The sequence below is a fragment of the Sphingomicrobium arenosum genome, assembly GCF_026157085.1.
GTDB classification, from domain to species: domain Bacteria; phylum Pseudomonadota; class Alphaproteobacteria; order Sphingomonadales; family Sphingomonadaceae; genus Sphingomicrobium; species Sphingomicrobium arenosum.
On sequence record NZ_JANPVN010000001.1, the window covers coordinates 2,069,602 to 2,122,576 of the forward strand.

General features: G+C 66.1%; 62 protein-coding genes and 1 tRNA gene (2 of these 63 running past the window's edge). 39 read left to right on the forward strand and 24 right to left on the reverse strand.

Going from position 1 to position 52,975, the window contains the following annotated elements; genetic code table 11:
- Together xth and ribA are read left to right on the forward strand one after the other, a co-directional pair.
- Positions 1 to 234, forward strand: partial view of an exodeoxyribonuclease III gene (xth, locus tag NUW51_RS10365; protein WP_265587446.1) — the end only. It extends 558 nt beyond the left edge of the window; 234 of the gene's 792 nt are visible here — the last part of the coding sequence; the start codon falls outside the window, past its left edge; the stop codon is at positions 232 to 234.
- Positions 231 to 1,274: a GTP cyclohydrolase II gene (gene ribA, locus NUW51_RS10370; RefSeq protein WP_265587447.1), complete on the forward strand. Its 1,044-nt coding sequence runs from the start codon at positions 231 to 233 to the stop codon at positions 1,272 to 1,274. Before xth ends, ribA begins: the two co-directional genes overlap by 4 nt.
- Positions 1,275 to 1,279: 5 nt before the next feature.
- Here ribA and NUW51_RS10375 read toward each other — a convergent pair whose 3' ends face one another.
- Positions 1,280 to 1,927, reverse strand: a complete 648-nt coding sequence (locus tag NUW51_RS10375) for a YggS family pyridoxal phosphate-dependent enzyme (RefSeq protein ID WP_265587448.1) — start codon at positions 1,925 to 1,927, stop codon at positions 1,280 to 1,282.
- Between the two features lie 22 nt (positions 1,928 to 1,949).
- Here NUW51_RS10375 and NUW51_RS10380 point away from each other — a divergent pair, with 22 nt between their 5' ends.
- Entirely contained in the window at positions 1,950 to 2,468 is a 519-nt protein-coding gene (locus NUW51_RS10380) for a thiamine phosphate synthase (RefSeq protein WP_265587449.1), read from the forward strand.
- 18 nt (positions 2,469 to 2,486) lie between these two features.
- Here NUW51_RS10380 and NUW51_RS10385 read toward each other — a convergent pair whose 3' ends face one another.
- A complete protein-coding gene (locus NUW51_RS10385; RefSeq protein ID WP_265587450.1) occupies positions 2,487 to 3,245 on the reverse strand; it encodes a hypothetical protein in 759 nt (252 codons plus the stop codon).
- 175 nt (positions 3,246 to 3,420) lie between these two features.
- Between NUW51_RS10385 and NUW51_RS10390 the strand changes: the two genes are divergently transcribed.
- From NUW51_RS10390 to NUW51_RS10405, 4 genes are read left to right on the forward strand one after another with little or no spacing between them, the layout of a single operon-like run.
- Positions 3,421 to 3,864 carry a DUF3576 domain-containing protein gene (locus NUW51_RS10390; RefSeq protein ID WP_265587451.1) on the forward strand — a complete coding sequence of 148 codons (444 nt, stop codon included), beginning with the start codon at positions 3,421 to 3,423 and terminating at the stop codon, positions 3,862 to 3,864.
- Between the two features lie 3 nt (positions 3,865 to 3,867).
- Entirely contained in the window at positions 3,868 to 6,390 is a 2,523-nt protein-coding gene (gene leuS, locus NUW51_RS10395) for a leucine--tRNA ligase (RefSeq protein ID WP_265587452.1), read from the forward strand.
- The gene (gene lptE, locus NUW51_RS10400) at positions 6,387 to 6,893 is read left to right on the forward strand and encodes an LPS assembly lipoprotein LptE (protein WP_265587453.1); all 507 of its coding nucleotides are present in this window, start codon (positions 6,387 to 6,389) and stop codon (positions 6,891 to 6,893) included. The genes leuS and lptE overlap by 4 nt, the downstream gene beginning before the upstream one ends.
- Positions 6,890 to 7,897, forward strand: coding sequence for a DNA polymerase III subunit delta (locus NUW51_RS10405; protein ID WP_265587454.1), 1,008 nt, complete (start codon positions 6,890 to 6,892; stop codon positions 7,895 to 7,897). The genes lptE and NUW51_RS10405 overlap by 4 nt, the downstream gene beginning before the upstream one ends.
- A 16-nt stretch (positions 7,898 to 7,913) precedes the next feature.
- Here NUW51_RS10405 and NUW51_RS10410 read toward each other — a convergent pair whose 3' ends face one another.
- The 9 genes from NUW51_RS10410 to hemE all read right to left on the reverse strand — a co-directional run bounded on the left by NUW51_RS10410 (position 7,914) and on the right by hemE (position 16,973).
- The gene (locus NUW51_RS10410) at positions 7,914 to 8,780 is read right to left on the reverse strand and encodes a ParB/RepB/Spo0J family partition protein (RefSeq protein ID WP_265587455.1); all 867 of its coding nucleotides are present in this window, start codon (positions 8,778 to 8,780) and stop codon (positions 7,914 to 7,916) included.
- Complete coding sequence (locus tag NUW51_RS10415) at positions 8,780 to 9,565, reverse strand: ParA family protein (protein WP_265587456.1); 786 nt, start codon at positions 9,563 to 9,565, stop codon at positions 8,780 to 8,782. Before NUW51_RS10415 ends, NUW51_RS10410 begins: the two co-directional genes overlap by 1 nt.
- Positions 9,562 to 10,194, reverse strand: a complete 633-nt coding sequence (rsmG, locus tag NUW51_RS10420) for a 16S rRNA (guanine(527)-N(7))-methyltransferase RsmG (RefSeq protein WP_265587457.1) — start codon at positions 10,192 to 10,194, stop codon at positions 9,562 to 9,564. The genes NUW51_RS10415 and rsmG overlap by 4 nt, the downstream gene beginning before the upstream one ends.
- Complete coding sequence (mnmG, locus tag NUW51_RS10425) at positions 10,184 to 11,971, reverse strand: tRNA uridine-5-carboxymethylaminomethyl(34) synthesis enzyme MnmG (RefSeq protein WP_265587458.1); 1,788 nt, start codon at positions 11,969 to 11,971, stop codon at positions 10,184 to 10,186. The genes rsmG and mnmG overlap by 11 nt, the downstream gene beginning before the upstream one ends.
- A 54-nt stretch (positions 11,972 to 12,025) precedes the next feature.
- Positions 12,026 to 13,294: a tRNA uridine-5-carboxymethylaminomethyl(34) synthesis GTPase MnmE gene (gene mnmE, locus NUW51_RS10430; protein ID WP_265587459.1), complete on the reverse strand. Its 1,269-nt coding sequence runs from the start codon at positions 13,292 to 13,294 to the stop codon at positions 12,026 to 12,028.
- Positions 13,294 to 14,028, reverse strand: a complete 735-nt coding sequence (locus NUW51_RS10435; RefSeq protein ID WP_265587460.1) for a TerC family protein — start codon at positions 14,026 to 14,028, stop codon at positions 13,294 to 13,296. Before NUW51_RS10435 ends, mnmE begins: the two co-directional genes overlap by 1 nt.
- Positions 14,029 to 14,051: 23 nt before the next feature.
- Positions 14,052 to 15,308: a transcription termination factor Rho gene (gene rho / locus NUW51_RS10440; protein ID WP_265587974.1), complete on the reverse strand. Its 1,257-nt coding sequence runs from the start codon at positions 15,306 to 15,308 to the stop codon at positions 14,052 to 14,054.
- Positions 15,309 to 15,483: 175 nt separating this feature from the next.
- Positions 15,484 to 15,936 carry a CopD family protein gene (locus tag NUW51_RS10445; protein ID WP_265587461.1) on the reverse strand — a complete coding sequence of 151 codons (453 nt, stop codon included), beginning with the start codon at positions 15,934 to 15,936 and terminating at the stop codon, positions 15,484 to 15,486.
- A gap of 2 nt (positions 15,937 to 15,938) precedes the next feature.
- Positions 15,939 to 16,973, reverse strand: a complete 1,035-nt coding sequence (hemE, locus tag NUW51_RS10450; protein WP_265587462.1) for a uroporphyrinogen decarboxylase — start codon at positions 16,971 to 16,973, stop codon at positions 15,939 to 15,941.
- 300 nt (positions 16,974 to 17,273) lie between these two features.
- On the opposite strand from hemE, the gene NUW51_RS10455 reads away from it, so the two are divergent.
- The 10 genes from NUW51_RS10455 (at position 17,274) to NUW51_RS10500 (ending at position 23,336) form a co-directional block, all read left to right on the forward strand.
- The gene (locus NUW51_RS10455) at positions 17,274 to 17,849 is read left to right on the forward strand and encodes a Maf family protein (protein WP_265587463.1); all 576 of its coding nucleotides are present in this window, start codon (positions 17,274 to 17,276) and stop codon (positions 17,847 to 17,849) included.
- The gene (locus NUW51_RS10460; protein WP_265587464.1) at positions 17,846 to 18,697 is read left to right on the forward strand and encodes a shikimate dehydrogenase family protein; all 852 of its coding nucleotides are present in this window, start codon (positions 17,846 to 17,848) and stop codon (positions 18,695 to 18,697) included. The genes NUW51_RS10455 and NUW51_RS10460 overlap by 4 nt, the downstream gene beginning before the upstream one ends.
- Positions 18,694 to 19,287: a dephospho-CoA kinase gene (gene coaE / locus NUW51_RS10465; RefSeq protein WP_265587465.1), complete on the forward strand. Its 594-nt coding sequence runs from the start codon at positions 18,694 to 18,696 to the stop codon at positions 19,285 to 19,287. Before NUW51_RS10460 ends, coaE begins: the two co-directional genes overlap by 4 nt.
- An 8-nt stretch (positions 19,288 to 19,295) precedes the next feature.
- Positions 19,296 to 20,006, forward strand: coding sequence for a DNA polymerase III subunit epsilon (gene dnaQ, locus NUW51_RS10470; RefSeq protein ID WP_265587466.1), 711 nt, complete (start codon positions 19,296 to 19,298; stop codon positions 20,004 to 20,006).
- 52 nt (positions 20,007 to 20,058) lie between these two features.
- Positions 20,059 to 20,625 (forward strand): ribosome hibernation-promoting factor, HPF/YfiA family, encoded by a 567-nt coding sequence (gene hpf / locus NUW51_RS10475; protein WP_265587467.1) that lies wholly within the window; start codon positions 20,059 to 20,061, stop codon positions 20,623 to 20,625.
- Between the two features lie 58 nt (positions 20,626 to 20,683).
- Complete coding sequence (locus NUW51_RS10480; RefSeq protein WP_265587468.1) at positions 20,684 to 21,148, forward strand: PTS sugar transporter subunit IIA; 465 nt, start codon at positions 20,684 to 20,686, stop codon at positions 21,146 to 21,148.
- Complete coding sequence (locus NUW51_RS10485) at positions 21,129 to 21,608, forward strand: PaaI family thioesterase (protein WP_265587469.1); 480 nt, start codon at positions 21,129 to 21,131, stop codon at positions 21,606 to 21,608. The genes NUW51_RS10480 and NUW51_RS10485 overlap by 20 nt, the downstream gene beginning before the upstream one ends.
- Positions 21,605 to 21,946, forward strand: a complete 342-nt coding sequence (locus NUW51_RS10490) for a DUF1491 family protein (protein WP_265587470.1) — start codon at positions 21,605 to 21,607, stop codon at positions 21,944 to 21,946. Before NUW51_RS10485 ends, NUW51_RS10490 begins: the two co-directional genes overlap by 4 nt.
- 168 nt (positions 21,947 to 22,114) lie before the next feature.
- Positions 22,115 to 22,804 carry a cell wall hydrolase gene (locus NUW51_RS10495; RefSeq protein ID WP_265587471.1) on the forward strand — a complete coding sequence of 230 codons (690 nt, stop codon included), beginning with the start codon at positions 22,115 to 22,117 and terminating at the stop codon, positions 22,802 to 22,804.
- 64 nt (positions 22,805 to 22,868) lie between these two features.
- Entirely contained in the window at positions 22,869 to 23,336 is a 468-nt protein-coding gene (locus NUW51_RS10500) for an MmcB family DNA repair protein (protein WP_265587472.1), read from the forward strand.
- On the opposite strand, the gene NUW51_RS10505 is transcribed toward NUW51_RS10500, so the two are convergent.
- The gene (locus tag NUW51_RS10505) at positions 23,333 to 23,965 is read right to left on the reverse strand and encodes an ankyrin repeat domain-containing protein (protein WP_265587473.1); all 633 of its coding nucleotides are present in this window, start codon (positions 23,963 to 23,965) and stop codon (positions 23,333 to 23,335) included. The two genes, NUW51_RS10500 and NUW51_RS10505, sit on opposite strands and share 4 nt — an antisense overlap.
- A gap of 60 nt (positions 23,966 to 24,025) precedes the next feature.
- Here NUW51_RS10505 and NUW51_RS10510 point away from each other — a divergent pair, with 60 nt between their 5' ends.
- Complete coding sequence (locus NUW51_RS10510) at positions 24,026 to 24,463, forward strand: YcgN family cysteine cluster protein (protein ID WP_265587474.1); 438 nt, start codon at positions 24,026 to 24,028, stop codon at positions 24,461 to 24,463.
- Positions 24,453 to 25,157 (forward strand): M48 family metallopeptidase, encoded by a 705-nt coding sequence (locus tag NUW51_RS10515; RefSeq protein ID WP_265587475.1) that lies wholly within the window; start codon positions 24,453 to 24,455, stop codon positions 25,155 to 25,157. The genes NUW51_RS10510 and NUW51_RS10515 overlap by 11 nt, the downstream gene beginning before the upstream one ends.
- Here the strand turns inward: NUW51_RS10515 and NUW51_RS10520 are convergent.
- The 4 genes from NUW51_RS10520 to NUW51_RS10535 all read right to left on the reverse strand — a co-directional run bounded on the left by NUW51_RS10520 (position 25,122) and on the right by NUW51_RS10535 (position 28,865).
- The gene (locus NUW51_RS10520; RefSeq protein WP_265587476.1) at positions 25,122 to 27,269 is read right to left on the reverse strand and encodes a transglycosylase domain-containing protein; all 2,148 of its coding nucleotides are present in this window, start codon (positions 27,267 to 27,269) and stop codon (positions 25,122 to 25,124) included. The two genes, NUW51_RS10515 and NUW51_RS10520, sit on opposite strands and share 36 nt — an antisense overlap.
- Before the next feature lie 42 nt (positions 27,270 to 27,311).
- The gene (msrB, locus tag NUW51_RS10525; protein ID WP_265587478.1) at positions 27,312 to 27,719 is read right to left on the reverse strand and encodes a peptide-methionine (R)-S-oxide reductase MsrB; all 408 of its coding nucleotides are present in this window, start codon (positions 27,717 to 27,719) and stop codon (positions 27,312 to 27,314) included.
- 54 nt (positions 27,720 to 27,773) lie between these two features.
- Positions 27,774 to 27,860, reverse strand: a tRNA-Leu gene (locus NUW51_RS10530).
- 102 nt (positions 27,861 to 27,962) lie between these two features.
- Entirely contained in the window at positions 27,963 to 28,865 is a 903-nt protein-coding gene (locus NUW51_RS10535; RefSeq protein WP_265587479.1) for a zinc-ribbon domain-containing protein, read from the reverse strand.
- A gap of 114 nt (positions 28,866 to 28,979) precedes the next feature.
- Here NUW51_RS10535 and ftsE point away from each other — a divergent pair, with 114 nt between their 5' ends.
- The 4 genes from ftsE to NUW51_RS10555 are packed head-to-tail and all read left to right on the forward strand — an operon-like array spanning position 28,980 to position 31,787.
- Positions 28,980 to 29,681, forward strand: coding sequence for a cell division ATP-binding protein FtsE (gene ftsE, locus NUW51_RS10540; protein WP_265587480.1), 702 nt, complete (start codon positions 28,980 to 28,982; stop codon positions 29,679 to 29,681).
- 1 nt (position 29,682) lies between these two features.
- The gene (locus NUW51_RS10545) at positions 29,683 to 30,537 is read left to right on the forward strand and encodes a cell division protein FtsX (protein ID WP_265587481.1); all 855 of its coding nucleotides are present in this window, start codon (positions 29,683 to 29,685) and stop codon (positions 30,535 to 30,537) included.
- Positions 30,534 to 31,067, forward strand: coding sequence for a YdcF family protein (locus NUW51_RS10550; protein ID WP_265587482.1), 534 nt, complete (start codon positions 30,534 to 30,536; stop codon positions 31,065 to 31,067). The genes NUW51_RS10545 and NUW51_RS10550 overlap by 4 nt, the downstream gene beginning before the upstream one ends.
- A gap of 3 nt (positions 31,068 to 31,070) precedes the next feature.
- Positions 31,071 to 31,787 (forward strand): lysophospholipid acyltransferase family protein, encoded by a 717-nt coding sequence (locus NUW51_RS10555; RefSeq protein ID WP_265587483.1) that lies wholly within the window; start codon positions 31,071 to 31,073, stop codon positions 31,785 to 31,787.
- Here NUW51_RS10555 and pheT read toward each other — a convergent pair whose 3' ends face one another.
- Together pheT and pheS are read right to left on the reverse strand one after the other, a co-directional pair.
- Entirely contained in the window at positions 31,788 to 34,160 is a 2,373-nt protein-coding gene (gene pheT, locus NUW51_RS10560) for a phenylalanine--tRNA ligase subunit beta (RefSeq protein WP_265587484.1), read from the reverse strand.
- Entirely contained in the window at positions 34,157 to 35,233 is a 1,077-nt protein-coding gene (gene pheS / locus NUW51_RS10565; protein WP_265587485.1) for a phenylalanine--tRNA ligase subunit alpha, read from the reverse strand. Before pheS ends, pheT begins: the two co-directional genes overlap by 4 nt.
- A 62-nt stretch (positions 35,234 to 35,295) precedes the next feature.
- Between pheS and NUW51_RS10570 the strand changes: the two genes are divergently transcribed.
- Entirely contained in the window at positions 35,296 to 36,201 is a 906-nt protein-coding gene (locus NUW51_RS10570) for a DUF5996 family protein (RefSeq protein WP_265587486.1), read from the forward strand.
- 57 nt (positions 36,202 to 36,258) lie between these two features.
- Here the strand turns inward: NUW51_RS10570 and rplT are convergent, their stop codons facing one another.
- The 4 genes from rplT to NUW51_RS10590 all read right to left on the reverse strand — a co-directional run bounded on the left by rplT (position 36,259) and on the right by NUW51_RS10590 (position 38,499).
- Positions 36,259 to 36,630: a 50S ribosomal protein L20 gene (gene rplT, locus NUW51_RS10575; RefSeq protein WP_265587487.1), complete on the reverse strand. Its 372-nt coding sequence runs from the start codon at positions 36,628 to 36,630 to the stop codon at positions 36,259 to 36,261.
- Between the two features lie 21 nt (positions 36,631 to 36,651).
- Entirely contained in the window at positions 36,652 to 36,852 is a 201-nt protein-coding gene (gene rpmI, locus NUW51_RS10580) for a 50S ribosomal protein L35 (RefSeq protein WP_244381900.1), read from the reverse strand.
- Positions 36,853 to 37,013: 161 nt separating this feature from the next.
- Positions 37,014 to 37,559 carry a manganese efflux pump MntP gene (locus tag NUW51_RS10585; RefSeq protein WP_265587488.1) on the reverse strand — a complete coding sequence of 182 codons (546 nt, stop codon included), beginning with the start codon at positions 37,557 to 37,559 and terminating at the stop codon, positions 37,014 to 37,016.
- 7 nt (positions 37,560 to 37,566) lie between these two features.
- Positions 37,567 to 38,499: a ribose-phosphate pyrophosphokinase gene (locus NUW51_RS10590; protein ID WP_265587489.1), complete on the reverse strand. Its 933-nt coding sequence runs from the start codon at positions 38,497 to 38,499 to the stop codon at positions 37,567 to 37,569.
- Positions 38,500 to 38,601: 102 nt separating this feature from the next.
- Between NUW51_RS10590 and NUW51_RS10595 the strand changes: the two genes are divergently transcribed.
- The 11 genes from NUW51_RS10595 to ribH all read left to right on the forward strand — a co-directional run bounded on the left by NUW51_RS10595 (position 38,602) and on the right by ribH (position 48,255).
- Positions 38,602 to 40,260, forward strand: coding sequence for an NAD+ synthase (locus NUW51_RS10595; protein ID WP_265587490.1), 1,659 nt, complete (start codon positions 38,602 to 38,604; stop codon positions 40,258 to 40,260).
- A 2-nt stretch (positions 40,261 to 40,262) separates the two neighbouring features.
- Positions 40,263 to 40,721, forward strand: coding sequence for a hypothetical protein (locus tag NUW51_RS10600; RefSeq protein ID WP_265587491.1), 459 nt, complete (start codon positions 40,263 to 40,265; stop codon positions 40,719 to 40,721).
- 68 nt (positions 40,722 to 40,789) lie between these two features.
- Complete coding sequence (locus tag NUW51_RS10605; RefSeq protein WP_265587492.1) at positions 40,790 to 41,536, forward strand: hypothetical protein; 747 nt, start codon at positions 40,790 to 40,792, stop codon at positions 41,534 to 41,536.
- The gene (locus tag NUW51_RS10610) at positions 41,536 to 42,324 is read left to right on the forward strand and encodes a hypothetical protein (RefSeq protein ID WP_265587493.1); all 789 of its coding nucleotides are present in this window, start codon (positions 41,536 to 41,538) and stop codon (positions 42,322 to 42,324) included. Before NUW51_RS10605 ends, NUW51_RS10610 begins: the two co-directional genes overlap by 1 nt.
- Before the next feature lie 11 nt (positions 42,325 to 42,335).
- Positions 42,336 to 43,637: a glutamate--tRNA ligase gene (gene gltX / locus NUW51_RS10615; protein WP_265587494.1), complete on the forward strand. Its 1,302-nt coding sequence runs from the start codon at positions 42,336 to 42,338 to the stop codon at positions 43,635 to 43,637.
- Positions 43,638 to 43,738: 101 nt separating this feature from the next.
- Positions 43,739 to 44,407 (forward strand): energy transducer TonB, encoded by a 669-nt coding sequence (locus NUW51_RS10620; protein ID WP_265587495.1) that lies wholly within the window; start codon positions 43,739 to 43,741, stop codon positions 44,405 to 44,407.
- Positions 44,408 to 44,474: 67 nt separating this feature from the next.
- Positions 44,475 to 44,801, forward strand: a complete 327-nt coding sequence (locus NUW51_RS10625) for a hypothetical protein (protein WP_265587496.1) — start codon at positions 44,475 to 44,477, stop codon at positions 44,799 to 44,801.
- Between the two features lie 26 nt (positions 44,802 to 44,827).
- Entirely contained in the window at positions 44,828 to 45,796 is a 969-nt protein-coding gene (gene ribD, locus NUW51_RS10630) for a bifunctional diaminohydroxyphosphoribosylaminopyrimidine deaminase/5-amino-6-(5-phosphoribosylamino)uracil reductase RibD (protein WP_265587497.1), read from the forward strand.
- 91 nt (positions 45,797 to 45,887) lie between these two features.
- Entirely contained in the window at positions 45,888 to 46,499 is a 612-nt protein-coding gene (locus NUW51_RS10635; protein ID WP_265587498.1) for a riboflavin synthase, read from the forward strand.
- 50 nt (positions 46,500 to 46,549) lie between these two features.
- On the forward strand, positions 46,550 to 47,833 hold the full coding sequence (gene ribB, locus NUW51_RS10640) for a 3,4-dihydroxy-2-butanone-4-phosphate synthase (protein ID WP_265587499.1): 1,284 nt from the start codon (positions 46,550 to 46,552) through the stop codon (positions 47,831 to 47,833).
- Positions 47,833 to 48,255 carry a 6,7-dimethyl-8-ribityllumazine synthase gene (gene ribH, locus NUW51_RS10645; protein WP_265587500.1) on the forward strand — a complete coding sequence of 141 codons (423 nt, stop codon included), beginning with the start codon at positions 47,833 to 47,835 and terminating at the stop codon, positions 48,253 to 48,255. The genes ribB and ribH overlap by 1 nt, the downstream gene beginning before the upstream one ends.
- 9 nt (positions 48,256 to 48,264) lie before the next feature.
- Here the strand turns inward: ribH and NUW51_RS10650 are convergent, their stop codons facing one another.
- Positions 48,265 to 48,894 carry an SOUL family heme-binding protein gene (locus tag NUW51_RS10650; protein WP_265587501.1) on the reverse strand — a complete coding sequence of 210 codons (630 nt, stop codon included), beginning with the start codon at positions 48,892 to 48,894 and terminating at the stop codon, positions 48,265 to 48,267.
- Positions 48,891 to 49,979, reverse strand: coding sequence for an alkene reductase (locus tag NUW51_RS10655; protein ID WP_265587502.1), 1,089 nt, complete (start codon positions 49,977 to 49,979; stop codon positions 48,891 to 48,893). The genes NUW51_RS10650 and NUW51_RS10655 overlap by 4 nt, the downstream gene beginning before the upstream one ends.
- A gap of 82 nt (positions 49,980 to 50,061) precedes the next feature.
- On the opposite strand from NUW51_RS10655, the gene NUW51_RS10660 reads away from it, so the two are divergent.
- The 4 genes in view from NUW51_RS10660 to feoB are tightly spaced (at most 51 nt apart) and all read left to right on the forward strand, a layout consistent with a single transcriptional unit that may run on beyond the window.
- Complete coding sequence (locus tag NUW51_RS10660) at positions 50,062 to 50,937, forward strand: DMT family transporter (RefSeq protein WP_265587503.1); 876 nt, start codon at positions 50,062 to 50,064, stop codon at positions 50,935 to 50,937.
- Entirely contained in the window at positions 50,934 to 51,599 is a 666-nt protein-coding gene (locus NUW51_RS10665; protein ID WP_265587504.1) for a COQ9 family protein, read from the forward strand. The genes NUW51_RS10660 and NUW51_RS10665 overlap by 4 nt, the downstream gene beginning before the upstream one ends.
- A gap of 51 nt (positions 51,600 to 51,650) precedes the next feature.
- The gene (locus NUW51_RS10670) at positions 51,651 to 51,932 is read left to right on the forward strand and encodes a FeoA family protein (protein ID WP_265587505.1); all 282 of its coding nucleotides are present in this window, start codon (positions 51,651 to 51,653) and stop codon (positions 51,930 to 51,932) included.
- A protein-coding gene (gene feoB, locus NUW51_RS10675; protein WP_265587506.1) for a ferrous iron transporter B crosses the window boundary here: on the forward strand, positions 51,929 to 52,975 show its 5' portion. It continues 807 nt past the right edge of the window; the window shows 1,047 of its 1,854 coding nt (coding positions 1-1,047); the start codon lies at positions 51,929 to 51,931; the stop codon falls past the right edge of the window. Before NUW51_RS10670 ends, feoB begins: the two co-directional genes overlap by 4 nt.

Consider the following 52,975-nt stretch of genomic DNA (forward strand, 5'->3'; position numbering starts at 1 on the left):
CATGACTTCGTCGACCTCGGCCGCCGATTCATCCCGGCGCCCGAGCGCTGCTACACCTGGTGGAGCTATCGCTCGAAGGATTACACCAAGAACGACCGCGGCCGCCGCCTCGACCATATGTGGGCCAGCCCCGCGCTCGCCGACAAGGTCGTCGCGCACGAAGTGCACGAACCCGTGCGCGGATGGGAAAAGCCGTCGGACCATGTGCCGCTCGTTTGCGAGGTCGAGCTTTGAGCGACCCGCTCTCCCTCGACCGCGCGGTCGCCCGGCTCCGGCTCGGCATGCCCGTCGCCATCGAGGGCCAGGGCGCGACGCTCGCCATCCTTCCACTGGAAACCGCCAGCGCCGCGATCCGTGATGAGCTGGACGCCGATACCGCCGCGCTCCTGCTTAGCGGCGAACGCGCCGCCGCGCTCGGCCTTGCGAACCAGAAGGCAGTCTCGGGCGAAGCGGCGACCCGCATCGCTCCCGGCGCTAGCTTTGACCACCAAAGCGCCCTGTTGCTCGTCGATCCCGCGAAGGATTTCGAGCGCGCTCCCTCAGGGCCCTTCGAGACCACGGCCGCCGGCCCTCTAGATGCGGCCGCTCTGGCGCTGCTCCGCTTTGCCGGGCTCATGCCCGCCGCACGTATCCTTGCCCGATCGCACGACCTTCCCGTTGTCTCGCTCGCCGCCTTCGCGGAAGCGCGCCGCAGCGTCACGCTCGTCAGCCGCGCACAAATTCCCATGCACGACCTCCCGCCCTCGCAGATGGCGGTCTTCCGCGATGGGCAGACCGGCGCCGAACATGCCGCGATGATCGTCGGCGCCTTCGCCGGCCAGCCCCCGCTCGTCCGCCTGCATTCGGAATGCCTCACCGGCGATGTGTTCGGCAGTCTCAAATGCGACTGCGGTCCCCAGCTCGACGAGGCGCTCCGCCTCATCGGCGTCTCGGGCGGTGGCATTCTCCTCTACTTGCGCCAGGAAGGGCGCGGCATCGGCCTCGCCAACAAGCTGCGCGCCTATGCGCTCCAGGATCGTGGTCTCGATACGGTCGATGCCAATAGGCGCCTCGGCTTTGCCGACGATGCGCGAGATTACGGCCTCGCCGCCGCCATGCTGGAGGCCCTGGGCGTGCGCGAGGTGCGCCTCCTCACCAACAATCCCGCCAAGATGGCCGGGCTGGAGGCCGAAGGGATCAAAGTGTGCGAACGCGTCGCGCATCACCTGCCGACCAACCCGCACAATGCCGACTATATCGCGACCAAGAAGGCGCGCTCAGGCCACCTCGACTAAATTTGTCAGCCGCGCGGCCCGAACAGTGCGGTGCCGATACGCACGATCGTCGCCCCCTGCATTACCGCTTGCTCGACATCGTGGGTCATTCCCATCGACAAGCCCGCTACCTCGTGGCGCCGCGCCAATTCGGCGAGCAGGGCGAAAAAGGGCGAACTTTCAAGATCGGCGGGCGGAATGCACATCAGGCCTGCGATTTCGAGCCCTTGGTCCTGCGCCAGCGCGAGCAAGTCGCCCAGATCGGCGGTCGAAACCCCACCCTTCTGCGCCTCCGCCCCAATATTGACCTGGACGTAGAGCTCGGGCTGCCTGCCGAGCTTGGTCTTGGCCGCCGCGATGGCCTTCACCAGCGACGGGCGATCGACCGAGTGAATCGCGTCGAACAGCCGCACCGCATCCTCGGCCTTGTTCGACTGCAGCTGGCCGACCATGTGCAGCCGAACATCGGGATATTCCTCGCGCAGCGCGGGCCATTTGGCCTCCGCTTCCTGCACGCGATTTTCGCCAAAGTCGCGCTGCCCCGCCTCGAGGAGCGGGCGGATGTCGTCGGCCTCGCGCGTCTTCGAGACGGCGACCAGCGTCGGCCGCACCTCGCGCCCGGCGCGCTTCGCCGCCAGCGCGATCCGCGCCTTCATCTCTTCCAGTCTGTCCATGCGCCGCGCTATAGGAGAGGCGATGCATCCCCGCCAGACCCTCTTCACCGACGAGCGATTGGGCGCGCACCTTTGGCGCTCGCTCCTTGCCTTGCCGCGCGGCAGCGGAATCGTCCTGCGCCACGATGCGCTAGCGCCGCCCGAGCGGTACGCATTGGCGTTTCGTATCGCGCGCCTCGCCGCCGCGCGCGGCCATCTCTTCTCCGTCGCGGGCGATGTCGCGCTAGCCCATGCGGTCGGCGCGGCGATGGTTCACCGGCCGGGCGGCCCGACCGGCGGCCTGCCGTTCAGCCTCCCCGTTCATGACAGCGCCGAGGCCCTTGCCGCGCGGCGTCTCGGCGCAGCGCTGGTCTATGTGTCGCCCGTCCACGCCACGGCCTCGCATCCGAGCGCGGCGCCTCTTGGGACAAGCGCGGCGATCCGCTTGGCGCGGCTCGCCGCCTGCCCTGCCGTGGCGCTGGGCGGCATGAATGAAGGGCGCTATCGCCCACTGCGCGCGCACTTCCTCGGATGGGCAGGCATCAGCGCACTAAAAGTGTAATAATTTCAACGGCTTGGTCTAGAAGCGAAGCTTCGTGCCGACATAGACAGCCTGGCTGTCGTAGCGGCGACCGTCCACATCGGGCTCGGGCAGGCGTTCTTGGTCGACGCGATAGCGCACGCCGCCGGTGATCGCGATATTGTTGGTGATGCGCACCGCGCCGCCGACGTCGAGCGCATAACTGTCGGTCGCGCGAATGCCTGGCACGGCCCGGCTCGTCTCGCGATCCGCCGACACGGCGACCTGCCCGCTCACCCGCGTGCCATAGGACAGGCCCACGCGCGCACGGCCACGATCGACCAGCGCGGCGCCGCCCTGGTTATTCTCTTCGGCCACTTCGGTCGACAGGCGGAAACGCTTCCAGCCGACATCGACCCCGAGATCGTAATCGCTCGGCGTCAGTGTCGCGGTCCGGCGCTGCGTATCGACCGCCTCGGCGACCCGGCGCGTCGGCGCGGGTGTCGGCGCCGCGCTCGAGGAACCGCGCACGGCGACTTCGACACGACGCGCTTCCTTGCGTTCGGCACCGGCGGGCGTGAAGCTAATCGCCTCGCGTTTCTTGTCGGCAAAGGCCGCCGCGAGGCGCGGATCGGCACCAGCCGGCGTGAAGCGCCCGGCGACCGTGCGCGAGGACGGCGGCGGCGCACCGGCCCCGTCGGCGATGCTCGCGGCGATCGCGGGAATCGAGGTCGTGGCCATGCCAAGGGCGAGCGCCAGCCCGAGCATCGCGCCTGCGCGCTTGCCCTTCGCGGTGCTGATGATCCCCTGCTTCGACACTTGGTACGACTCCAATCCTTCACCGATACATAGCGTGGGCAACGTGATCGTTCCATGACTCAGAATCCGCTTTCATGCGAACTGTGTCATTCGTCCCACAATGATCCGCCTTCACAAGGGGCGGCGAGGGGGCTAGTCACCGTTCCGAAGACCAATATCGATGAGGCCTATCGTCATGAAATTCCCCTTGATCCCCGCTGCCCTTGCCGCCAGCGCGCTCGCGCTCACCGCCTGTGGCGGTGGCAACCGGGCGATGGCCCCGGTCGCGGTCGCGCCGAGCCAGATGACCCAGATCGGCGTCAACGCCTATCTCTATCAGGCCGCGATCGACACGCTCAGCTTCGCGCCGCTGCTCCAGGCCGACGCCGGCAACGGCATCGTGCTGACCGACTGGTATGCCGATCCCAATACGCCGGGCGAGCGCATCAAGCTCACCGCCGCGATTCTCGATGCGAGCCTGCGCGCCGATGCCGTGCGCGTCACCGCGATCCGTGAAGTGAACAACAATGGCGTCTGGACCGTCGCCCCGGTCGAGGCCGCCACGGTGCAGAAGCTCGAGGACATCATCCTCACCCGCGCCCGCGACATTCGCCGCACCACCATCGCCCCTGCAGGATAAATCATGACCGACCGCTTCGACTCGGCGGCCGCCGAGCGGCGCTGGCAGGACAAATGGGACAGTGAAAGCACCTTCGAGGCGGACAGCGCGTCTGCCCGCCCGAAGGCCTATGTCCTCGAGATGTTCCCCTATCCCTCGGGGCGCATCCACATGGGCCATGTCCGCAATTACACGATGGGTGACGTCCTTGCGCGCTACAAGCGCAAGCAGGGCTTCGAAGTCCTCCACCCGATGGGGTGGGACGCCTTCGGCATGCCCGCCGAAAATGCCGCGATGGAGCGCAAGGTCCATCCGGGCGCCTGGACCTATGAGAATATCGCGGCCATGCGCGCGCAGCTGAAGCGTCTCGGTTTCGCGCTCGACTGGAGCCGCGAGCTCGCGACCTGCGATCCCGACTATTACGGCCACGAACAAGCGCTGTTCCTCGCACTCTACGAGGCCGGCCTCGTCTTCCGCAAGGAAAGCGAAGTGAACTGGGACCCCGTCGACATGACCGTGCTCGCCAACGAGCAGGTCATCGACGGCAAGGGCTGGCGCTCGGGCGCGCCGGTCGAGCGCAAGAAGCTCTCGCAGTGGTTCTTCCGCATTACCGACTTCGCCGAGGAACTGCTCGACGGCCTCGGCAGCCTCGATCGCTGGCCCGACAAGGTTCGGCTGATGCAGGAAAACTGGATCGGCAAGTCGGTCGGCATGCAATTCGACTTCCAGCTCGACGCCAAGGCCGGCGAGGAAGACAAGGTCACCGTCTTCACCACGCGCCCCGACACTATCTTCGGGTCGAGCTTCGTCGCCGTCGCCGCCGACCATCCACTTGCGCAGGCCATCGCTAAGGACAATCCCGAAGCCGCCGCCTTCATCACCAAGGTCAAGCAGGGTGGCACCAGCGCCGCCGAGATCGAGACGGCCGAGAAAGAGGGCTACAACACCGGGCTTGGCGCGGTGCATCCCTTTGATCCGGAATGGAAACTCCCGGTTTTCATCGCCAATTTCGTCCTCATGGACTATGGCACCGGCGCCGTCTTCGGCGTCCCCGGCCATGATCAGCGCGACTTCGAATTCGCCACCAAATACGGCCTGCCCATCACCCGCGTCGTTGCCGCATCCCCCGATGCGGCCGACCAGCCCATCGAGGGGGAGGCGGACACCGATCCCGGTGTCGCGGTCAATTCGCGCTTTCTCGACGGGATGGACACCGCCGCCGCCAAGGCCGAAGTGATCGCCCGCGCCCAGCAGCAACGCTGGGGCGAAGCGAAGACGACCTATCGCCTGCGCGACTGGGGCGTCAGTCGCCAGCGCTACTGGGGCACCCCCATCCCGATCATCCACTGCGAGGATTGCGGCCCGCAGCCGGTGCCGAAAGACCAGCTCCCGGTCGTGCTGCCCGAGGACGTCAGTTTCGACGTCCCAGGCAACCCGCTCGACCGCCACGCACAATGGCAGGCGACAACCTGCCCCAAGTGCGGCAGCGCGGCGCGCCGCGAGACCGATACGCTCGACACCTTCGTCGATTCGAGCTGGTACTATATCCGCTTCGCCTCGCAGCCGACCGACAAGCCGTTCGATGCCGCCGAGGCCAATCAGTGGCTCCCCGTCGGTCAATATATCGGCGGGGTCGAGCATGCGATCCTGCATCTCCTCTACGCCCGCTTCATCGCCCGCGCGCTGTCCAAGGTCACCGACCTCGAGGCGCCCGAGCCCTTCGCCGGCCTGTTCACGCAGGGCATGGTCACCCACGAGACCTACAAGAGCCTCGATGGGCGTTGGCTCGCTCCCGAGGAACTGGGCGTCGGCGAGGATGGCGCGCTGGTCGAGCGCGCCAACGGGGCTGAAGTCGCCCGCGGCCGCGTCGAGAAAATGAGCAAATCCAAGCGCAACGTGGTCGATCCCGACCCGATGATCGAACGCTACGGCGCCGATGCGGTGCGCTGGTTCATGCTCTCCGATTCTCCCCCCGAACGCGACCTCGAATGGTCCGAGGGCGGAATCGAGGGTGCCAATCGCTTCGTCCAGCGCGTGTGGAAGCTCGCAGGCGCGCCGCGCCGGGCCACCGGCGAGGACAAGGATCTCGACGTCAAGCGCCACCAGGCCATCGCCGCCGTCTCTGCCGCGATCGAGGGCTTGCAGTTCAACAAAGCCATCGCGGCCCTCTACGAACTCGTGGCCGCCGTGGAAAAAGCGCGCGAATCCGCCACTCGTGACAGCGTCATCGACACGCTCCTCCACCTCATCGCGCCGATGGCCCCGCACCTTGCCGAGGAAGCCCATGCGCTGCGCGGCGGGGAGGGGCTCATCGCCACCAGCGTCTGGCCGAGCCACGATCCCGCCAAGCTCGTCAGCGACGAGGCCATCATCGTCGTCCAGGTCAACGGCAAGCTTCGCGACAAGATGAGCATCGCGCGCGGCACCCCCAAGGACGAGGTCGAGGCACAGGCGCTCGCGCTCGACAAGATCCAGGCGCAGTTGCAGGGCGCGGCCCCGCGCAAAGTCATCGTCGTGCCCGATCGCCTCGTGAACATCGTCGCGTGACCCGCACGCTCGCCCTCCTGCTCCTCGGCGCGTCGCTGCCGCTCGCCTCGTGCGGGCTGCGGCCGCTCTACGGGGCAGGGGCGAGCTCGGCGACCGCTCAGTCGCTCGGCATGATCGAGGTCACGCCAATCGACGAGCGTTCGGGCTGGCTGCTACGCAACGCACTCGTTGACCGCCTGGCAGTGGCTGGCGGCGCCGACAGCCCGCGCTATCGCCTCGACGTCCTCATCGACGACGATATCACCAAATTCGGCCTGCGCGGCGATGCCGGAGCCACGCGCGAGCGGCGCACGCTGCGCGCGCGCTACCAGCTCATCGACCTCGCCACCGGCGAGACGCTGGTCGACGCCACCGCCGGCTCGGACGCGGGCATCGACATCACCTCGTCGCCCTATGCGACCGTCGCCGCCGAGCAGAGCGCGGTGGAGCGGCTGAGCATGGAGGTCGCCGACGACATCGTCGCCCGACTCGCGCTTTATTTCGACCGTACGGCGCGCCGGTGAAGGGTAAAGCTTCGGAGATCGCCCAATATCTGAAGCGTGACCCGCTTCGCCTCTACCTGTTCCACGGCGTCGACGTCGCCGGATCGCGCGGTGCCGCCGCGCGCCTCGCCAGCCATCTGGGTGGCGAGCGCAACAGCCTCGATCCCTCGGGCTTCAAGGGCGATCCCGGCCGTCTCGTCGACGAAGCCGCGAGCGCGGGGCTTTTCGGCGATAGCAAGCTCTTCTGGCTCGAACCCGTCGGCAACGAATTCACACCTGCAGCCGAGGCGCTCCTCGGCGCTCCGGCCACCGAACATCCGGTCATCGCCATCGCCGGCGCGCTAACCAAGGCCAGCAAGCTGTTGAAATTGGTGGAAAGTTCGAACGAGGCCACCGCGCTCATCAGCTACGAACCCTCGCTGCGCGACATGGTACGCGAGGTCGGCCTCCTCCTCGGAGCGCGCGGCCTCTCCGCCGATGAAGGCGTTGCCGAGCGAATCGCCGAAAGCTGCGATCTCAACCGCGACATCGCCTCCAGCGAGGTCGAGAAGATCGCGCTCTTCATGCATCCCGACACCCATGTCGACCATGCTGCCGTCGATGCCATTGGCGCCGCTTATGGCGCGACCGAATGGATGGGGGTGGGGGACAGCGCCATGGATGGCGATATCGCTGCCGTGGAAGCCGCGCTCGCCGCCCTGTCGCCACAGGCGACCGAGTCGGTGCTCGTCTGGCGCGCGGTGCAGCGCCGCGTGCAGCAACTCCTGCCGCTGGCAGCGCGGGTCGCGGGCGGCGAATCCAGCCAGCAGGTCATTGCGTCGCAGGGCAGGGCGCTCTTCTGGAAGGACAAGCCGCTCGTCTCGCGGCTGCTCGTCAAATGGCCCGTCCCCCAGCTCGACCGCCTCGCAGCGCGCGCCATGAGCGCCGAGCGCGCCGTCATGCTCAAGCCGGGCGACAAGCGCGCGGCGCTGGGCGAGGAATTGCTCACCATCGCGCGCGCCGCCAAGCAGCCAGTCCGGCGTTGAGTCCTTGTGATAGCGACTAGATCGCTTCGCCCGAGAGGCGCTGGCAAATCATGTCGAGCTGGTCGAGCGTGCGATAGCCGAGTTGCACCTTGCCTCCATTGGCCCCGTGGCTCACACTGACCTTGAGACCCAGAAGGTCGCCAAGCTGTCGCTCGAGCGCGGCTATGTCGGGATTGGTCTGCCCACCGCCGCCCGGCGTCGCGGCCTTGCCGCTTTTGGGCGCACGATCGCCGCGGACCAGCGCTTCGGTGTCGCGAACCGAAAGTTCGTCGCCGATCACCACATCGACCAGCTTGCTCGCGTCGGGATGACCGATCAGCGCGCGTGCATGACCCATGCTGATGAAACCTTCCATCAGCGCCTGCTGGACATGCTCGGGCAGGTCGAGAAGTCGGACGAGATTGGCGACATGGCTCCGGGACTTGCCGACTTTCTTGGCGATATCCCCTTGGGAATATTCGAAATTCTCGGCGAGCGCGGCATAGGCACGCGCTTCTTCGAGCGCGTTGAGATCCTCGCGCTGTACATTTTCGACGATCGCCATTTCGGCGACCGCCGCATCGTCGCTGTCGCGCACGATCGCGGGAATTTCATGCAGTTGCGCCATCTGGCTGGCGCGCCACCGCCGTTCGCCGGCGATGATCTGGAACCTGTCGCCGACCGGACGAACAAGGATCGGCTGCAGGACACCGCGCTCGCTGATCGAGGCGGCAAGCTCTCCGAGCGATTCCTGGTCGAACGTACGACGCGGCTGATCGGGATTGGGGCCGATCTTGTCGACTGCGATCGTACGGATGCCTTTGTCGCTGCTCCCGCTCGCGGCGGTGGGGCTATCTTCCAGCAATGCCGAAAGACCACGGCCAAGACCGCTCGGACGGGCCATTATGCGGCCTCCTTCGCCAAGGCGGGCAGCCGATTGATGACTTCGCGTGCCAGGCTCAAATAGGCCGCGCTACCGGGGCATTTGAGGTCGTAGACCAACGCCGGAATGCCATGGCTCGGCGCCTCCGAGACGCGAACGTTACGCGGGATGATGGTGTTGAGCACCTTCTCGCCAAGGCACGCACGCACGTCGTCAGCAACATGCTGCGACAGCTTGTTGCGGCGATCGTACATGGTCAACGCGATGCCGAGGATCTCCAACTCGCTATTCACACCGCCACGCACCCGGTCGACCGTCTTCAAGAGCTGCGACAGCCCTTCCAGTGCGAAAAACTCGCATTGCAGCGGCACGATCAATTGCTTTGCAGCCACCATCGCGTTGACCGTCAGCAACCCGAGCGAGGGAGGGCAGTCGATCAGGCAAATGTCCCATTTTCCCGTAGGAATCTGTGAAAACTTGTCGCGAAGCCGGGTCACCCGGTCGCTCATCTCGACCATCTCGATCTCGGCACCCGACAAATCGACGGTGGCGGGCACGATGTCGAGTCGCGGCACCTTGGTGGGGATCGCGAGGCTCCCCACATCGTCGTCGCCGACGAGCAGGTCATAGCTCGACCGATCGCGCTCCCCCGCGCCGATCCCGAGCCCCGTGCTCGCATTTCCCTGCGGATCAAGGTCCACCAGCAGGACTTTCCAGCCGATGGCGGCCAATGCTGTCGCAAGGTTGATCGCGGTCGTGGTCTTGCCGACCCCTCCCTTCTGATTTGCGATGGCGATTGTGATCATGGCCGGCCCCTCCGCTTGCGCTGTGCCTTGTCGACGATCAGGATGCGGGCATCCGCGTCGGTCAGGCTTTCCTCCACTCGAACATCAAGGTGCCAGAAGCGTCGCGCCTCTTCCAGTTCCTCCAACGCTTTTTTCCCCTTGGGGAGCACCCAGCGTGTTTTTTCTGTGGATAGATGGTGGGACAGGTCGATGAATTTCGTGAGCGACGCGACAGCGCGACCGGTGATTACCTCGAATCGTCCCTCCGCTGCAGACGCCTTGCCCCCCACGACCGTCGCGTTGGAGATATCGAGCGCCGTGATCACTCCGTGGAGGAATGCGACGCGGAGACTACGTGGCTCCACAAGCGTCACGGGACCTTTGTGTAGGAGGGCGAGCACGATCCCCGGAAGGCCCGGACCCGAGCCGATGTCGACCCAACTGGCCTCCCGCCGAGGATCTTGCCGAACCAGTTGAGCGCCATCGAGGATATGGCGCTCGAACAGATCGGCTTCGGTCGCCTTGGAGATCAAATTCTGCGTTTGATTGGCCTCCAAGAGCATTGCTTCGAAGGCAGCGATTTTATCGGATGTTTCACGTGAAACAGGCCTACCGGTGGCGAGGTCCAGGGCGGAGAGCCTATCGAGCATGGCGTAGCGCAAAATGCAGCGAGGTGAGGGCGGTCGGCGTAATTCCCTGGACGCGCGATGCACGGTCCAGGGTCTCAGGCCGCGCCACGGAAAGGCGTTCTATCATCTCTGCAGATAGCCCCGGAACGTTGGCGAAGTCGAACTGCGACGGGATTGCAACCTCGAGATCGCGGTGGACCGAGGCCCAATCTCGTTCTTGCCGCTCGATATATGGGGCATAATATACATCTTGGCCGACCTCACGGGACGCAGCACCGCTGCCGAGCGCCTCAAGCGCTTTCTCCCGCGTGTCACTTCGGGTCAGCCAGTAGCGCAACGGGCGTGCGCTCGACGCGCTCTCTAGTATGATTGACTCATCTGTACGCCGCGAAGCCTCAGCCTTGGCATCGAGATGGGACCGGATTCGATCTGCCTGTCGGGAGGAGATACCACTATTCATCGCGGTGCTGCCCAAGCGTGCAACGGCGTTGTCCGCACGCAAATGAAGTCGTCGTTCGGCACGGGCGGTCATCATGCGATAGGGCTCGGTGACGCCCTGCAGGGTGAGGTCATCGACGAGCACGCCGATATAGCTCTCGCGACGGTCGAACGTGATCGGTGCGAGATCACAGGCGAGCGCCGCAGCGTTCAGGCCAGCGACAAGACCGAGCGCGCTCGCTTCTTCGTAGCCCGTCGTCCCGTTGATCTGGCCGGCGAGAAACAATCCGCCAATCTCGCGATGCTCCAGCGTCGGGGAGAGGGCGCGCGGATCGGAGTAGGCGTATTCGACAGCATAGCCCGGCTTTACGATCCGGCAGGCCTCGAGCCCCGCGATCGTCGCCATCATTTCCTCCTGCGCGTCGAGCGGGAGCGAGGTGGAGATGCCATTAGGATAGACGAGATGCGTGTCGAGCCCTTCGGGCTCGAGAAAGAGTTGGTGCCCGTCTCGATCGGAAAAGCGCCGCACCTTATCTTCGATCGAGGGGCAATAGCGTGGGCCGCGTCCACCGATATCACCCGCATAGAGCGGGGAGCGGTCTGCATGCCTGGCAATGACATCGTGGGTGGCGGGGTTCGTACGCGTAATTGCACAGGCTAGCTGGGGCGGACGCGAGGACCCGTCGGATTGGATTGACATGGTCCAGGCGTGGCGGTCGCTGGGCTGAGGCTCGAGCCTTGCCCAGTCGATGGTGCGACCATCGAGGCGTGGAGGCGTTCCCGTCTTCAGGCGACCTGACAACAAGGCGAGGTCGGCGAATTGCTCGCCGAGCTCGCTTGCCGCCCGCTCTTCGATCCGCCCGCCTTCCTGTGTTTCCATTCCGCGAAAAAGCTTGCCACCGAGGAACGTCCCCGTGGCGACGACGACACCGCGGCATGCAATTCGCTGATGGTCCGCAAGGGTGACCGCAACGATGTGACCACCTTCGATTTGGAGCCTGCTGACCTCTCCAGCGATGAACGTCACGCCGGAACCCGCCAGCCGCTCACGCACCGCGGCAGCGAATAGTCGACGGTCGGCTTGGAGCCGGGGGCCATGAACTGCCGCGCCCTTGCTGCGGTTGAGCAGGCGATAGTGGATCGCGGCGCGGTCGGCGGCCCAAGGCTGGACGCCTTCGAAAACGTCGACCTCGCGGACGAGGTGGCCCTTGCCGACTCCCCCGATCGAGGGATTACACGACATTTGCCCAATGTTATCGGTAGCGAAGCTTACCAAAGCGACAGACGCGCCGCGGCGGGACGCGGCGAGGGCCGCTTCTACACCCGCGTGACCGGCCCCAATGACAAGAACATCAACCATCGCGGCGATGTGCCCTCGCGACATGGCCAAAACAAGGCTGTTTCACGTGAAACATCACTTACCGAGGCAGAATTTTCCGAATATGCGATCGAGCACTGCGTCGACACTATCCTGACCCTTAAACCTAGCAAGCGCAGCCCGGCCTTCACGCAATTGTTCGGCAAGGAGGATGGGGTCGTCGCCACCCTCTAGAGCTTGCGCCAGCTGCAGCAGCTCGCTGCGCTGACGCCGGTTGAGTGTTCCCTGATCCTCTTGGGGGAGGATCTTCCGAGCTTCAGTCGCGATCGCCGCTAGCAGATCTTCAAGGCCACGTCCGTCCACCGAGGACACCGGAATGGCATGGGGGTGTAGGGCCGGCTCGAGATCGGCCTTCGACGTCACGATGAGACACTGAGGGTGGGGGGGCGCGTCTGCGACCGGGCCCATCCACAACAGTACGTCTGCTTCCTTCACCGCACGATGGGCTCGGTCGATGCCCTCTGCCTCGATCAAACCCGCGCCCTCTCGCCAACCTGCCGTATCAACGAGCGTATAAGCGATCCCACCGATCCGCAGTGGTAATTCGATCGTATCACGGGTCGTTCCCGCCTCGGCGCTGGTGATGGCGCGGTCGAAACCTGCAAGACGGTTGAAAAGGCTCGACTTGCCCGCGTTGACCGGTCCGGCAAGGACTAATCGGATGCCATCCTGCAGGACACGACGTTCGGGCAGTTCGAGAAGCTTCTCGACATCACGTCGAAGATCGATGATTGCCAAGGCGAGATGCGAGGTTCGACCAGTCTCCTCCTCATCGTCGACATAATCGATGGCGGCTTCGGCCTCTGCCGATAGGTCGAGCAGGCGCTCTTCGATCTTGGCCAACGCCGTCCCGAAACCGGATCGATATTGGCGGAGTGCCACCTTGCGCTGCGTTTCAGTTTCGGCGTGAAGGAGATCGCCGAGCGCTTCGGCAGCGATAAGGTCCATCTTTCCCGCGAGCATGGCGCGGCGCGTGAATTCTCCAGGATCGGCAAGGCGGGCCCTTCCCGTTGCAGTAAGCGTGCCGAGCAATTTGTCGACGACCGCGCGGCTTCCATGGACATGGTATTCGACGACATCCTCGCCGGTGGCGCTGCGTGGCGCCTCGAAGCCCAGCACCAGCGCCTCGTCGATGAGATCATGATCGCCAGGGGCCCGAAGCCGGGCATAGACAGTCTGGCCATGCAGGGGAGTGACACCCATGGCACGCGCCAGTGCGAACGCATCGGGACCAGACGTGCGGACGATCGCGATAGCGGCGGGCAGGGCCCCCGACGACAGTGCCGCGATCGTCTCCACGACCATCAGGCGAGGAGGGTGCCGACCCCGACGTTCGGATCGACGATCCCGTCATAGATCATGTTGCCAGCGACCCACAGGATGACCAACAGCCCGATATAGGCGATCCATTTGTAGCGCTCGATATATTTGGCGATGATATTCGCCGCGACGCCCATGAGCGCCACCGACAGGATGAGGCCGACGATGAGGATCCCCGGATGGTCCTTGGCCGCGCCCGCGACCGCAAGCACATTGTCGAGGCTCATCGACACGTCGGCAACCGCGACCGCCCAGGCGGCGGCGGCGAAGCTCTTCACCGGCTTCACGCCCGAATGTTCATCGCCTTCGACTTCGGGACTGCCGGGGCTCTCGCCCATGTGGTGGAGCTCGCGCCACATCTTCCACGCGACCCACAGGAGGAGCAGGCCACCAGCGAAGATAAGTCCAACGATTTGAAGGAGTTGGACGACGATCAGCGCAAAGAGGATGCGCAGAACCAGCGCCGCGACGACGCCGATGACGATGACCTTCTTGCGCTGTTCGGGCGGCAGGCCCGCGGCCAGTGCGCCGACGACGATGGCATTGTCGCCCGCCAGCACGAGATCGATCGCGAGGACCGACAGGAAGGCGGCCATCGCCTCGGGCGTTCCGATATTGGAAAAGTCCTTGACGATCGCGGCCCAGATATCAGCCGGGCCGCCGAGCGATAGTGCATCGGAGCTCGCCGCAGCGAGCAGTAGAAAAAGCTGTTCGATCATGCTCGGCTAACCCCTCAAGCGGCCTACTGGTTCATCGAGGCGAAGAAGTCCTCGTTCGACTTGGCATCCTTCATCTTGTCGAGAAGGAACTGCATGGCATCGACCGTACCCATCTGCATGAGGATGCGGCGCAGGACCCACATCTTGGACAGCGTGGCCTGGTCGACCAGCAGCTCTTCCTTACGCGTGCCCGACTTACCGACGTCGAGCGAGGGGAAGATGCGCTTGTCGGCGACCTTGCGATCGAGGACGATTTCGCTGTTACCGGTCCCCTTGAACTCTTCGAAGATGACTTCGTCCATTTTGGAGCCGGTGTCGATCAGCGCAGTGGCAATGATCGAGAGCGAGCCGCCTTCCTCGATGTTACGCGCGGCGCCGAAGAAGCGCTTCGGACGCTGGAGCGCATTGGCGTCAACACCGCCGGTCAGCACCTTGCCCGAGGAGGGCACGGTCGTGTTGTAAGCGCGGCCCAAGCGGGTGATCGAGTCCAAGAGGATGACGACATCCTTCTTGTGCTCGACCAGGCGCTTGGCCTTTTCGATCACCATTTCAGCGACTTGCACGTGACGCGAGGCGGGTTCGTCGAAGGTCGAAGAAACGACTTCGCCCTTCACCGAGCGCTGCATGTCGGTGACTTCCTCGGGCCGCTCGTCGATGAGCAGGACGAGGAGGAAGACCTCGGGGTGGTTTTCGGTGATCGCCTTGGCGATGTTCTGGAGAAGGACGGTCTTACCCGTGCGCGGCGGTGCGACGATCAGCGCGCGCTGGCCCTTGCCAAGCGGCGACACGATGTCGATCACGCGTGCCGACTTGTCCTTCTCGGTCGGATCACTGCTGTCGAGCGTGAGCTTCTCGTCCGGATAGAGCGGGGTGAGATTGTCGAAGTTGACGCGGTGACGCACGGCGTCGGGTTCGTCGAAATTGACCTGCGTGACCTTGGTCAGCGCGAAATAGCGTTCGCCATCCTTGGGGGCGCGGATCTCGCCTTCGACCGTGTCGCCAGTGCGCAGGCCCATCTTGCGGACGATAGAGGGGGCGACATAGATGTCGTCGGGCCCGGCGAGGAAGTTCGCTTCGGGGCTACGCAGGAAGCCGAACCCGTCATTGAGCACTTCGATGGTGCCCATGCCCATGATCTGCTCGCCCTCTTCGGCGTGCTCCTTGAGAATGGCGAACATGAGGTCCTGCTTGCGCAGGGTCGAGGCGCCTTCGACGCCGAGTTCTTCGGCCATGGCGACGAGTTCTGCCGGGGGTTTGGCCTTGAGTTCCTGAAGGTGCATCATGGGCTTTGGCTGCCTTTGGTATCTGGGTCTGGGAAACCCGGTACGCGGGGTCGCAGGACGCGACGGGAAAATGCGTACCGGCGCGGCGAGGAAATGCCGCGCATCGTGACTTCAAGCCGGTAAGCCCGAGCCGTCGCCTAGTCAACCGGTGAGCGCGGCGCGGCGTTCCCTCTCAAAAGGGTCGGACGACCGCGAGGATGACGATGAGGATGGTGGCGATGCCGGGCACTTCGTTGAGGATGCGCAGGGTGCGGCCCTCGAGTGGCCGCTGGCCCGCGGCGAGTTTCTTGCCAAAGGAGACGACCCAACCGTGATAGCCCGACAGGGCAAGCACGAGCAGCAGTTTGGCGTGAAACCAGCCAGCGATGAAATAGCCGCCGTTGACGGCGAGGCTCAGGCCCAGCGCCCATGTAACGAGCATCGCGGGCAGGAGGATGACGGTGCGGGCGCGGTCCTCGCGCTCGATCCAGGCGCGATCCTCGGCCGAGCCGGGGGTCGTTTCATGGTGATGGACATAATAGCGCGGGACGATGAACAACCCCGCGATCCAGAAAATGACGAAGATGACATGGGCGGCCTTGACCCAGATGGCCGCGGCGCCGAGCCAACCGATCATGCCGTCCATCGCTATTCCCCTCTCACCCGCGCGATCATCGTCTCGACATTAGCGATGGGGGTCGACTTGTCGATGCCGTGGCCGAGGTTGAAGATGTGGGGGCGGCCCGCGAAAGCGTTCTTCACCCGATCGACGGCGGCTTCGAGCCGTTCGCCGCCTGCAATGAGAAGCAGCGGGTCGAGATTGCCCTGGACGGGGAGGTTCGCGGGCAGGTTGGCGTGGGCCCAGTCGGGATCGATGGTCTCATCGATGCCGACCGCGTCGACCCCGGTCCCCGCGACATAAGCGGGGAGCTTTTCGCCGGCGCCCTTGGGGAAGCCGATGACGGGCACGTCCGGATGGCGCGCCTTGAAGGCGGAGACGATGCGGGCATTGGGTTCGATAACCCAGCGCGCGAATTCTTCAGGCGCGAGGCTGCCCGACCAGCTGTCGAAAAGTTGTACCGCATCGGCGCCAGCTTCGACTTGGCCCGACAGATAGTCGACGGTCATCTCCCCGATTGCTTCGATCAGCGCGGCGAAGCGCTCCCGGTCCGTATAAGCCATCACACGGGCCGCCATCTGGTCCTTCGAGCCCTGACCCGCCACCATGTAGGTCGCGACCGTCCACGGGCTTCCTGCGAAGCCTAAAAGGGTGATCGAGGGGTCGAGGGCGGCCTTCACCAGACGGACGGTCTCGTAAATGGGGTCAAGGCGCTCGGCATGGCGGGTGAGGTTGCCGAGGTCGGTGGTGTCGAGCGTGGGCGAGAGGCGGGGACCTTCGCCAGCGACGAAGCGAAGATCCTGGCCGAGCGCATAAGGGACGATCAGGATGTCGGAAAAGAGGATCGCGGCCTCAAAGGGGAAGCGGCGCAGCGGCTGGAGCGTAATCTCGGCGGCGGCCTCGGGGTCGTAGACGAGATCGAGGAAGCCGCCCTTGTCGGCACGCAGCGCGCGATACTCGGGCAGATAACGGCCAGCCTGGCGCATCATCCAGGCGGGAGGTGGATCGTGTCGCTCACCCTTGAGCACGCCAAGCAGGCGCTTGTTCGTCGGCATGGACGCCACCCTCTCTTCTCTCATTCTTATATATTTAGAATAGGATTGAAGTACGTAATTGGTCGGTTGGCAGCGGGATTTAGGCGGGGATACCGCTTTTGCCAACAGGCGCGCGTGATTCAGGGCGCGATGAGTCGCGGTGTGAATCGCGCCGAGTCATGCACGCTATCCACAGGATTCCACCCCGGCGGCCCGGCTGTGGATGAAGCCCGGGGTTGAATCGATGAAAGCGGGCGCGGAATCGCCGATTGGCGCGGCTCACAGTTTCGCGCTAGGCCGGGCCACAGACTTTTCCACAGAAAGGCACCCATGACCCTCATCCTCGCCTCCACGAGCCCCATCAGGCGCGCCATGCTCGACCAGGCGGGGGTCGATTACGATACAATGCGCCCCGCGGTCGACGAGGATGTCGTGAAGGCCCGGCACAAGGGCGATGTCGAGGAGCTGGCGATCAAGCTGGCCGAGGCCAAGGCCATGTCGGTCGATGCCGAGGGCTATGCAATCGGCTCGGACAGCGTGGTGAGCGTCAACGGGCGCCTGTTCGACAAGCCCGAGAGCCGCGATGCCGCGGCCGAGCATCTGCGCTTTTTCTCCGGCAAGGTCATGCATCTGTCGAGCGCGGTGGCCTTGGCGAGGGGCGGGGCGGTCGACTGGGTGCATGGCGAGACCGCGCGGCTGAAAGTTCGCGAGTTGTCGGACGCGTATATCGAGGCGTATCTCGCGGAGGAGTGGCCCGAGGTCGCTTATTGCGTCGGCGTGTTTCGGATGGAGGGACCGGGAGTGAATCTGTTCGAGCGGATGGAAGGCGATTATTTCGCCATTCTCGGCATGCCGCTGCTGCCGCTGCTCGGCGCATTGCGCGCCCGCAACGTGATGCCGGCATGAGCAAGGACGAGGAAGCTGCACCGGCGCCCCTGCCGGACAATGCGTATGCCGAAGTGATCGGGTCGCCGATCGAACAGTCGAAATCGCCGCTCATCCATGCTCATTGGCTGAAAGAGCTGGGGCTGGCGGCCGATTATCGGCGGCGCGAGGTCGGGAAGGACGGGCTCCACGCCTATCTTGCCGAGAAGCGGGTCGATCCGGCGTGGCTCGGCTGCAATGTCACGATGCCGGTCAAACTCGAGGCGATTAGGCTGGCCGACGAGGCGACGGACCGGGCGGTGACGACGGGGGCGGCCAACATGCTGGTGCCGCGCGATGGCAAGATCGTGGCGGGCAACAGCGATGTCGGGGCGGTGATGCTGCTCCTCGCGCGGCTGCACGAGGCGGGGCGGCCGATGGCACGGATTCACCTTTACGGCACCGGGGGCGCGGCGCGCGCGGTGCTCGTGGCGGCAGCCTCGCTCGGCCACAATGGCATCGTCATCCATGCGCGCGACGTGCAGAAAGCGGTCAAGTTGGCGGTGCAGTTCGGGCTTGCCTATGCGCCGGTGCCGCTCGACACCCCGCCGCAGGGCGATGGCATCATCAATGCGACCCCGCTCGGCATGGTCGGGCATGAATGCCTCAATTGCGACGTGTCGGGTCTCGGTGAGAATGGCTGGGTGTTCGACATGGTATCGGCACCCGTCGAAACGATGCTCCTCAAAGCTGCGAAGGCGAAGGGGCTGGGGATCGTCGATGGGATCGACATGCTCGTCGAACAGGCCGCGTCGAGTTTCGAGCTGTTCTTCGGCCAGCCACCCAAAAGGGCCGACGACGAGGCGCTGTTTGCGAGGCTCCGCTCATGAAGAAGCTCGCCATCACCGGCTCCATCGGTATGGGCAAGTCGACCGTCGCAGCGATGTTCGAGAAGCGCGGCATACCCGTGTTCGATGCCGATGCCGTGGTGCGACGCTTGCAGGGGCCGGGCGGCGCGCTGGTACGCGAGGTCGAACGGCTGTTTCCGGGCACGACCGGTCCGGAGGGCGTCGATCGCGGTGCGCTCGGGCGGATGGTGCTGGGCGACGGCGAGAAGCTGGCGCGGCTGGAAGCGCTGGTCCATCCGGCGGTGCATCACGAGCGCACGCGCTTCATCCTCGAACATCAGGACAGCCCCGCGCTTTTATTTGATATCCCTTTATTGTTCGAGACCCATGGCGAGGGGCAGTTCGATTCGGTAATCGTGGTGTCTGCGCCCGCTGCGGTGCAGGAAGAGCGCGTGCTGGCGCGGCCCGGCATGACGGCGGAGAAATTCGCCGCGATCCGCGCCCGGCAGCTACCCGATGCCGAAAAAAGGCGGCGCGCCGACCATGTGGTCGATACCGGTGTCTCGCTCCAGGAAACCGAGCGGCAGGTCGACGCGATCCTCGCTTGCATGGGGCTGGCGGCAGGCGCATAACACTGCCCATGCGGGAAATCATCTTCGATACCGAGACCACGGGCCTGTCACCCGCGGGGGGCGACCGCATGGTCGAGATCGGCTGCGTGGAGATGATCGGCAGGGTCGAGACCGGCCGCACCTTTCACGCCTATTTCAACCCCGAACGCTCGATGCCGTCCGAAGCCGAGGCAGTGCACGGCCTGTCGGAAGCTTTTCTGTCGGGCCAGCCGCTGTTCGCCGAAAAAGTCGAAGAGCTCTTGGAGTTCATCGCTGGCGATCCGTTGGTGGCGCATAATGCCAGCTTCGATTTCGGATTCCTCAATCACGAACTTGGCCTGTGCGCGCGCGAGGCGGTGTGCATGACCCGCATGGTCGATACGCTGCCGCTGGCGCGTTCCAAGTTTCCCGGGGCCAAGCATAGCCTCGATGCGTTGTGCAGCCGCTTCGGCGTCGACCGCTCGGCGCGTGTAAAGCATGGCGCGCTCTTGGACGCCGAGCTGCTGGCGCAGGTTTATATCGAGCTGACCGGCGGACGGCAGATCGGGCTTGGGCTCGACCCGGCCGAACTGGCGGGCGAGGCGGCCCCGATCGCGATCGCCGTTGCCGCCCCCGCGCCGGGGATCGAGGCGCGCGCCCCGCGCCCGCACGAGCCGACGGAACAAGAAGCCGAGGCGCATCGTAATTTCATCGCCAAGATGGCCGAGCCCTTGTGGAACAAGGTGCGACGCGCCAGCTAGGCAAGACGACCCCGCCGAATTTCGCGTGGCGGGCATAAAAGAGGAGGAGCGCATGGATATCCGTGTCGCCGGCCACCAGGTCGATACCGGAACCGCCCTGCAACATCATGTGGCGGATCGGATCGAGACGATGACCGAGAAATATTTTTCACGGGCAGTGGCCGCCAATGTGACGTTCGGACGCGCTCCTCACGACCAGTTTCGCTGCGATATTGTCGCCCCGGTGTCGAACGGGCATGTGCTGAAGGCTTCCAACCGCGCGGGCGATGCGCATATCGCCTTCGAAGGCGCCGCCGACAAGATCGAGCGCCAGTTGAAACGCTATGCCGAGCGGCTGCGCGAACGGCGCTCGGAGCCGATGTCCGAATTGCCGGCCGAGGCCGATTATCGAGTCCTCGATATCGGCAGTGACGAGGAGACCCCTGCGAGCGAAGCGCCCGCGATCGTCGCCGAAACGCATACCGACATCCCTAAGGCGAGTGTCGGCGATGCGGTGATGATGCTCGACCTTCGCAACGCCAATGCGCTCATGTTCAGGAATAACAAATCCAACGAATTGAACATGGTGTATCGGCGCGACGATGGCACCATCGGATGGGTCGAACCGGGACGAGGCTGACAAAGCGCCCAAGTCCCGCTAAAGAGCCCCCCGCCAGGGAGGGCAAAAGAGTATTGTGATGAATTTGAGTGATTTCATCGACTTGTCGTCGATCCGTCTCGACGTGGCCGCCAAGGACAAGCGCGCACTGCTCCAGCAGATGGGGCAGATTGCGGGGCTGAAACTGGGCGTCGAGCCTGCGCGCGTGGTCGAGGCGCTGGTCGAGCGCGAGCGCCTCGGCAGCACTGGATTCGGCGGCGGGATCGCCATTCCCCACGGCAAGATCGCCGGGCTCGATCATGTCTTCGGCATGGTGCTGCGACTCGATTCGCCGGTCGATTACAAAGCCATCGACAAGATGCCGGTGGACCTGTTGTTCCTCCTCCTTTCGCCGCCCGACCGCGGTGCTGAGCATCTGCGCGCGCTGGCGGCAGTGAGCCGGGCAGTGCGCGACGGGGCGACGCTCGAACGACTGCGCGGCGCGCGCGATCGCGATGCCTTTGCCGCGGTGCTGATGAACTGCGATGAACGCACCGCTGCCTGAGGGCGCACACCCGAGCGGGCTCGAGGCACATCTGCGTGGGCTCGAGGCGCTTTATGCCGCCGCTCCCATCAACCAGCGCTTCGTCTCCACCCTGTCGCTGGCCGAGGCGGGCCGGGCGAGGATCGATTTCACCGTCGAGGCCAAGCATTTCCACGCCGCGGGTGCGGCCCATGGTTCGGTCTATTTCAAGATGCTCGACGATGCGGCCTTTTTCGCGGCCAACGGGCTGGTGAGCGATCGCTTCCTCCTGACCACCGCTTTCAATTTGCACTTTACCCGGCCGATGGCCGAAGGGCCCGCAGTCGCCGAAGGCACTTGGATCTCCGGCAAAAGGCGCGTCCTGGTCGCCGAGGCACGGATCGTCGATGCCGACGGCGAAGAATGCGCCCGCGGAACGGGCACCTTCATGCGTAGCCGCATCCCGCTGGCCGGGCTCGACGGCTATCGGGTGCAGGGTTGAACGATCGCCTGCCCGCGGGGCTCGAGGCGCGCGGGCTGATGCGTGCCGCCGAGGGCGCCGGCGGCATGGCGATGGTGTTGCATAAAGGCGATGAAGAGCGCGGATCGCTGATGATCCTGCTCCTCGAAAGGGGCCGGGCGCAGCGACTCCTCGGCCGCGAACTGTCCCGCACGGGGACATATGAATGGACGGATGTCGGCCCCGCCGATCTCGGCAATCCCTCTGAATTGCAAGAGTTTCTTGCCAAATGCCGGCGCTACGACCCCGATCTGTGGGTCGTCGAGATTGATGTCCCCGACGCCGACCTTTTCCGGAAAGAAACCATTTTCGTTTCTTGATTTTGCCATTTTTAGCGTACATTGGCCCCCGGGATTGAAGCGGAGGGTGCGGCAAAAGGCGCGCATCACGCAGTCGGGGTTGCAAGCTTTTCGAGATTTTTTCGACGTGCGGACGCATGAGTGTCCGGGTCTCGAAACGGCAAGCGCACCGCCAAGACCGGGATGGGAATGAAGTTCAGTCTGCGCATCGCCGCTTTCGCGCTTGCGGCCACGGCGACCACGGCGGTCGCCCCCGCGCGCGATGTGCCCGAAATGGCAAGCCTGCCTATGGTCGGATCGGCCGTGGTACCGATCGTGGCCCTGCCCGAAGTGACCCTTCCGGCGACCGAACAATTGCTCGACCAGGGTGAATTGCTGAGCGGCGACGCCGAAGCGCTCGAAGCGCTGCTCGCCCCTGAGGCCGAGCCGATGACCGATATCGCGGACGTTCCGGCGCTGCCCGACGACCTCAAGGCGCTGGTCAAGCATTTCGCGGGCACCGAGCCCGCCAACCAGCAGATGGATTGCCTCGCGCGCGCCGTCTATTTCGAAACCCGCGGCGAACCGCTCGATGGTCAGTTGGCGGTGGCGGAGGTCATCCTCAACCGCGCCGACCATCACCGTTTCCCGAACAGCTATTGCGCGGTGGTCAAGCAGCATCGCCAGTTCAGCTTCGTGCGCGGCGGGCGAATCCCGCAGCCCAATCGCGACAGTCGCGCCTGGCGCACGGCGGTGGCGGTGGCACGGATCGCCGATGCGGGCCATGCCGAGACGGCGATGGGCGATGCGCTCTTCTTCCACGCCAATTATGTGCGGCCCAAGTGGCGGCTGAAGCGCATGGGCGCGATCGGCAACCACATTTTCTACCAATATCACTAGGCGACAGGCCGCCGGGCAGGGCTCGGTGGTCGCCTTTTGTTCTCGCGGCCGCTAGGGTGCGGGGATGGACTGCCTATCCGATTCGCCGCCGGTTGCGCTCGACGTCGCCCGCGGGGTGACGCGCCTGTTCGCGCGCGCTTCGACCTTCATGATCTGCGAGGTGCCGCTGCCCAACGGGCGGCGCGCCGACCTGATGGGGCTCGACGCCAAAGGCAAGCTGGTGATCGTCGAGGTCAAAGTGGCAAAGGCCGATCTCACCACCGACGCCAAGTGGCGCGACTATCTCGACTATTGCGACCGATTCTATTGGGCGGTGACGCCCGAATTGGCCTGGATCTGCGAGGGCGAGGACTATCTGCCCGGCACGTCGGGGTTGATCGTGGCCGACCGTTATGATGCCGCGATCCGGCGCGAGGCGGCGGAAGCGGCGCTGGCCCCGGCGCGGCGCAAGGCCGAGACGGCGCGCTTCGCCCGGCGTGCGGCACGGCGGTTGGCGGCGGGGCTCGACCCGAGCCTTGGTGACGAGCGCTAGCGCAGGATGGGGCCGAAGGTGAGGCCCTCTTCCTCTTCCTCCGCGACCTCTTGCTCGGGGCGCTCCGACGCCTCGATCATCGCGAGGAAGACGGGGTTGCGCGTGTCGCGGCGCGCATAGTCGCGCGCGCTGAGGCCAGCGCTATTGTCGGTGATGTCGGGATTGGCGCCCCTATCGAGCAGCATCGCGACCATGTCCTTGTTGCGCAGCCGCACGGCGAGGTTGAGCGGCGTCTCGCCGGCACGATTGGTGGCATTGGGGTTGGCGCGTGCGCGAAGGAGCGCCTCCATGCTCTGCAGGTCCTGGCGCTCGGCGGCGATCAGGATGGGCGGGGTGCCGTCGGCGCGGGCCAGATTGGGATCGGCGCCGCGCTGGAGCAGCAACACGGCCCAGCTCGGCCTTTTGTCATCGAGCGCGACGTGAAGCGCGGTCTCGCCCGACGTGCTGCGAAAGTTGATGGCGCGAAAATCGGGTCGGTCGAGATATTCGAACACCTTGCCGGCATCGACCTCGCGCACCGCGGCGATGAAGCTTTCGCCCTCCGACAAACGGCCCGCCTGTGCCGAGGCCGGCATGGGGTCGAAGAAAAGCGCCGTGAGGCCGAGCAGGGGGAGGAGCAGACGAAACATGAAACGACCCTATTACTTGCAGCTTGAACATGGGGGCGATCACGCCCTAGCAGTGCGGTGATGAATAGCAAAAAACCGTTCTGGGAAAAGCCCTTGGGCGAATTGGACGCCGGACAGTGGGAGGCGCTGTGCGACGGCTGCGGGCGCTGCTGCTTGCACAAGGCCGAGGATGCCGACACCGGCGACTATTATGCGACCAACGTGGCGTGTCGGTTGCTCGACCTCGAGACCGCGCGGTGCAGCGATTATGCGGGGCGCAAGGCCAAGGTGCCCGACTGTCTGCAGCTCAGCGCGGACAAGGTGGCCGACACGCGATGGCTGCCTTCGACCTGCGCCTATCGCCTGCGCGCCGAGGGCAAGCCCTTGCCCGAATGGCACTATCTCGTCTGCGGCGATCCCGAGCGGGTCCATCGCGTGGGCGAATCGGTGCGCGGCTGGACGGTGAGCGAGGACGAGGCGGGCGATATCGAGCATCACCTCATCGATCGTGCCCTCTGAGCTGCTGATCGAAGGCCTCGACCCGCCGATCGCGGTCGACGTGGTGCGCCATGCGCGGGCGAAGCGTTTCTCGCTGCGCTACGATGCGGCGCGCGACCGGGTGCGGTTGGTGGTGCCCAAGCGTGGATCGGCCCGCAGCGCGCTGTCATGGGCATCACACCAGCGCGACTGGATCGCGCGGCAGCGGGCCGGGCGACCCGAGGCGCTGCCGTTTGCGCCGAACGCGATCATCCCCTTTCGTGGCGAGCAGCTTCGCCTCATCCATCAGCCCGATGCGCCGCGCACGCCTGTCTTCGACGATGGCGCGCTGCTGGTCGGCGGCCCGGTGGAAGGATTCGCACGGCGCGTCGCGACGTTCCTGAAGGATGAGGCAAGGCGGCTGTTGCGCGAGGATGCGGCACATTATGCAGGGCGTGCGGGGGTCGAAATTGGCGCGATCAGCGTCGGCGATGCGAAAAGCCGCTGGGGCAGTTGTTCGGCCGATGGGCGCCTGCGTTTTTCTTGGCGGCTGGTGCTGGTGTCCGATGCCGTGCGCCGATATGTCGCCGCTCATGAGGTGGCGCATCGGCTCCACATGGACCATTCGCCCGATTTCTACGCTGCGCAGGACCGAATCTACGACGGCGATGCGCGCGCGGCACGGGCCGAGCTGAAGCGCCTAGCGCCGGGGCTGCGGCTGGTCGGCGGGGACTGAGGGCGGCGGCGCCAGCGGTTCGACCCGCACCATGTCGGGATTGTCGCGCGGGCGTGGCTGGGGTTGCGGCTGGGGCGCGGGCGCGGGTTCGAGCGGATCGCGGCGCGGCTGGCTGGGGCGCTGGAGCGGGTCGCCGCGCGGCTGGTCGCGGCGCAGCACGCCATCGAGCCATTCGTCATCGACCGGCGGCGTCGCGCCATCAGGCAGCGGCGCGAGCGGGTCGAGCGGATCGCCCTCGATCGGATTACCGTAGGGATCGAGCATCGGATCGCCGTTCATCCAGGCTTCGTCGTCGGGCTCGAGCTGCCAGTCGGGCAATTCGCTGCCGATATCGAAGGATTCGACCGGGCGATTGGCGACGGCCTTGGACATGAAGTCGCGGAAGGCACGCGCCGGGGCCGTGCCGCCCTGGAGCCCGCGCACGGGGCTGTTGTCGTCATTGCCCATCCACACGCCGGTGGTGAGCCCCGAGGAGAAACCGATGAACCAGCCGTCGCGGTTGGACTGGGTGGTGCCGGTCTTGCCCGCAGTCGGGCGGCCGATGTTGGCGGCGCGCCCGGTGCCCGACATGACGCCGGTCTGGAGGAGGTCGGTCATGTCGCTGGCGACCCAAGGGGCGACGAGGACGCGTGGGGGCGCGGGCTCGTGGCTGTAGAGGAGGCGTCCCTCGGCGGTGACGACCTTCGTAATGGCGTAGGGCGGGACCGAGACGCCGCCGCGCGATACGGCGGCATAGGCTCGGGTCATGTCGAGCAATCGCACTTCGGAGGTGCCGAGCACCATCGAGGGATAGGTGTCGATCTGGTCCGATATGCCGAAGCGGTTGGCCATGGAGGCGATGGTGCCGAAGCCCATGTTCTGGCCGATCTGCGCGCTGACGGTGTTGATCGAGCGAGCAAAGGCCTCGCGCAGTGTGACGGGGCCGAGGAAGGTGCGGTTGGAGTTGCGCGGGGTCCAGCCGTCGATGGTGACCTGTTCGTCCATCACCATGTCGTCGGGGCGAAGTCCCTGTTCGAGCGCGGTCAGGTAAACGAACAGCTTGAAGGAGGAGCCGGGCTGGCGCTTGGCGACGGTGGCGCGGTTGTAGATCGATTCGACATAATCCTTGCCGCCGACCAGCGCGCGCACGGCCCCGTCGCGGTCGATGGCGACCAGTGCGCCCTGTGCGCCGCCGGGGGCATGGGCGTTGATCGCGTCGGACGCCCATTGCTGCATGTCGGGATCGAGCGTGGTGTAGACGTCGATCGCCTCCGACGTTTCGCGGATGAGCGTGTCGAGCTGTGGTAGTGCCCAATCGACGAAATAGCGCGCGGCATTGCCGCCGGTGGGCTTCTGGATGACGATCTCGGCGGGATCGACCATCGCGGCTTCCTGGGCCGAGAGGAAGCCGTATCGGACCATCGAATCGAGCACCACGCCGGCGCGGCCGCGCGCCGCTTCGGGATCGGCGGTGGGCGAATAGTTGGAGGGCGCCTTGACGAGCCCGGCGATGATCGTCGCCTCGCCCAGCGTCATCTCGGTCGCAGGATGACCGAAGAAGGTGTTGGAGGCCGCATCGATGCCATAGGCACCGCCGCCGAAATAGACGCGGTTGAGATAGAGCTCGAGGATCTGGTCCTTGGAGAATTTCTGCTCGAGCGCGAGCGCGATGACGCCTTCGCGCGCCTTGCGGATCATGTTGCGGTCGGGGGTGAGGAAGATGTTGCGTGCGACCTGCTGGGTAATGGTCGAGACGCCGCGCGCCCCGCCGAGGCCATCGCCGGCCTTCAGCGAGATCCACATGCCGCGGGCGATGCCGATCGGATCGACGCCGGGATGCGAGCGGAAGCGGCGATCCTCGACCGCGACCATCGAGGTGCGCATGACCTCGGGAATCTGTTCGTAGTCGAGCCAGCGCCCGAAACTGGGGCCCATCGAGACGAGGATGCTGTCGTCATCGGCGCGCACGCGGATCGTCTGGCCAAGGTCGGTGCGGGTGCGCAGCTGTTCGTAGCTGGGCAACGACTGATAGGCGATGAAGACGGCGACGGCGAGGGCGAGGACGCCCAGCGCGGCCAAGGCGGCGCCCCATTTGGCGATGCGGAAAGCGATTTTCCTGATCTTCTGGCTCATGCGCCTCCGGGGGTAGGGCGGCACCGGGTCGGGAGCAAGCGATTAGGCGTCGCCATCGTCCTCGGGGGTGAAGTCGAGGCTGGCCGAATTGACGCAGTAGCGCAGTCCCGTCGGGCCGGGGCCGTCGGGAAAGACATGGCCAAGATGGCTGTCGCAAGCTGAACAGCGGATTTCCACGCGCTCCATGCCGTGCGAGCTGTCGCGATGCTCGTCGACCGCGTCGCCTTCGGCAGGGGCGGTGAAACTGGGCCAGCCCGAGCCCGAATTATATTTGGCGCCGCTTTTGAAAAGCTCTTCGCCGCATGCGGCGCAGCGGAAGGTGCCGGGGCGCTTTTCATCGTTGAGCGCTCCCGAAAAGGGCGGCTCGGTCCCGCCTTCGCGCAGGATGCGATATTGTTCGGGGGTCAGGCGATCGCGCCATTCGGCGTCGGTGAGATGCTTGTCGGCCATGGGCTGACAACCGCCGGACAGGCGGGTTGGTTTCCTGACTGTCCGGGAGGAAAATGGTGCGGTCGAGAAGACTCGAACTTCCACGGCCTTTCGGCCACAACGACCTCAACGTTGCGCGTCTACCAGTTCCGCCACGACCGCACCCGGAGCATCGCGGATCGAAGCGATCCACGCTGGTAAGGCGCGCCCTCTAGCAGGCGAATCAGAGGCCCGCAAGGGCCGATCGCACGGCTTTTCGGGGCATTAGTCGGCAAAGGTCAGGCTGAGGTCGCGCGCGGCCTCGGGAATGTCGGCCTCGGCGCTGTTGAAACTGGCGCTTTCGCCGGGCGCGAGGCGATCGGCGGGGCGGGCGATGGTCCAGCTGTAGACCACGCTGCCGGCATCGTCGATGAGCTCGGCACGGATCGGCGGCACGTCCTGTGCCTCCGCCGAGCTGTTGACGACGCGCCCGCCGAAGGTGAGCAGCTCGTTGCCGCTCGGCAGCTTGGTGCGCGACTGGCTGGTCAGCAGCAATTCGAGCGGACTGTCGCTCGCGGGGCCGGCCTCGGCGAGGCCGAGCTGGTCCTTCCACTGCGGCGGCGCGAACAGCGCGGCGCCCGCGACAGCGGCGGCAATCAATGCGAGGAGAAGCAGCCACGGCCACCAGCGACGGCGCGCCTCGGGCTCATCCTCTTCCTCGATGCCGGTAAAGCCGATGTCATGGACCTGCGTGTCATGGTCGAAGGGGTCGGCGACCTGTTCCTCGGCGATGGCCTCTTCCTGGTGCGCGGCCTGTTCTTCGGCCTCGGCGACGACCTCGGGGTCGATGTCGTCGGCTTCGAACGCCGGTTCGTCGGTCGCGGGTTCGGGTTCGGCGTCGTGCTCCGGCTCGGGCGGCGGCGGGGGCGGCGGGATGTCCTCGGCCTCCGGCATGGCAGGAGGCGCGGGCTCGCTCGCCACCGGCTCGGCGGGAGGCGCGGGCTCGGGCGGAGGCGGCGCAGCGACGGGCGGCGCCGCTTCGGGGGCCTCGGCAGCCTCCGGCGCCGGGTCGGGATCGGCGTGCCACTTGTGGCCGCAATTGGCGCAGCGCACGGTTCGGCCTTCGGGGGGGATGGCCCCCGGCTTGATGTTGTAGCGCGTCGCGCAGGCAGGACAGGTCAGGATCATGGTTTCCCTACTCGACTTTTAAGGACGAAAGCGCAACATGGCGCGGATGGCAAGTTTTGGCGGTAATCGGGGGAGTCGGATCGGGGCGACGATGCGACGGGGCGAGCGCGCGGCATGATCGCGTCGTTCGATCATGTCGGTTTGCGTTACGGGACGGGCGCCGAAGTGCTCCACGATCTCGACTTCAAGCTCGCCAAGGGCGGCTTCTATTATCTCACCGGGCCGTCGGGTGCGGGCAAGACGAGCCTGCTGAAGCTGCTTTATCTCGCGCAAAAGCCGACGCGCGGGCGGCTGACGCTGTTCGACGAGGATATCATGGAGCTACCGCGACGCGCGCTGCCCGCGCTGCGGCGACGGATCGGTATCGTCTACCAGGATTTCCGGCTGGTCAACGAACTGTCGGCCTATGACAATGTCGCGCTGCCCTTGCGGATCATGGGGCATCACGAAGAAGAGATCGCCGGACCGGTGGGCGAGATGCTCGACTGGGTCGGGCTGTCGGATCGCGCCGGGGCGCGGCCGCCGACGCTGTCGGGGGGCGAACAGCAGCGCGTCGCCATCGCCCGTGCGGTGATCGCCAAGCCCGAATTGCTGGTGGCCGACGAGCCCACGGGCAACGTCGATGCCGAGATGGCGGGACGCTTGCTGTCGCTGTTCAGCGGCCTCAATCGGCTCGGCACGACAGTGTTCGTTGCAACGCACGACCTGTCGCTGGTGAAGCAGACGCCGGGGGCGACGCTGCTTCGGCTCGACAAGGGAACGTTGAAGGACCCGACGGGTGCCTTGCGCAACCCGCCGCGGCGCGAGGCGCGCTAGGGTGGCGCGCGAGACGAGCCTGCTGCCGGGGCTGCGCGGCAAGGGTGCGGGGGCGACCGGCTACCTCCTCGCGATCATGCTGTTCGTCATGACGGTGACGGGCGCGGCGGGGCTCGCGCTTAACAATGGCAGCCGCATGGTCGCGGCGGCGAGCGCCGGCGATTATGTCGTGCAATTGCCGGGCGGGGCCGATCAGGCCGCGGCGCTCGAGGCGTTCGTTGCGGCGCAGGACGGGGTCGCCGAGGCAGCAGCGGTGCCGCAGGAGGATGTCGACGCGCTGCTCAGTCGCTGGCTGGGGCCGGCGGCGCAGGAGGCCGACCTGCCGCTGCCCGCGCTGATCGAGGTACGGATGGACGGCGAGGCGGCGGCGCTGCGTTCGGCATTGGCCGAGGAATATCCCGAGGCGGGGTTGGCGGCGCAGGCGGAGACGCTGGCGCCGCTGCTGGGCGCCTTGCGCGCGGTGGCGCTGGCGGGGCTCGGCCTCGTGCTGGCGATCGCGCTGGCGGCGGCGGCGGCGGTGGTGCTGGCGACCCGCGCGGCGCTGGCGGCCAATCGCGCGACGATCGCGACGCTTCATGGCATGGGCGCGACCGATCGTCAGGTGTCGCGCCAGTTCGACCAGCGGATCGCGCGCGAGGCGCTGACCGGCGGAACGCTCGGCAGCCTCCTCGCCTTGATGGTGCTGTTCGCGGTCTCGCGCACCGGGGGAGCGAGCCTGTCCTTCCTCGTCGGCGGGGCGAGCCTGTTAGGCTGGCCCGAGTTTCTCGTCCTGTTTGCGCTTCCGCCCATCGCGGCGGGGATCGCTTATGTGGTTGCGCGCGCGACGATCCTGCGCGATCTGCATCGCGAACCATGATCCTTCGCCTCTTCTCCCTCCTCGTCGCGCTTTATGCGCTGGGCTTCATCCTCTTCGCGATCAGCCTCGGCACCCCCGCGCCCGCCGACCGGACCACGGTCGCGGCGGTGGTGCTGACGGGGGGCAGCGGACGGATCGAGCAGGGAATCGAGCGATTGGAGCAAGGCCGCGCCGAGCAATTGCTCATCGCCGGCGCCGATCCGCTGGTGACTCAGGCGGACCTCGTCGAGGTCACGGGTGCGCGAAAGCGACTGTTCGACTGCTGCATCACCATCGGGTCGGAATCGGTCGACACCATCACCAATGCCGAAGAGGCGAAGGCGTGGGTCCAGAAGAACGGCTATGCGGAATTGCTGCTGGTCACGAGCGACTGGCACATGCGCCGCGCCGCCTTCGAGTTTCGCGAGACGCTGGGCAGCGAGGTCACCATCATCGAGGATGCGGTGCCGAGCGAGCCGAGCCTGCTTACCCTGTTCGGCGAATATAACAAATATGTGCTGCGCCGGATCGGCATCTGGGTAGGGCTGTAGACGATGATATTCCTGCGCAATCTGTTGTTCGTGCTCATCTTCTACCCGGCGACGATCCTGGTGTGCATCACCGGGCTGCTGGTCGCGCCGATCGGGGCGAAGCCTTTGCGCGCGGTGGTTCGTTTCTGGGCGGTGCTGCACCGCTGGCTGGTCAAATATGTGCTCGGCATCCGCTTCAAGTGGAATCGCGAGGTGCCCGAGGGGGCGTATCTGATCGCGGTGAAGCACCATGCCATGCTCGAGGCGGTCGATACGCTGCGTTTTGCGCGCACGCCCATCGTGGTGATGAAGCAGGAGCTGGTCGACCTGCCCCTATGGGGTTGGGTGACGCGCGTGTTCGGGGTGATCGGGGTGGATCGCTCGGCGGGCGCCAAGGCGCTCAGGGACATGGTCAAGCGCGGCAAGAAAGCGCAGGCCGACGGGCGCCCCATCGTCATCTTCCCCGAAGGCACGCGCGTGCCCGCGGGCGCTGCGCCCGAGCTGGGGTCGGGGTTCGCAGGGCTCTACCGGATGCTCGGCATGCCGGTCGTGCCGATCGCGCATGATTCGATCTACGTCTGGCCCAAGGGTTTCATCAAGAAGCCGGGCGTGGTGCGTTTCCATGTCGGCGAGATCATCCCGCCCGGCCTGTCGCGCAAGGAGATCGAGCGCGAGGTGCACGAGGCGATCAACCGCTTCGTCGCCGAGGAACGGGTCGCCCCGCGCGACGAAGCGGAATAATCAACCGCGCAGCTTCGCGCCTTTGGCCTCGGCCGCCGTCACGATCTTCTGCGAGATTTCGGAGAGCTCTTCCTCGGTGAAGCTCTTGTCACCCGGCTGGAGCGTCACCTCGATGGCGAGGCTCAACCCGTCCTTGCCTTCGAAGCGGTCGAAGATGCGGGTCGCGACGATCCGCTTCTTGTCGGCACCGGCGACGGCGCGTTCGAGCTGGATGGCATTGAGGTCTGCCGGCACGATGAAGGCGAAGTCGCGGCTGACCGGCTGGAGCGCGGGCGGCGCAAAAGCGGCGCGGGCGCGGTCCGTGTTGCGCGGCGCGGGAATGGCATCGAGATAGATTTCCGCCGCGACCGTGCCTTCGGGTAGGTCTAGCGTCTTCAAGAGCGCCGGGTGGAGCTCGCCGAAGCGGGCGAGGATCTTCTTGGGACCCAGGCCGAGCGCGGCCGAGCGACCCGGGTGCCAGTCCTCGCCCGCACCCTCGAAGATCGAGAGATTGGCGGTGGGGGCACCGGCGGCATCGAGCAACGCATAGGCTTCGGCCTTGGCGTCATAGGCGGTGAAGCCGCGCGCCTTGCCCGCCTGCCAGCCGCGAGGGAGCGCGTCGCCGACCATCAGCAGCGTGGCGGTCGGCTTCTCCCCTTCGGCGAGGTAGCGGCGGCCGAGTTCGAACAGGCGGACCGAGGACTGGCCGCGATCGAGGTTGCGGCGCGCCGCGGCGGCAAGGCCGGGGAGGAGCGAGGGGCGCATGACCTTCAAATCCTCGCTGATCGGGTTGGCTAGCTTGTGCGCACCGCCGCCGAAGGGCTCGGCCTGCTTTTCGGAAATGAAGCTCCAGGTTATCGCCTCGTGGAGACCGCGCGCGGCGGCGGTGCGTCGCAGGCGGCGCTCGGCGATCTGGCCGCGCGTGGCGGTCGGCTCGGCAACGCCGAAGTCGCGCGGCAGCGCGGTGGAGGGAATCTTGTCGAAGCCGTGAAGGCGGGCGATTTCCTCGACCACGTCGGCCTCGCCCTCGATGTCGGGGCGCCAGGTGGGAAGCGCGAGTTGCCAGCTGGCCTGACTGTCGCCATCGGTGGCGATGATCGAAAGGCGGGCCAAGATGGCGCGCTGTTCCTCGTCGGCAAGCTGGATCCCTGCAAGTTCGGCAAGCCGCTGCGGGCGGTAGGTGATGGTACGCGTTTTATGGTCGCGCACCTCCGTCAGCCGCGCCGCGCCCGCGACGCCGCCGGCATGGGCGATCATCATCGCGACGGGGGCTTCGACGCCCATCGCGTTGGTCGCGGGATCGACGCCGCGTTCGAAGCGCATGCGCGCGTCGGTCACGAGATTATGCCGCTGGCCGGTCTTGGCGACCGTCTCGGGGTCGAACCAGGCGGATTCGACGAGGAGCGCGGTGGTGGTCTCGTCGACCCCCGTCGCCTCACCGCCCATGACGCCGCCCAGCCCGATCGCGCCGCGATCGTCGGCGATGACGATGTCGGCTTCGGTCGGGACATATTCCTTGTCGTTCAATCCCATGAAGCGGTCGGCTTCGCCGCGCCCGGCGCGCACGACGATATCGCCCTGGAGTTTTGCAAGGTCGTAGACGTGCAAGGGACGGGCGCGGTCGATGGTGAAGAAATTGGTGACGTCGACGAGCGCGCTGATCGGTTTCTGGCCGATCGCTTTCAGGCGGCGCTGCAGCCAGGCGGGGCTCTGGCCGTTCTTCACGCCGTGGATTTCGCGCGCCCAGAAGCTGGTGCAGCGCGGATCCTCAATGGTGACGCCGACCGAGGGGGCCTCGGTGCCGGGGGGCAGCGCGGGGGCATCGGGGGTCTTCAAGCTACCGAGCCCGGCGGCAGCGAGATCGCGCGCGATGCCGTGGACGCCCATGCAATCAGGCCGGTTGGCGAGCACGTTCACGTCGAAGACGGGATCGTCGAGATCGGCATAATCGGCGTAGCTTTGGCCGACCGGCGCGTCTTCGGGCAGTTCGATGATGCCGTCATGGTCCTCGCCAAGCTGGAGCTCGCGCGCCGAGCACATCATGCCGAAGCTGTCGACGCCGCGGATGGTCGCTTCGCCCAAGGTGAAGTCGGGGCCGGGGACGTGCGTGCCGGGGCCGCCGAACACGCCGACGAGGCCTTCACGGGCATTGGGTGCGCCGCAAACGACTTGCAGCTGTTCGCTGCCATTATCGACGGTCAGGACCTGCAGCTTGTCGGCCTGCGGGTGGGGTTCGGCGGAAACGACGCGTGCGACCTTGAAGGGCCGGATCGCCTCGCCGGGGTTGGAGACCTCCTCGACCTCTAGGCCGATGGCGGTCAGCGTGGCGGCGATCTCGTCGACCGAGGCGTCGGTGTCGAGATGATCCTTGAGCCAGGACAAAGTGAACTTCATGCGCCGACTCCCGCCGACAGTGTGGGGGTGTCGAGCATGCCGAATCCATAATGTTTGAGCCAGCGAAGGTCGCCGTCGAAGAAGGCACGCAAATCGTCCATGCCATATTTGAGCATGGCGAGGCGGTCGATGCCGCAGCCGAAGGCAAAGCCCTGCCATACATCGGGGTCTAGCCCGCAATTGGCGATGACCTTGGGGTGGACCATGCCGCTGCCCAGCACTTCCATCCAGCCTTCGGACCCGCCGACGACGCGGCGGCCCTTCACCTGCGACCAGCCGACATCGACCTCGGCCGATGGCTCGGTGAAGGGGAAATAGCTGGGACGCAGTCTGAGCACGATGTCGTCGCGCTCGAAAAATGCCTTGAGGAAGGTCTCGAGCGTCCACTTGAGATGGCCCATGTGGATGTTGCGGTCGATGACGAGGCCCTCGACTTGGTGGAACATGGGGGTGTGGGTGGCGTCGCTGTCCGAGCGATAGACGCGGCCCGGCGCGATGATGCGGATGGGCGGCTGCTCGCGCATCATGGTGCGGATCTGGACGGGCGAGGTGTGGGTGCGCAGCACCGGCGGGGCGCCCTCTTCACCGGTGGCCAAGTAGAAGGTGTCCTGCATGGCGCGCGCGGGGTGCGCCTCGGGAATGTTGAGCGCCTCGAAATTGTGCCAATCGTCCTCGATCTCAGGCCCTTCGGCGACAGCGAAGCCCATGTCGGCGAAGATCTCAGACAGTTCGTCCATCACTTGGCTGACCGGGTGCACGCTGCCGAGCGGGGTTTCGTCGACGGGCAGCGAGAGGTCGAGCTTTTCGCTGGCAAGGCGGGCTTCGAGGGCCTCGTTTTCGAGCGCGGCCTTGCGCGCCTCGATGGCATCGGCGACGGCCATGCGCGCGCCCTGGATCTTGGGCCCTTCCGCCTTGCGCGTGTCGGGGTCCATCTTGCCCAGCGTCTTGAGCAGCTGGGTGATTTCCCCCTGCTTGCCGAGGGCTTCGACGCGGACGGCGTCGAGGGCGGCGAGGTCGCCGGCCTTGGCCACTTTGTCGCTGTAAAGCGTTACGAGTTCATCAGGTGCGGGCATGTTTCTTCCTTTGGAGCCTCGCCTAGCCGCTCAGGGCGGTTTTTTTCAAGGAGGGAAAGAGGATGCATTGGCCTGAGCTCAGCGCGGAACGCGACGGATCGACTTGGGAACGGCTCCATTTGGCGAGCCAGATGATCGGCAAGGTGAAGCTCGCGAACAGCGTTTGGACCAACCATGGCTGGCATATCGCGCTGCAGCCGGTGCCCGAGGGTCTCGTCACGCTGCCGGTCGATACGGGCGGGCGGCGCTTCACGCTGGGGCTGGACCTTTGCCGCCATGCCGTGGCGCTGGCGACCGACAATGGCACACGCGATGCGGTGGCGCTGGGCGACGGGACAATCGCCGACCTGCACGGGGCGCTGGTCGGGATGCTCGACCGGCATGGATTGCCGAGCGGTTTTCATGGCGTGCCCAACGAGGTCGAGGAAGCGATGGCCTTTGCGAAAGACGACCGCGCGCTGCCTTATGACGAGGATGCGGCGATGCGGCTGCGACAGGCGCTGGTGGCGATGCTGCCCGTGTTCGACCGTTATCGCGCTGGGTTCATCGGCAAGTCGAGCCCGGTGCATTTCTTCTGGGGCAGCTTCGACCTCGCGGTGACGCGCTTTTCAGGGGCCGAGGCGCCGACGCATATCGGCGGTGTACCGGGGCTGCCCGATGCCGTGACCCGCGAAGCCTATAGTCACGAAGTGGCGAGCGCGGGCTTCTGGGCGGGCGGCGCGGCGCGGGCCGAGCCCCTGTTCTACGCTTATGCCTATCCCTCGCCGGAGGGATATGCGGGGAGCAGCCTGTCGGTCGGCGGCTGGTCGGACGAACTGTCCGAATATGTGCTCGCCTATGACGAAGTGCGCGGCGCGAGCGATCCCGAAGCGATGCTGAAGCGCTTTCTCGAGGAGAGCTATGCGCTGGCGGCCGACAAGGCGGGGTGGGATCGCGAGGCGCTCGAACGCGCGCCGGTCGCGCCATAGAAAAAGGCGCCGGAGCGAGTGCTCCGACGCCTTCGTCTGTTCGGTGTGAGAAATCGCTTAGGCGGCGGCTTCGGCCGGGAGCGACTTCTTGACCTGCGCGATCAGCGAGCTGAACGCTTCGCCTTCGTGCATCGCCATGTCGGCGAGGACCTTGCGGTCGAGCTCGATGCCGGCAAGCTTGAGGCCATGCATGAAGCGACCGTAGGTCAGGCCTTCGGCGCGGACCGCAGCGTTGATGCGCTGGATCCAGAGCGCGCGGAAGTTGCGCTTCTTCACCTTGCGATCGCGGTAGGCGTACTGGCCGGCCTTTTCGACGGCCTGACGAGCGATGCGGATGGTGTTCTTGCGACGACCGTAATAACCGCGGGCTTCCTTGAGGATCCGCTTATGCTTGGCCTTGGTGGTCACACCACGTTTGACGCGTGCCATAGTCTATATCCTTCCTGATCCTTAGAGCCCGTAGGGCGCCCACTGCTTGAGACGCTTGGCGTCGCAGGCGGGCAGCACTTCGGTGCCGCGGTTCTGGCGGATGTACTTGGCATTGTGGCTGATCAGGCGGTGGCGCTTGCCAGCGACACCATGCTTGACCTTGCCCGAAGCGGTCATCTTGAAGCGTTTCTTGACGCCGCTCTTGGTCTTCATCTTCGGCATTTTCGTCTCCGTTTGTTGTCGCGACTGAAGGCGCGACGACGATTTGCAACCTGCCACGGCAGCCTAGGTGGCCGGACCGGTCGGATTTCCAATGATTTGGAAGATCGGGGGCGCGTTTAGCGGGGCAGAGGTGATTCTGCAAGGAAAAGAGGGGCGCGCCCTCAGAGGAGCCCGAGGTGGTCGAAGAGGATGCGGGTCCCGAGCAGGATGAGGATCGCGCCGCCGCCGATTTCCGCCCGCTTTCCAAAGCGTGTCCCGATGCGCGCGCCAATGGCGACGCCCACCAGCGAAAGGGCGAAGGTCACGAGGCCGATGGTGAGGAGCGACGTGGGCAACGGCACGTCGAAGAGGTCGAGCGTCAGCCCCGCCACGGCGGCGTCCACGCTCGTCGCCACCGCGGTGACGACGATGGCGCGGAGCGAAAGACGGGCAAGCGTGGGCTCGGCGGCGTCCAGCCCCTCGCGGATCATCTGCACGCCGATATAGCCGAGCAGCGTGAAGGCGAGCCAATGGTCGATGCGATCGATCACGCCGGCGAATAGGTCGCCGAACCCGACGCCGATCAGGGGCATCGCGCCCTGAAACAAGCCGAATGCCAGCGCCAGAAGAAGCCCGTCGCGCCAGCCGATGCGGGCGGCACCGCGGGCAACGGCGGCGGCAAAGGCGTCCATCGCCAGCCCGATGGCGAGCAGCAGGACAGCAATCATCGCTCGATTAGTCGAACAGCGAGCTCACGGAGCTTTCATCGGCGATGCGGCTGATTGCCTCGCCGAACAGGGGCGCGATGGTGAGGGTGCGGACCTTCTGGCTCTCGCCCATGCCTTCGTGGTGAATCGAATCGGTCACGACCAGTTCGTTGAGGACGGATGCGTTGATCTTGGCCTCGGCAGCGCCCGAGAGGACGCCGTGCGAGCAATAGGCCATCACGTCGGTCGCGCCCTGTTCCTTCAGCGCGGCGGCGGCGTTGCAGAGCGTGCCGCCGCTGTCGACGATATCGTCGATGAGGATGCAGGCATGGCCCTCGACATCGCCGATGATGTTCATGACTTCGCTCTCGCCCGCGCGCTCGCGGCGCTTGTCGACGATGGCGAGCGGGGCGTTGTCGAGACGCTTGGCGAGGCTGCGCGCGCGGACCACGCCGCCGACGTCGGGTGAGACCACCGCGATCTTCTTGTCGCCGTAGCGCGCCTGGATGTCGGCGGCCATGACGGGCGCGGCCCACAAATTGTCGGTGGGAATGTCGAAGAAGCCCTGGATCTGGCCGGCGTGGAGATCCATCGTCAGCACGCGGTCGGCGCCCGCCTGGGTGATGAGGTTGGCGACGAGCTTGGCCGAGATGGGCGTGCGCGGACCGGGCTTTCGATCCTGCCGGGCATAGCCGAAATAGGGGAGCACCGCGGTGATCCGCTTGGCCGAGGCGCGCCTGAGCGAGTCGATCATGATGAGCAATTCCATCATGTTGTCGTTCGCCGGATAGCTGGTGGACTGGATGACGAACATGTCCTGCCCGCGGACATTTTCGTGGACCTCGACGAAAATCTCCTCGTCGGCGAAGCGCTTCACGCTGGCCTCGACGAGGGGGAGTTCGAGATAGTCGGCGATCGCCTTGGCGAGCGGCGGGTTCGAGTTGCCGGCGAGGAGTTTCATGCGCGTGGGAGCCCCCATGAAGAAGATGTGACGTTTCTTTAGCGGGCCGGAGACAGGAAGCACAACCTTGTGAGTGCCCGAAATGCGCCTTAAGCGGGCCGGATGAACTTTCGCCTCGCGCTGTGCCAGATGAACCAGAAGGTCGGCGATCTTGCCGGCAATGTCGAACGGATGCTGGAGTGGCGCCAACGCGCCGCCGAAGCGGGGGCGGACATCGTCATGTTCCCCGAGATGCAGGTCACCGGCTATCCGACCGAAGACCTTGTCATGAAACCCGCGTTCGTGCGGCGCGCGATGGCGGCCAACGAGAAGCTCGCCGACGCGACGGCGGACGGCGGCCCGCCGATCATCTTCGGCTCGATCCACGAGCATGACGGCGCGCTCTACAATGCCAGTTTCCTTGCCGAAACGGGCGGGATCGCGGCGTGGCGGGCCAAGCATGAACTGCCCAATTACGGGACTTTCGACGAGCATCGCATCTTCGACGCGGGCCCGTTGCCCGATCCCGTGGAATGGAATGGCGTCAAGTTGGGGCTGCCGATTTGCGAGGATATCTGGCTGGAGAAGGTGTGCGATCATCTGTCGGACCAGGGGGCCGAGATCCTGCTGGTGATGAACGGCAGCCCGTATGAGCTGGACAAGGACGAGACGCGCCAGAAGATGGTGCGCGAGCGGATGAACGAGAGCGGATTGCCGCTGGCCTATCTCAACCGCGTCGGCGGGCAGGACGAACTGGCCTTCGACGGGTCGAGCTTCGTCATGAACACCGGCGGCGGGATCGCGGTGCAATTGCCCGACTGGGACGAGAAAATGGTGATCGTCGACTGGGAGAAGACCGACGACGGCTGGGTCTGCGCGGAGGGGGCGAAGACCCCGCTCGATCCCTACCCCGAGGATGTCTATCACGCGATGATGGTCGGGCTGGCCGAATATGTCGACGGCAACGGCTTTCCCGGCGTCATTCTCGGCCTGTCGGGCGGGATCGACAGTGCGCTGAGCGCGGCGGTGGCGGTCGATGCGCTGGGTGCCGACCGGGTTTGGTGCGTGATGCTGCCGAGCGATTACACGAGCTCGGAAAGCCTCGAGGACGCCAAGGCCTGCGCCGAGATGCTGGGGTGCCGCTATGACATCATCCCGATTCTGCCCGGCACCGATGCGCTGCACGAGATGTTGGGGCCGAGTTTCGAAGGCAAAGAGGCGGACACCACCGAGGAGAATATCCAGTCGCGCCTTCGCATGGTGACTCTGATGGCGCTGTCGAACAAGTTCGGGCCGATGCTGCTGACCACCGGCAACAAGAGCGAGATGAGCGTGGGCTATGCGACGCTCTATGGCGACATGGCGGGCGGCTACAACGTGCTGAAGGACGCCTATAAGACGACCTGCTTCCAGCTGTCGCGCTGGCGCAACCGGCACAAGCCGCGCTTGGCCAAGGGGCCCGACGGGCCGGTCATGCCGATGAACATCATCACCAAGCCGCCGACCGCCGAATTGCGCCACGACCAGAAGGACGAGGACAGCCTGCCGCCCTACAAATTGCTCGATCGCATTCTCGAGAGCCTGATCGAGGAAGAGAATAGCGTGGCAAAGACGGCGCGGCAGACGGGAGCGGCAGAGGAACTTGTCGCGGATATCGAGAAGCTGGTGCTGCGTTCGGAATATAAGCGCCGCCAGGCGCCCATCGGGGTCAAAATCGGCAGCCGGAACTTCGGGCGCGATCGGCGTTATCCCATGACCAACGCTTTCAGGACTGGAAATTGACGATGAAGACATTGTTCGCGCTCTCGATCGCGCTGCCGCTCATGCTGGCCGCCTGCGCCGATGCCGAGGCGCCCGAGGATGCCGATGTACAGGACCCGGCGGCGCTCGATGAGGCGCCCGAGGAGAAGGCCGCACTCGACCTGTCGGGCCAATGGCAGGTGATCGCGCACAACAATATCAAGATCGGTTCGGTCTATGCGGCGATCGCCAGCTTTGGCGAGGACGACGTGATGACGGTCAATTCGGACTGCCTCACCATGCGTTTTCAGCTCAACCGCGACGGCAACATGGTCGAGCCGCAGCATCTCGGCACGACCCAATGCGGGCGACCGCAGACCGATGGCGAGCTGATGATCGAGGAAGTGGTGCCGCAGGCCAATATCATCGCCGAAAGCCAGGGCGAGCTGATGATGTCGGGTCCCGGCGGCACGTTGCGGCTGGTGCGTCCCGGCAGCGTTTGAGCCGTCGCGTGCTTGCGCGGGATCACTAAAGCGGCTTAGCTCCAACCCTTCGTGACCGGGGGGCATGGATGTTCAAGGCGACGCGCGATGTGATGCTGGGGGCGGGGCGGCGCGTGGCTGCCGTGTGGCGCGACATGCGCGGGCGCGGGATGGTCGGGTTGTTCGTCTTCGAATTGGTGGTGGTGACGCTGGGTGTCCTGCTCGCGCAGGGGATCGCCAATCATACCGCCGAGCGCGCCACCCGCGATCGGATAGAAGCGACGCTTGCGCGATTGGACGAGGGCGCGGCGCTCAACATGAGCATTGCCGAAGGCTGGCTCCTGACGGCGCGCTGTATGCGTGGTCGGGTAGAGGGCATCATGCGGCTGGCGGGCGAAGGACGCGCGCTGCCAGAAGGATGGACCGACCGGCCGCCGATCGCCGGAACCTATGACGCTTCGCTCAGTGACGAGGAAAGCGTGCTCGTGCGGCGGCTTGTCGGCGAAAACCGGGCCTTCGGGCATGAGGCGTTCGAATTGCACCGGCTGTCGCTCGATCGCGGGGCCGAATCGGTGACCAACCAGTGGAACCGCCTTGCCATCCTCGACCCCGCACTTGGACCCGTCAGCGATCTCGACCGCAGCAACGCGCGGCTTGCCGCCGCCGACCTGCTCGCCTCCTTCCGACGCATCGAGATTTCCGCCGCGCAGCTACTGGCGTCGGGGCAGGCGATGGGGCTGGAGACCGACTATCGCGGCTCGCGGGTGGCGACGAGCTGCGAGGAGTTCTGGCAAGCCGGCGCGCACCTGCCTGTCGATAGCGGCGGGGCGTCCTGATGTTCGCGGCGATCAGGCAGCGACTGGTTGGGGCGTGGACGCGGCTGCGCGAGGGCAATCTCGCAAAGCTATTCGCCTTCGAATTCACCGTTGTGCTGCTGGGCGTACTCGCCGCGCAGGGAGTGGCCGATTGGGCGGGCGAGCGGGCGGCGGACCGTCGCGCGATGGAAGCGGCGGCGCTGGCCGAGGAACTGCTCGCCGAATCAGCGGCGGTGGCCGCGCAATGGGAGGGGCAGGCGCATTGTTTCGAAGCGCAGATGCGTGATGTCATGCGCGCGTCAACGCGCGGCGCACCGCTCGATCCGGTACGATTGCAGCGCCCGTCGGTGGCGCTGCCCGCGCCCTTTCGTATCCCGCCCGACCAGATCGTTCGGCTACGGCGGCTGCGCGGTGAAGAGGTCGCCTGGCATTTCGATTCAGCCGCCGACCAGGTCGATCGGTTCGACGAACGGCTGATCGAGCTGGCCGACACATGGCGGGCGTTCGCCTTGCTAGAGCCACGCAACGGGACGCCCGACGCCACCGATTATCGCGACGCGCGGCGGGCGGCTGCCAACATCCTCACGCTGATGGACGGCCTGTCGATCAATGCGCGCAATATTGCTGCGTCGGCGGCGGTGATTGGGGTCGAGCCGTGGCAGGACCCGCGCGGCGGACGGGTCGCGAACAGCTGTGCGGAGATGTGGATCTATGGCAAGTCGCGCTTCACCGCCGAGGATTTCGACGCCGAGGGACGACTGACGCTCCAGCCGCGCGTCGCAGGTGACAGCGAAGACGTGGGGCTTTAAGCGCTGCGCCCATGAAAACGCGCTTCGCCCCCTCGCCCACCGGCCGCCTCCATGTCGGCAACATCCGTACCGCGCTGCAGAACTACCTACTGGCCAAACGCCATGGCGGGCAGTTCCTGCTCAGGCTCGACGATACCGATGCGGCGCGCTCGACCCCCGAGTTCGCCGAGGCGATCAAGGTCGACCTCGAGCGGCTCGGCATGAGCCCCGACGCGACGTTCCGTCAGTCGGATCGTTTCGCACGTTACGAGGAGGCGTTCGACCAGCTGAAGCGCGATGGCCGCATCTATGCCTGTTACGAAACGCCCGAGGAACTGGAGCTGCGGCGCAAGGTGCTGCTGGGGCGTGGTCTGCCGCCGATCTACGAGCGGCCCGAAAGCGAGAATGCGCCGGTCGACGGGGTGGCGCCGCACTGGCGCTTTCGGCTCGATCATGCCTCGGCGATCGAATGGGACGACGGCGTGCGCGGACCCCAGCATTTCGAGCCGGCGAAGATTTCGGACCCGGTCATCCGCCGCGCCGATGGCTCGTGGCTCTACATGCTGCCGAGTGTGATCGACGATGCCGACCATGCGATCAGCCATGTCGTGCGCGGCGAGGATCATGTGTCGAACAGCGCCGTGCAACTGCAGATGTTCGATGCGCTGGGGGCGACACGCCCGGCGCTGGCGCATACCGCGCTGATCGTCGCGGCGGCGGGCAAGTTGTCCAAACGCGAGGGCGCGAAGGGACTGGAAGCGCTTGACGAGGAAGGGGTCGAGCCGATGGCGCTGCTGTCGGTGCTGGCGCGGATCGGCACGTCGCAGCCGGTCGAGCCGGCGCACGACCTAAACGCGCTGGCGGCGGGGTTCGACCTGTCGACCTTCGGGCGGGCACCGGCGCGGTTCGACTGGGCCGAGGTGGCACAGGTCAATGCGCGGCTCCTGCACGAGATGGATTATGCAGAGGTCGCCGATCGGATCCCCGAGGGCGTGGACGCGGCGCGCTGGCAGGTGCTGCGCGGCAATGTCGAACGTCTTGGCGAGCTAGAAGACTGGGTCGATGTGTTCGACGGGGAGATCGCGGTGCCCGCGCTCGACGAAGAGGACCGGGCCTTTCTTGAAGAGGCGGCAGGCCTCGCCGAGGGTATCGCATGGGACGAGGGCGCTTGGAGCGCGCTCACAGGCGAATTAAAGGCTCGCACCGGGCGCAAGGGCAAGGCGCTGTTCCTGCCGCTGCGGCTCGCGCTGACGGGGCGGGGATCCGGACCGGAGATGGCGGCACTGTTGCCGTTGATCGACAAGAAGCGTGCGGTCGCCCGCTTGCGCGCCTGATCGCTTTCGGTTGCATTTCAGGATGTTGCGCCTGCAAAGCGACGGGCTTGCGCCGATTATGTTATAATGTAACATTACATCATCTCGGAAGGAGAGATGTGATGCTTGCTTATGCCCCCCGTGAACAACAGAAGCGCCAGGCGCTGCCGCTCGCGCTGATCGCCGCCGCCCATGTCGGCGCGGTGGCGCTGTTCATGACGCTGAACCCTGGCATGGTCGGATCGGTCAAGGAGCGAATCACCGAGGTGACATTCCTGCCCAAGGATCCGCCGCCTCCACCCCCGTTGGTCGAACCGGTCGAGACGCCGCCGACACCCGCGCCGCTTCCGCAGACGCCGGCACTGACGGTGCCCGAGCCGCTGGTCCCCCTGCCGCCGACGAGCCCGCTGCCCTCGCCTACTCATCTCGACCCTGCGCCGGTCATCGACCCGATCCCCGCGCCACGCGTCGGGCCGAGCCTGCCGACCAGTGGCACGGCCATCGTCCCGCCGCTGATCGGGGCGACGCTCCTGACCAGCGGCGCGGACCTGCAGCCGCCCTATCCGGCGCGCAAGATTCGCGATGGCGAGGAGGCCGTGCTCCAACTGCGCCTGTCGATCGACGCGCGTGGCCGGGTCACGGCGGTCGAGCCGGTCGGCAATGCTGACCGCGACTTCCTGCGCGCCGCCGAGCGGCACCTAAAGCGCGTGTGGCGCTATGCCCCCGCCACCAAGGCCGGTGAAGCGGTCGCCTCCACCACGGTCATCACGCTGCGCTTCGTGCTCGAATAGGACCGACCCGCGCGGTCGCCTGCGGTCGGGGCTGGCGTGGCCGCCCCGGCCGTCCTATCTAGGGGCCATGTCCTTCATGCCTCCCTTCCAGCCGCGCCGGGCGATGGGCGATCTCAAGAGCTTCATCGCGCATCGCGACAAGACGCACCTCATCGGGCTCACCTTGTCGATCCTGACGGTGGCGATCATCCTCGTGATCTTCTTCGCCGACTCCAAGGTGAATACCTCGCCGGGGCGTAGCGTGACCTATGTCGAACTCTACGAGAGCGACCGTAGCGACGAGGAAATCGTCGCGCGCCAGCAGGCCGACAAGGCGGCGATCGAGGAACGGGCCAAGGCGCGGCAGGAGGAATTCCAAAAGATCGACGAGGCGCTCGAGAGGGCGGGCTTCTGAGCGCAGCCATCACGCCCGCGACCGCGATGGCGCGGGCCATCGACCTTGGCGAACGCGCGCGCGGGCGAATCGCACCGAACCCCGCCGTCGGCTGCGTTATTCTCCGTGACGGCGTCATCATTGGCGAGGGCGCGACCCAGCCTGGCGGGCGCCCGCATGCCGAGGCAGTGGCGCTCGAGCGCGCGGGCGAGCTTGCGCGCGGTGCCAGCCTCTATGTGACGCTCGAACCTTGCGCACATTCCAGCGTGCGCGGGCCGACCTGCGCGCGCAGCATCGTCGAGGCCGGCGTCGGCAAGGTCGTCATCGCTTGTCTCGACCCCGACCCGCGCACGGCGGGGAGCGGGGTGACGATGCTGCGCGAGGCCGGAATCAAGGTCGAGACCGGGCGCGGGGCGAAGCGGGCGGCGCGCAGCCTGGCGGGCTATTTCACCCGACTCGCGCTGGGGCGCCCGCGGGTGACGCTCAAGCTGGCGCTGTCGATCGACGGGAAGATCGCGCTGCCGTCGGGCGAATCGAAATGGCTGACGGGCGCCGAGGCGCGTGCCGATGTTCATCGCGAACGGGCGCGCGCCGACATGATCCTTGTCGGGCGCGGCACCTATGAGGCCGACGACCCGGGGCTTGATGTGCGGCTGCCGGGGCTGGAGGATTATTCGCCTCAGCGCCTGCTCCTGTCGCGCACGATGGAGGCGCCCGAGGGCTGGACGGCGCTGCGCGATCCGATGGACATTCACGGACTCGCCGCCAACGACCTGCTGGTCGAGGGCGGATCGGGGGTGGCGACGGCATTCCTGAAAGCGGACCTCGTCGACCGCATCCTCATCTATCGGGCCCCGATCCTGATCGGCGAGGGGCAGTCGTCGATCGGCTATGTCGGGCTCGACCGGATCAACGATGCGCATGGTCGCTGGGCGATCGGCGAGGCACGAAGCCTCGGGCTCGACCGTCGCGAAGTCTATGAACGCATTCGGGAAAACACACGGCTAGAAAATTGATATCATATTCTCTCAAGTCTCCTTCTGCGCCGCACCGCTTCCCAGCGAGCGCGCGACACGATAGGGGCGATGAGAGAGAGGAAGGGCCACCATGTTCACCGGCATTATCACCGACATCGGCACCGTGCGCAGCGTCGAGGAGCGCGGCGACAAGCGGCTCGTGATCGGCTGTTCCTACGACATGGACGGCGTCGAGCTGGGCGCCTCGATCGCCTGTTCGGGCGCCTGCCTGACGGTGGTCGACAAGGGCCCGGACTGGTTCGCGGTCGACGTATCGGGCGAAACGGTGTCGAAGACCGCGCCCGGGTTGTGGCAGGAGGGCGCGCGCTTGAACCTCGAGCGCGCCTTGAAGATGGGCGATGAGCTCGGCGGACATATCGTCACCGGCCATGTCGACGGGCTGGCCGAAGTGGCGGCGAGCGAGGCCGAGGGCGATTCCTTGAAGGTCACGCTGGCGGTACCGCGCGCGCTCGGCAGCGGTATCGCGGCCAAGGGTTCGGTGACGCTCGACGGTGCGAGCCTGACGGTCAACACGGTCGAGGATGCGGATGACGTCACTCGCTTTACGGTCAATCTCATCCCGCACACGGCGCGGCACACGACCTTTGACGACATGCCGGTCGGGCGGCAGCTCAACATGGAAGTCGATGTGTTGGCGCGTTACCTCGAACGCATGCTCGAGGCGCGCAAAGCGACAGGCTAATGTCTGACGCCATGGCTAGACATCACATTTCAATGTGATATTGGGCCGCCATGGCTACAGAACTGCTCGACCGCATCACATCGCTTGTCGACGACGGCAAGATGACCCGCGCCGGCCTCGCCCGTGCTGCCGGTCTCCATCCCAACAGTCTGCGCAAGCTCGGCACCGACGAATGGAATCCGACGGCCGAAACGCTGGCGCGGCTGGAACGCGTCATGGGGCGCGCCGACGTGCTCGCCGATGCCGAGACGATCATCGACGAGGCACGCAACGGGCGGATGTTCATCCTCGTCGACGATGACGATCGCGAGAATGAGGGCGATCTCGTGATCCCTGCGCAAATGGCGACCCCGGCGGCGATCAATTTCATGGCCAAGCATGGACGCGGGCTCATCTGCCTGACGCTCACCAAGGAGCGGGTCGAGCAGTTGGGGCTGGAGCCGATGGCGCGGGTCAATCGCGAAAGCATGCAGACGGCCTTCACCGTGTCGATCGAGGCCAAGCATGGCGTCACCACCGGCATCAGCGCCGCCGACCGCGCGCGCACCATCGCGGTGGCGATCGATGCCAATAACGGGCCTGACGAAATCGTGTCGCCTGGCCATGTCTTCCCGCTGACCGCGCAGCCTGGCGGCGTGCTGGTGCGTGCGGGCCATACCGAGGCGGCGGTCGATGTCGCGCGCCTGGCAGGGCTCAATCCCTCGGGCGTGATCTGCGAGATCATGCGCGAGGACGGGACGATGGCGCGCCTCGACGACCTCATCGACTATGCCGCCGAACATGGGCTGAAGATCGGCACCATCCGCGACCTCATCGCCTATCGGCTGCGCTCGGACCATATGGTCGAACAGGTCGCTGACAGCGGTTTTGCGAGCGCGACAGGGGCGCAGTGGCAGGCGCGCGTGTTCCGCGACAAGGCGTCGGGCGAGGAGCAGCTGGCGCTGGTCCACGGCCAAGTCGATCCCGAAGCGCCGACATTGGTGCGGATGCACAGCCTCGACCTGTTCGCTGACGTGCTCGGCGAGGCGGGCAACCGCTCGGGCCTCCTGAAGGGTGCGATGCGGATGATCGAGGCCGAAGGCCGCGGCGTGATCGTGGCGCTCCATGCCGCCGCGCCGGGGAGCCTCAGCCGCTCGGCCGACCTGCGCTCGGGCAAGCCGGCGGAGAACGGCCCGGCATTACGCGGATATGGCATCGGCGCGCAGATCCTTGCCGCGCTGGGATTGCAGGACATGATCCTGCTGACCAACACCCGCCACGCACCGGTGGCGCTGGACGGCTATGGGCTTCGGATTGTCGAGGAACGCGCCATCGAAACGGGGAGTGAAGACTGATGGGCAAGATCCTGATTGCCGAGGCGCGCTATTACGAGGGTCTCAACAACAAGCTGCTGGCAGGCGTTAAGGCCGCGCTCGAGGACGCCGGGCACAGCCATGAGACGATCACCGTGCCGGGCGCCTTGGAACTACCGGGCGCGATCGCGCTGGCGAGCCAGGCGGACCGCTATGACGGCTATGTCGCGGTCGGCGTCGTCATTCGCGGAGAGACCTATCATTTCGAGATCGTCGCTGGCGAATCCGCGCGCGGGCTGATGGCGTTGACCCTCGAGGGGCTGGCGATTGGCAATGCGATCCTCACCGTCGAGAACCGCGAGCAAGCCGAAGTGCGCGCCGATCCCAAGCAGAAGGACAAGGGCGGCGAGGCGGCCAAGGCCGTGCTGGCGATGATGGAACTCCGCGACCGCTACGCGCAATAGGCGCGCGGCCTAATAGCCCGTCGGCTCCTTGACAGCGATCGGTAGCCACAGCTCGTTGCGGCGCAGCGGGCCGGGGATCGCGGGGCTGTTATAGAAAGCGTAGAGCGGTTCGCCGCTGATCTCGGAATCGCGGTCGCGCAGCCAGCCGCGCAGGGCCAGCTCCTCGGCCTCGAGGTCATAATCGCCCGGCGCGCCGGAGAAGCGGACGACGGCGAAACGCTGGCCCACCACTTCGTCGAGGCGCACACCCGTGGGCGGCGCGGGCAGGCTGCGCGGATCCTCGCCCTCGGGCATGACGAAGCGGACCTTCCAGCGATCCTCGCCGTCCTTCTCCTCGATCACCGGCGCGGTCATCGGGATGGTGTCGCCATCGTGGCTCTTGCCGAAGATATAGTCGGCCAGCGTACGAAAGCCCGAGCGGATCGCGGTGCGGCGGTCGCCATAAGCGGTGGTCTCGGCGACCCAGAAGCCGGGATAGTCGCGGATCTGGAAGCGGCCTTCCTCGTCATGGACGAGATAGTCGGGCTCGGGGGTGGCGCGTTCCTTCATGAGGTAGCGAAGGCCGCCGACGAGCGCGAGCCCGCCGATCGCCGCCGCGCCGCCGATCCATTTCCACTTGTTCGAACGTTGCTGGGTCATGCGGCTGGGGTCTCCTCGAGCTGGGGATAGTCGATGTAGCCCTCGGGGCCACGGGTGTAGAAGGTTTCCGGATCGGGCTGGTTCAGGGGCGCGCGCTCGCGAAAGCGGCGGACGAGATCGGGGTTGGCGATGAAGGGGCGGCCATAAGCGGCGAAATCGGCGATGCCGGCATCGAGCAGTGCCTGCCCCGAACCGCGATCCAGGTCGCTGTTGAGCCCGATCTTGCCCGAATAGACCTTGCGCATGGCGGGGCTGACCCGCGGATGGGCGGCCTCGACGAACGAGCTTTCCTGTCCCGGTTCGCGCATTTCGATCCATGGTACGCCAAGCTCTTCGAGGATGCTCGCGACGGTGGTGAAGGTGGCTTCGGGATCGCTGTCGTCGACCCCGTTGACCTCGCCGATGGGCGAGAGGCGAATGGCGGTGCGACCGAAGCCGATCTCGTCGCCGATCGCGGCCATGATTTCGCGCATGAAGCGGGCGCGATTTTCCGCGCTGCCGCCATAGTCATCGGTGCGGTGGTTGGAGGAATCGCGCAGGAATTGGTCGATCAGATAGCCATTGGCGCCATGCACCTGGACGCCGTCGAAGCCCGCGCGAATGGCGTTGCGCGAGGCGGTGACATAGTCGCCGATGATGCGCTCAATATCCTCATGGGTGGCGGCGCGGGCCTCGACCGGCTCCTTCTTGCCGTCATAGGTGTGGAGGCGGTGGGGGCCGCTGCTGGCGCTGGCACTGACGGGCTGGCCTTCGCCAAGATCGGGGTGGACGAGGCGGCCCATGTGCCAGAGTTGCGCGACAATGCGACCGCCCGCCTGATGCACCGCCTCGGTGACGGGTTTCCAGCCGTCGACCTGCGCGTCGGACCATAGACCCGGCGCATAGGGCCAGCCGAGCCCCTCGCGGCTGATCCCCGTGGCTTCGGAGATGATCAGCCCGGCCTCGGCGCGCTGGCGATAATATTCCACGGCGAGTGGACCATGCACTCCCGCCTTGTCGGCGCGGCCACGGGTCAGCGGCGCCATGACGATGCGGTTCGGGCAGGCGATGTCGCCAAGCGTGATGGGGTCGAACAGGTCGGGCATGGATCTCTTTTCAATGGCTCTGTTGGGCCAATGCACGTGGAGACGCTTGTTTCCGCCTTCAAGGCGTTTCAATGGCGAAATCATGGACCGCCAGATCACGCCCATCCCACTCGTCGCGCTGCTCGTCGGGGCGTCGGCGATGGCGATCGGACCGTGGTTCGTGCGCATGGCCGACGTCGGGCCGATGGCGAGCGCCTTCTGGCGGCTGTCCTTCGGCAGCGCGATGCTGTTCGTTCTGGCCGCCACGCTCGGGCGGCAATTGCGGTTGCCCCGCCGCGGACTGACGGTATTGCTGGTGGTCGCGGGCTTCTTCTTCGCCGCCGATCTCGGCGCGTGGCACGAAGGCATCCTGCTGACCAAGATGGGCAACAGCGTGCTGTTCGGCAATTTCGGCAGCTTCGTCTTTGCCTGCTACGGGCTGTTGCTCGCGCGGGTGTGGCCGCGGACGACGCAGGTCGCCGCGCTGGTGATGGCGGTGGTGGGATCGCTGCTTCTGCTGTCGGGAAGTCTCGATCTCGGGCCCGAGACCTTCTGGGGCGACATCCTCTGCCTCATGGCCGGGCTTTTCTATGCGGGGTATCTCATCGCGGTCGACAAGGCGCGGCCGAGCCTCGACCCGCTGCCACTGCTCGCTTGGATCAGCCTGTTCGCGGCGCTCATGCTGCTGCCGGTGGCGGCTTCCACGCCCGAGGCGCTGGTGCCGACCAACTGGGGCCCGGTGCTCATGCTGGCGCTGTCGAGCCAGGTCGTGGGGCAGGGGCTGCTCGTCTATGCCATCGGGCGATTGCCGCCGCTGGTCGTCGGCCTCGGGCTCCTCACGCAGCCCGCGGTTGCGGGGGTGGTGGGCTGGATCGTGTATGGCGAAGTGTTCACGATCAAGGATTGGGCGGGCGCGGTGATGATCGGCGCGGCGCTGGTGCTGGTGCGCTTGCGCCGGCGCGTGCCAGCGGCCACATGAAGGCCATGGCCGATCCGACCCCGCTCGATGCGACTCGCCTCAAACTCGCCCCCGCCGTGGCGGAAAATGCCGTGTTCGACGGTTGGACGATGGAGGCGGTTGATCTTGCCGCCGACCAGCTGGGGATCGACCGCGACGTGGCGCGGCTGGCCTGGCCCAAGGATCCGGGCGAGATGGTCGCGGCGTGGATCGAGAGCATCGACGTGGCCATGGTCGCCGCCTTCCCACCCGAAAAAATCGATCCATTGAAAATCCGCGACAAGATCCGCGCGCTCATCTGGTTCCGACTGGAAGCGGCCGGACCGGCGCGCGAGGCGGTGCGCACGGGATTGTCGATCTTGTCGCTGCCGCAGAACCTCGCCTTGTCGGCCAAGACCGCGTGGCGCAGCGCCGATGCGATGTGGCGTCTCGCGGGCGATACCGCGACCGATTACAATCACTATACCAAGCGCGCGATCCTGACCGGCGTCTATGGCGCCACGCTCTATGCCTGGCTCGACGATGACAGCGAGGGTTGGGCCGACACCGCGGCCTTCCTCGACCGACGCATCGACGATGTCATGCAGTTCGAAAAATGGAAGGCCAAGTGGACCGGCGGGTCCGAACGGCGCTTCTCGATGAGCCGCTTCCTCGGGCGGCTGCGTTACCCGCCCAGCGCCTGACGCGCGAAAAGGGTGGAAGTCGCCTCTCGAAATTGATAATCAGTCGCAATAATGACTGGAAACGCTGCGAATCCCCTGACTCTCGACCGGCTGCCGCTGGGCGCTTCCGCGACCGTCGCGACCATTGACTGGGAAGCGCTGGCGGCGCGCGATGCGACGCGATTGAAGCATTTCGGCTTCGATGAGGGAGTGCTGGTGACGAAGCTCCATCGCGGGCCCTTCGGGGCCGATCCGGTCGCGGTCCGAGTCGGGCGCATGACGGTGGCGATCAGCCGCGCCCATGCCCATGCGATCCACTTGATCGCCGCCGACAAAGCGACCGCCGCCGCGTGAACCGTCCCCCGCTGATCGCCGTCGCCGGTAACCCCAATGCCGGTAAGAGCGCGCTGTTCAACGCCCTCACGGGTGCGCGCCAGAAGATCGCCAATTATCCGGGCGTCACGGTTGAGCGCCACGTCGGCAAGCTGACGCTGCCCGATGGCGCGCCCGCCGAAATCGTCGACTTGCCGGGGGCCTATGGCCTCGACGCGGCGAGCCCCGATGAAATGGTGACGCGCAGCGTACTGCTGGGCGAGGGCGATTACGAGCGGCTGCCCGATGCGCTGCTGATCGTCCTCGACGCGGCCAATCTCGACAATCACCTCAAGTTCGCGCTGCAGCTGATCGAGCTCAAGATGCCGACAGTGGTGGCCTTGAACATGCTCGACCTCGCCAAGCGCGACGGGCTCGAACTCGATGCCAAGATACTCGAGGCCGAGCTGGGCGTGCCGGTGATCGAGACGGTCGCGGTCCGCCGCCGCGGGATCGACGCGGTGCGCGAGGCGCTCGCCAAGGCGACCTCGACGCCCCACGGGCTTCCCGATGCTGAAGCGCCGTCGCAGGACGGCCTGTCGCTCCAGCGCCGGGCGCGCGACATCGCGACCAGGGCGATCGTATCGGAAACCGCCTCGCGCGCGCTGACGCACCGGCTCGACGGGGTACTCCTGCATCCGGTCGGCGGCCCGATCATCCTCGCCGCGCTGCTGTTCGTCATGTTCCAGGCCGTGTTCGCCTGGGCCGCGCCGCCCGCCGACTTCCTCGAAGGGTTGGCGATCGGCGCGGGCAATGCGGTCGGCGGCGTGCTGCCCGAGGGCAGCTGGCTGCAATCGCTCGTGGTCGACGGACTGTTCGCGGGGGTGGGGGCGGTGATCGTCTTCCTCCCGCAGATCCTCATTCTCTTCCTTTTCATCCTGCTGCTCGAAAGCTCGGGATATATGACCCGCGCGGCCTTCATCATGGACCGGCTGATGCGGCATGCGGGATTGAATGGCGCGGCGTTCATCCCGCTCTTGTCGAGCTTCGCCTGCGCGGTGCCGGGAATCATGGCGACGCGCACG

What these genes read in the sequence shown, in the direction of transcription:
- mnmE (WP_265587459.1), bottom strand. Translation starts at nt 13,294, where the DNA reads ATGGTCGTGGAGACGATCGCGGCACTGTCGTCGGGGGCCCTGCCCGCC.
- rpmI (WP_244381900.1), bottom strand. Translation starts at nt 36,852, where the DNA reads ATGCCGAAGATGAAGACCAAGAGCGGCGTCAAGAAACGCTTCAAGATG.
- NUW51_RS10665 (WP_265587504.1), top strand. Translation starts at nt 50,934, where the DNA reads ATGAAGGCCATGGCCGATCCGACCCCGCTCGATGCGACTCGCCTCAAA.
- pheT (WP_265587484.1), bottom strand. Translation starts at nt 34,160, where the DNA reads ATGAAGTTCACTTTGTCCTGGCTCAAGGATCATCTCGACACCGACGCC.
- NUW51_RS10550 (WP_265587482.1), top strand. Translation starts at nt 30,534, where the DNA reads ATGATCCTTCGCCTCTTCTCCCTCCTCGTCGCGCTTTATGCGCTGGGC.
- ribB (WP_265587499.1), top strand. Translation starts at nt 46,550, where the DNA reads ATGGCTACAGAACTGCTCGACCGCATCACATCGCTTGTCGACGACGGC.
- NUW51_RS10595 (WP_265587490.1), top strand. Translation starts at nt 38,602, where the DNA reads ATGAACTTTCGCCTCGCGCTGTGCCAGATGAACCAGAAGGTCGGCGAT.
- dnaQ (WP_265587466.1), top strand. Translation starts at nt 19,296, where the DNA reads ATGCGGGAAATCATCTTCGATACCGAGACCACGGGCCTGTCACCCGCG.
- NUW51_RS10620 (WP_265587495.1), top strand. Translation starts at nt 43,739, where the DNA reads ATGCTTGCTTATGCCCCCCGTGAACAACAGAAGCGCCAGGCGCTGCCG.
- gltX (WP_265587494.1), top strand. Translation starts at nt 42,336, where the DNA reads ATGAAAACGCGCTTCGCCCCCTCGCCCACCGGCCGCCTCCATGTCGGC.
- NUW51_RS10535 (WP_265587479.1), bottom strand. Translation starts at nt 28,865, where the DNA reads ATGATCCTGACCTGTCCTGCCTGCGCGACGCGCTACAACATCAAGCCG.
- NUW51_RS10520 (WP_265587476.1), bottom strand. Translation starts at nt 27,269, where the DNA reads ATGAGCCAGAAGATCAGGAAAATCGCTTTCCGCATCGCCAAATGGGGC.
- NUW51_RS10570 (WP_265587486.1), top strand. Translation starts at nt 35,296, where the DNA reads ATGCATTGGCCTGAGCTCAGCGCGGAACGCGACGGATCGACTTGGGAA.
- NUW51_RS10500 (WP_265587472.1), top strand. Translation starts at nt 22,869, where the DNA reads ATGGACTGCCTATCCGATTCGCCGCCGGTTGCGCTCGACGTCGCCCGC.
- NUW51_RS10455 (WP_265587463.1), top strand. Translation starts at nt 17,274, where the DNA reads ATGACCCTCATCCTCGCCTCCACGAGCCCCATCAGGCGCGCCATGCTC.
- NUW51_RS10375 (WP_265587448.1), bottom strand. Translation starts at nt 1,927, where the DNA reads ATGGACAGACTGGAAGAGATGAAGGCGCGGATCGCGCTGGCGGCGAAG.
- NUW51_RS10650 (WP_265587501.1), bottom strand. Translation starts at nt 48,894, where the DNA reads ATGACCCAGCAACGTTCGAACAAGTGGAAATGGATCGGCGGCGCGGCG.
- NUW51_RS10600 (WP_265587491.1), top strand. Translation starts at nt 40,263, where the DNA reads ATGAAGACATTGTTCGCGCTCTCGATCGCGCTGCCGCTCATGCTGGCC.
- msrB (WP_265587478.1), bottom strand. Translation starts at nt 27,719, where the DNA reads ATGGCCGACAAGCATCTCACCGACGCCGAATGGCGCGATCGCCTGACC.
- NUW51_RS10460 (WP_265587464.1), top strand. Translation starts at nt 17,846, where the DNA reads ATGAGCAAGGACGAGGAAGCTGCACCGGCGCCCCTGCCGGACAATGCG.
- NUW51_RS10555 (WP_265587483.1), top strand. Translation starts at nt 31,071, where the DNA reads ATGATATTCCTGCGCAATCTGTTGTTCGTGCTCATCTTCTACCCGGCG.
- rsmG (WP_265587457.1), bottom strand. Translation starts at nt 10,194, where the DNA reads ATGCTCGATAGGCTCTCCGCCCTGGACCTCGCCACCGGTAGGCCTGTT.
- leuS (WP_265587452.1), top strand. Translation starts at nt 3,868, where the DNA reads ATGACCGACCGCTTCGACTCGGCGGCCGCCGAGCGGCGCTGGCAGGAC.
- NUW51_RS10590 (WP_265587489.1), bottom strand. Translation starts at nt 38,499, where the DNA reads ATGAAACTCCTCGCCGGCAACTCGAACCCGCCGCTCGCCAAGGCGATC.
- NUW51_RS10435 (WP_265587460.1), bottom strand. Translation starts at nt 14,028, where the DNA reads ATGATCGAACAGCTTTTTCTACTGCTCGCTGCGGCGAGCTCCGATGCA.
- NUW51_RS10610 (WP_265587493.1), top strand. Translation starts at nt 41,536, where the DNA reads ATGTTCGCGGCGATCAGGCAGCGACTGGTTGGGGCGTGGACGCGGCTG.
- NUW51_RS10660 (WP_265587503.1), top strand. Translation starts at nt 50,062, where the DNA reads ATGGACCGCCAGATCACGCCCATCCCACTCGTCGCGCTGCTCGTCGGG.
- ribD (WP_265587497.1), top strand. Translation starts at nt 44,828, where the DNA reads ATGGCGCGGGCCATCGACCTTGGCGAACGCGCGCGCGGGCGAATCGCA.
- rplT (WP_265587487.1), bottom strand. Translation starts at nt 36,630, where the DNA reads ATGGCACGCGTCAAACGTGGTGTGACCACCAAGGCCAAGCATAAGCGG.
- NUW51_RS10505 (WP_265587473.1), bottom strand. Translation starts at nt 23,965, where the DNA reads ATGTTTCGTCTGCTCCTCCCCCTGCTCGGCCTCACGGCGCTTTTCTTC.
- NUW51_RS10585 (WP_265587488.1), bottom strand. Translation starts at nt 37,559, where the DNA reads ATGATTGCTGTCCTGCTGCTCGCCATCGGGCTGGCGATGGACGCCTTT.
- NUW51_RS10655 (WP_265587502.1), bottom strand. Translation starts at nt 49,979, where the DNA reads ATGCCCGACCTGTTCGACCCCATCACGCTTGGCGACATCGCCTGCCCG.
- NUW51_RS10445 (WP_265587461.1), bottom strand. Translation starts at nt 15,936, where the DNA reads ATGGACGGCATGATCGGTTGGCTCGGCGCCGCGGCCATCTGGGTCAAG.
- NUW51_RS10415 (WP_265587456.1), bottom strand. Translation starts at nt 9,565, where the DNA reads ATGATCACAATCGCCATCGCAAATCAGAAGGGAGGGGTCGGCAAGACC.
- rho (WP_265587974.1), bottom strand. Translation starts at nt 15,308, where the DNA reads ATGCACCTTCAGGAACTCAAGGCCAAACCCCCGGCAGAACTCGTCGCC.
- ribH (WP_265587500.1), top strand. Translation starts at nt 47,833, where the DNA reads ATGGGCAAGATCCTGATTGCCGAGGCGCGCTATTACGAGGGTCTCAAC.
- coaE (WP_265587465.1), top strand. Translation starts at nt 18,694, where the DNA reads ATGAAGAAGCTCGCCATCACCGGCTCCATCGGTATGGGCAAGTCGACC.
- NUW51_RS10635 (WP_265587498.1), top strand. Translation starts at nt 45,888, where the DNA reads ATGTTCACCGGCATTATCACCGACATCGGCACCGTGCGCAGCGTCGAG.
- NUW51_RS10480 (WP_265587468.1), top strand. Translation starts at nt 20,684, where the DNA reads ATGAATTTGAGTGATTTCATCGACTTGTCGTCGATCCGTCTCGACGTG.
- NUW51_RS10410 (WP_265587455.1), bottom strand. Translation starts at nt 8,780, where the DNA reads ATGGCCCGTCCGAGCGGTCTTGGCCGTGGTCTTTCGGCATTGCTGGAA.
- pheS (WP_265587485.1), bottom strand. Translation starts at nt 35,233, where the DNA reads ATGCCCGCACCTGATGAACTCGTAACGCTTTACAGCGACAAAGTGGCC.
- NUW51_RS10605 (WP_265587492.1), top strand. Translation starts at nt 40,790, where the DNA reads ATGTTCAAGGCGACGCGCGATGTGATGCTGGGGGCGGGGCGGCGCGTG.
- NUW51_RS10390 (WP_265587451.1), top strand. Translation starts at nt 3,421, where the DNA reads ATGAAATTCCCCTTGATCCCCGCTGCCCTTGCCGCCAGCGCGCTCGCG.
- NUW51_RS10495 (WP_265587471.1), top strand. Translation starts at nt 22,115, where the DNA reads ATGAAGTTCAGTCTGCGCATCGCCGCTTTCGCGCTTGCGGCCACGGCG.
- ftsE (WP_265587480.1), top strand. Translation starts at nt 28,980, where the DNA reads ATGATCGCGTCGTTCGATCATGTCGGTTTGCGTTACGGGACGGGCGCC.
- NUW51_RS10625 (WP_265587496.1), top strand. Translation starts at nt 44,475, where the DNA reads ATGTCCTTCATGCCTCCCTTCCAGCCGCGCCGGGCGATGGGCGATCTC.
- NUW51_RS10510 (WP_265587474.1), top strand. Translation starts at nt 24,026, where the DNA reads ATGAATAGCAAAAAACCGTTCTGGGAAAAGCCCTTGGGCGAATTGGAC.
- mnmG (WP_265587458.1), bottom strand. Translation starts at nt 11,971, where the DNA reads ATGGTTGATGTTCTTGTCATTGGGGCCGGTCACGCGGGTGTAGAAGCG.
- NUW51_RS10485 (WP_265587469.1), top strand. Translation starts at nt 21,129, where the DNA reads ATGAACGCACCGCTGCCTGAGGGCGCACACCCGAGCGGGCTCGAGGCA.
- hpf (WP_265587467.1), top strand. Translation starts at nt 20,059, where the DNA reads ATGGATATCCGTGTCGCCGGCCACCAGGTCGATACCGGAACCGCCCTG.
- NUW51_RS10380 (WP_265587449.1), top strand. Translation starts at nt 1,950, where the DNA reads ATGCATCCCCGCCAGACCCTCTTCACCGACGAGCGATTGGGCGCGCAC.
- NUW51_RS10670 (WP_265587505.1), top strand. Translation starts at nt 51,651, where the DNA reads ATGACTGGAAACGCTGCGAATCCCCTGACTCTCGACCGGCTGCCGCTG.